48 protein-coding genes and 1 tRNA gene (1 of these 49 running past the window's edge) are annotated in these 57671 nt (G+C 39.8%); 34 read left to right on the top strand and 15 right to left on the bottom strand.

Annotated features, from left to right (window positions below; genetic code table 11):
* Positions 1-313: transposase (locus tag EZ444_RS23805; protein ID WP_165503713.1), on the bottom strand; the 313-nt coding region annotated here is incomplete at its 3' end.
* Positions 314-489: 176 nt separating this feature from the next.
* Here EZ444_RS23805 and EZ444_RS23810 point away from each other — a divergent pair.
* Positions 490-561, top strand: a tRNA-Arg gene (locus tag EZ444_RS23810).
* A 93-nt stretch (positions 562-654) separates the two neighbouring features.
* Positions 655-1425, top strand: a complete 771-nt coding sequence (locus tag EZ444_RS23815; RefSeq protein WP_131612081.1) for a DUF2310 family Zn-ribbon-containing protein — start codon at positions 655-657, stop codon at positions 1423-1425.
* A gap of 718 nt (positions 1426-2143) precedes the next feature.
* On the opposite strand, the gene EZ444_RS23820 is transcribed toward EZ444_RS23815, so the two are convergent.
* Together EZ444_RS23820 and EZ444_RS23825 are read right to left on the bottom strand one after the other, a co-directional pair.
* The gene (locus EZ444_RS23820; RefSeq protein ID WP_131612083.1) at positions 2144-3721 is read right to left on the bottom strand and encodes a TROVE domain-containing protein; all 1578 of its coding nucleotides are present in this window, start codon (positions 3719-3721) and stop codon (positions 2144-2146) included.
* A gap of 87 nt (positions 3722-3808) precedes the next feature.
* Positions 3809-5263: an RtcB family protein gene (locus EZ444_RS23825; RefSeq protein ID WP_131612085.1), complete on the bottom strand. Its 1455-nt coding sequence runs from the start codon at positions 5261-5263 to the stop codon at positions 3809-3811.
* Between the two features lie 102 nt (positions 5264-5365).
* Between EZ444_RS23825 and EZ444_RS23830 the strand changes: the two genes are divergently transcribed.
* The 3 genes from EZ444_RS23830 to EZ444_RS23840 all read left to right on the top strand — a co-directional run bounded on the left by EZ444_RS23830 (position 5366) and on the right by EZ444_RS23840 (position 9342).
* Positions 5366-6409, top strand: coding sequence for a helix-turn-helix transcriptional regulator (locus tag EZ444_RS23830; RefSeq protein WP_131612087.1), 1044 nt, complete (start codon positions 5366-5368; stop codon positions 6407-6409).
* Positions 6410-6557: 148 nt separating this feature from the next.
* Positions 6558-6785, top strand: coding sequence for a hypothetical protein (locus tag EZ444_RS23835; RefSeq protein WP_205945342.1), 228 nt, complete (start codon positions 6558-6560; stop codon positions 6783-6785).
* Positions 6786-7005: 220 nt separating this feature from the next.
* Positions 7006-9342, top strand: a complete 2337-nt coding sequence (locus EZ444_RS23840; RefSeq protein WP_131612089.1) for a glycoside hydrolase family 95 protein — start codon at positions 7006-7008, stop codon at positions 9340-9342.
* Here EZ444_RS23840 and EZ444_RS23845 read toward each other — a convergent pair.
* The gene (locus EZ444_RS23845; protein ID WP_131612091.1) at positions 9339-10223 is read right to left on the bottom strand and encodes an AraC family transcriptional regulator; all 885 of its coding nucleotides are present in this window, start codon (positions 10221-10223) and stop codon (positions 9339-9341) included. The genes EZ444_RS23840 and EZ444_RS23845 overlap by 4 nt on opposite strands.
* 504 nt (positions 10224-10727) lie before the next feature.
* On the opposite strand from EZ444_RS23845, the gene EZ444_RS23850 reads away from it, so the two are divergent.
* The 9 genes from EZ444_RS23850 to EZ444_RS23890 all read left to right on the top strand — a co-directional run bounded on the left by EZ444_RS23850 (position 10728) and on the right by EZ444_RS23890 (position 28718).
* The gene (locus EZ444_RS23850) at positions 10728-14012 is read left to right on the top strand and encodes a SusC/RagA family TonB-linked outer membrane protein (protein ID WP_131612093.1); all 3285 of its coding nucleotides are present in this window, start codon (positions 10728-10730) and stop codon (positions 14010-14012) included.
* Between the two features lie 21 nt (positions 14013-14033).
* Complete coding sequence (locus EZ444_RS23855) at positions 14034-15971, top strand: RagB/SusD family nutrient uptake outer membrane protein (RefSeq protein WP_131612095.1); 1938 nt, start codon at positions 14034-14036, stop codon at positions 15969-15971.
* A gap of 38 nt (positions 15972-16009) precedes the next feature.
* Positions 16010-17242, top strand: a complete 1233-nt coding sequence (locus EZ444_RS23860) for a DUF4959 domain-containing protein (protein WP_131612097.1) — start codon at positions 16010-16012, stop codon at positions 17240-17242.
* A 27-nt stretch (positions 17243-17269) separates the two neighbouring features.
* A complete protein-coding gene (locus EZ444_RS23865) occupies positions 17270-18493 on the top strand; it encodes a DUF4998 domain-containing protein (RefSeq protein ID WP_131612099.1) in 1224 nt (407 codons plus the stop codon).
* Positions 18494-18622: 129 nt separating this feature from the next.
* On the top strand, positions 18623-19678 hold the full coding sequence (locus EZ444_RS23870) for an aldose epimerase family protein (RefSeq protein ID WP_131612101.1): 1056 nt from the start codon (positions 18623-18625) through the stop codon (positions 19676-19678).
* On the top strand, positions 19668-21593 hold the full coding sequence (locus EZ444_RS23875; protein ID WP_165503714.1) for a glycoside hydrolase family 97 protein: 1926 nt from the start codon (positions 19668-19670) through the stop codon (positions 21591-21593). Before EZ444_RS23870 ends, EZ444_RS23875 begins: the two co-directional genes overlap by 11 nt.
* Positions 21594-21697: 104 nt before the next feature.
* The gene (locus tag EZ444_RS23880) at positions 21698-23044 is read left to right on the top strand and encodes a sugar porter family MFS transporter (protein WP_131612105.1); all 1347 of its coding nucleotides are present in this window, start codon (positions 21698-21700) and stop codon (positions 23042-23044) included.
* Between the two features lie 114 nt (positions 23045-23158).
* Positions 23159-26500, top strand: a complete 3342-nt coding sequence (locus EZ444_RS23885) for a DUF5107 domain-containing protein (protein ID WP_131612107.1) — start codon at positions 23159-23161, stop codon at positions 26498-26500.
* A gap of 13 nt (positions 26501-26513) precedes the next feature.
* The gene (locus tag EZ444_RS23890; RefSeq protein WP_131612109.1) at positions 26514-28718 is read left to right on the top strand and encodes an alpha-galactosidase; all 2205 of its coding nucleotides are present in this window, start codon (positions 26514-26516) and stop codon (positions 28716-28718) included.
* Between the two features lie 3 nt (positions 28719-28721).
* On the opposite strand, the gene EZ444_RS23895 is transcribed toward EZ444_RS23890, so the two are convergent.
* Together EZ444_RS23895 and EZ444_RS23900 are read right to left on the bottom strand one after the other, a co-directional pair.
* Positions 28722-29801, bottom strand: a complete 1080-nt coding sequence (locus EZ444_RS23895) for an acyltransferase family protein (protein WP_131612111.1) — start codon at positions 29799-29801, stop codon at positions 28722-28724.
* An 87-nt stretch (positions 29802-29888) separates the two neighbouring features.
* On the bottom strand, positions 29889-33755 hold the full coding sequence (locus EZ444_RS23900) for a TIM-barrel domain-containing protein (protein ID WP_205945343.1): 3867 nt from the start codon (positions 33753-33755) through the stop codon (positions 29889-29891).
* Positions 33756-33983: 228 nt separating this feature from the next.
* On the opposite strand from EZ444_RS23900, the gene EZ444_RS23905 reads away from it, so the two are divergent.
* Genes EZ444_RS23905 through EZ444_RS23915 form a run of 3 tightly spaced genes read left to right on the top strand, consistent with a single transcriptional unit; the run spans position 33984 to position 35379 of the window.
* The gene (locus EZ444_RS23905; RefSeq protein ID WP_131612113.1) at positions 33984-34322 is read left to right on the top strand and encodes a hypothetical protein; all 339 of its coding nucleotides are present in this window, start codon (positions 33984-33986) and stop codon (positions 34320-34322) included.
* A gap of 2 nt (positions 34323-34324) precedes the next feature.
* Positions 34325-34888, top strand: coding sequence for a thiamine pyrophosphokinase (locus EZ444_RS23910; protein ID WP_131612114.1), 564 nt, complete (start codon positions 34325-34327; stop codon positions 34886-34888).
* Positions 34885-35379, top strand: a complete 495-nt coding sequence (locus EZ444_RS23915) for a GNAT family N-acetyltransferase (protein WP_131612116.1) — start codon at positions 34885-34887, stop codon at positions 35377-35379. The genes EZ444_RS23910 and EZ444_RS23915 overlap by 4 nt, the downstream gene beginning before the upstream one ends.
* Here the strand turns inward: EZ444_RS23915 and EZ444_RS23920 are convergent.
* Entirely contained in the window at positions 35376-36332 is a 957-nt protein-coding gene (locus EZ444_RS23920; RefSeq protein WP_131612118.1) for a M28 family metallopeptidase, read from the bottom strand. The genes EZ444_RS23915 and EZ444_RS23920 overlap by 4 nt on opposite strands.
* Before the next feature lie 35 nt (positions 36333-36367).
* Positions 36368-37489 carry a DUF4407 domain-containing protein gene (locus EZ444_RS23925; protein ID WP_131612120.1) on the bottom strand — a complete coding sequence of 374 codons (1122 nt, stop codon included), beginning with the start codon at positions 37487-37489 and terminating at the stop codon, positions 36368-36370.
* A 171-nt stretch (positions 37490-37660) separates the two neighbouring features.
* Here EZ444_RS23925 and EZ444_RS23930 point away from each other — a divergent pair, with 171 nt between their 5' ends.
* Positions 37661-37978: a rhodanese-like domain-containing protein gene (locus EZ444_RS23930; RefSeq protein ID WP_090785787.1), complete on the top strand. Its 318-nt coding sequence runs from the start codon at positions 37661-37663 to the stop codon at positions 37976-37978.
* 2 nt (positions 37979-37980) lie between these two features.
* Positions 37981-38172 (top strand): DUF6358 family protein, encoded by a 192-nt coding sequence (locus tag EZ444_RS23935; protein ID WP_131612122.1) that lies wholly within the window; start codon positions 37981-37983, stop codon positions 38170-38172.
* On the opposite strand, the gene EZ444_RS23940 is transcribed toward EZ444_RS23935, so the two are convergent.
* The gene (locus tag EZ444_RS23940) at positions 38156-39196 is read right to left on the bottom strand and encodes a dipeptide epimerase (RefSeq protein WP_131612124.1); all 1041 of its coding nucleotides are present in this window, start codon (positions 39194-39196) and stop codon (positions 38156-38158) included. The genes EZ444_RS23935 and EZ444_RS23940 overlap by 17 nt on opposite strands.
* Positions 39197-39284: 88 nt before the next feature.
* Between EZ444_RS23940 and EZ444_RS23945 the strand changes: the two genes are divergently transcribed.
* Positions 39285-40253 carry a hypothetical protein gene (locus EZ444_RS23945; RefSeq protein ID WP_131612126.1) on the top strand — a complete coding sequence of 323 codons (969 nt, stop codon included), beginning with the start codon at positions 39285-39287 and terminating at the stop codon, positions 40251-40253.
* Between the two features lie 4 nt (positions 40254-40257).
* On the opposite strand, the gene EZ444_RS23950 is transcribed toward EZ444_RS23945, so the two are convergent.
* Positions 40258-40875 (bottom strand): rhomboid family intramembrane serine protease, encoded by a 618-nt coding sequence (locus EZ444_RS23950; protein ID WP_131612128.1) that lies wholly within the window; start codon positions 40873-40875, stop codon positions 40258-40260.
* A 6-nt stretch (positions 40876-40881) separates the two neighbouring features.
* Positions 40882-41586 (bottom strand): hypothetical protein, encoded by a 705-nt coding sequence (locus tag EZ444_RS23955; RefSeq protein WP_131612130.1) that lies wholly within the window; start codon positions 41584-41586, stop codon positions 40882-40884.
* Positions 41587-41653: 67 nt separating this feature from the next.
* Between EZ444_RS23955 and pepT the strand changes: the two genes are divergently transcribed.
* Positions 41654-42907, top strand: coding sequence for a peptidase T (pepT, locus tag EZ444_RS23960; protein WP_131612132.1), 1254 nt, complete (start codon positions 41654-41656; stop codon positions 42905-42907).
* A gap of 14 nt (positions 42908-42921) precedes the next feature.
* Here pepT and EZ444_RS23965 read toward each other — a convergent pair whose 3' ends face one another.
* Genes EZ444_RS23965 through EZ444_RS23975 form a run of 3 tightly spaced genes read right to left on the bottom strand, consistent with a single transcriptional unit; the run spans position 42922 to position 45262 of the window.
* On the bottom strand, positions 42922-43623 hold the full coding sequence (locus EZ444_RS23965; RefSeq protein ID WP_131612134.1) for a class I SAM-dependent methyltransferase: 702 nt from the start codon (positions 43621-43623) through the stop codon (positions 42922-42924).
* A 26-nt stretch (positions 43624-43649) separates the two neighbouring features.
* Positions 43650-45047, bottom strand: a complete 1398-nt coding sequence (locus tag EZ444_RS23970; RefSeq protein ID WP_131612136.1) for an MBL fold metallo-hydrolase RNA specificity domain-containing protein — start codon at positions 45045-45047, stop codon at positions 43650-43652.
* 8 nt (positions 45048-45055) lie between these two features.
* Complete coding sequence (locus EZ444_RS23975) at positions 45056-45262, bottom strand: YtxH domain-containing protein (RefSeq protein WP_131612138.1); 207 nt, start codon at positions 45260-45262, stop codon at positions 45056-45058.
* A 604-nt stretch (positions 45263-45866) separates the two neighbouring features.
* Here EZ444_RS23975 and EZ444_RS23980 point away from each other — a divergent pair.
* The 13 genes from EZ444_RS23980 (at position 45867) to EZ444_RS24040 (ending at position 56790) form a co-directional block, all read left to right on the top strand.
* Complete coding sequence (locus EZ444_RS23980; RefSeq protein ID WP_131612140.1) at positions 45867-46154, top strand: hypothetical protein; 288 nt, start codon at positions 45867-45869, stop codon at positions 46152-46154.
* 311 nt (positions 46155-46465) lie between these two features.
* A complete protein-coding gene (locus EZ444_RS23985) occupies positions 46466-47332 on the top strand; it encodes an Rpn family recombination-promoting nuclease/putative transposase (RefSeq protein WP_131612142.1) in 867 nt (288 codons plus the stop codon).
* Positions 47325-47567 carry a hypothetical protein gene (locus EZ444_RS23990; RefSeq protein ID WP_131612144.1) on the top strand — a complete coding sequence of 81 codons (243 nt, stop codon included), beginning with the start codon at positions 47325-47327 and terminating at the stop codon, positions 47565-47567. Before EZ444_RS23985 ends, EZ444_RS23990 begins: the two co-directional genes overlap by 8 nt.
* Positions 47568-47865: 298 nt before the next feature.
* The gene (locus EZ444_RS23995; RefSeq protein ID WP_317130144.1) at positions 47866-48690 is read left to right on the top strand and encodes a HipA family kinase; all 825 of its coding nucleotides are present in this window, start codon (positions 47866-47868) and stop codon (positions 48688-48690) included.
* 11 nt (positions 48691-48701) lie between these two features.
* A complete protein-coding gene (locus EZ444_RS24000) occupies positions 48702-49562 on the top strand; it encodes a hypothetical protein (protein WP_131612148.1) in 861 nt (286 codons plus the stop codon).
* A gap of 215 nt (positions 49563-49777) precedes the next feature.
* Entirely contained in the window at positions 49778-50221 is a 444-nt protein-coding gene (rplM, locus tag EZ444_RS24005; protein ID WP_090785697.1) for a 50S ribosomal protein L13, read from the top strand.
* An 11-nt stretch (positions 50222-50232) separates the two neighbouring features.
* The gene (rpsI, locus tag EZ444_RS24010) at positions 50233-50619 is read left to right on the top strand and encodes a 30S ribosomal protein S9 (protein WP_084288523.1); all 387 of its coding nucleotides are present in this window, start codon (positions 50233-50235) and stop codon (positions 50617-50619) included.
* An 18-nt stretch (positions 50620-50637) separates the two neighbouring features.
* Positions 50638-51462, top strand: coding sequence for a 30S ribosomal protein S2 (gene rpsB / locus EZ444_RS24015; protein WP_084288521.1), 825 nt, complete (start codon positions 50638-50640; stop codon positions 51460-51462).
* 98 nt (positions 51463-51560) lie between these two features.
* Positions 51561-52400 carry a translation elongation factor Ts gene (gene tsf / locus EZ444_RS24020; RefSeq protein ID WP_131612150.1) on the top strand — a complete coding sequence of 280 codons (840 nt, stop codon included), beginning with the start codon at positions 51561-51563 and terminating at the stop codon, positions 52398-52400.
* Between the two features lie 86 nt (positions 52401-52486).
* Complete coding sequence (nagA, locus tag EZ444_RS24025; RefSeq protein WP_131612152.1) at positions 52487-53593, top strand: N-acetylglucosamine-6-phosphate deacetylase; 1107 nt, start codon at positions 52487-52489, stop codon at positions 53591-53593.
* Positions 53594-53631: 38 nt separating this feature from the next.
* On the top strand, positions 53632-54339 hold the full coding sequence (pyrH, locus tag EZ444_RS24030) for a UMP kinase (RefSeq protein WP_131612154.1): 708 nt from the start codon (positions 53632-53634) through the stop codon (positions 54337-54339).
* A gap of 41 nt (positions 54340-54380) precedes the next feature.
* Positions 54381-54944 (top strand): ribosome recycling factor, encoded by a 564-nt coding sequence (frr, locus tag EZ444_RS24035; protein WP_131612156.1) that lies wholly within the window; start codon positions 54381-54383, stop codon positions 54942-54944.
* Between the two features lie 94 nt (positions 54945-55038).
* The gene (locus EZ444_RS24040; protein ID WP_131612158.1) at positions 55039-56790 is read left to right on the top strand and encodes an ABC transporter ATP-binding protein; all 1752 of its coding nucleotides are present in this window, start codon (positions 55039-55041) and stop codon (positions 56788-56790) included.
* Here EZ444_RS24040 and EZ444_RS24045 read toward each other — a convergent pair.
* On the bottom strand, positions 56787-57671 hold the 3' portion of the coding sequence (locus EZ444_RS24045; RefSeq protein ID WP_131612160.1) for an MFS transporter. It continues 390 nt past the right edge of the window; only the last 885 of its 1275 coding nucleotides appear in the window; its start codon lies beyond the right edge, outside the window; its stop codon occupies positions 56787-56789. The two genes, EZ444_RS24040 and EZ444_RS24045, sit on opposite strands and share 4 nt — an antisense overlap.

Below are 57671 nucleotides of genomic sequence, written 5' to 3' on the forward strand. Positions count from 1 at the left end.
AGCCACGTATTACACTCGGATAAGAAATCTTAAAGGCAATCTGAGCCTGCTTAACGCTCATTCCTGCTTTTATAGCCCGGATGACCGACCGCTTTTCTCCGGCGGTATAACGCTTGTGCTTGGCTATGCCTGAACCATATTTGGCTATCCAATCAATGAGCGTACCGGGGCTCATACCATAATCATTTACCAGATCTCTGCGAGGAACGCCTTGTTCCGCCAGATCAACAATATGCGCTATTAAACGCTTATCAAAGCGCTGTTTATTATTCCTACGAGAGGAATAAAGAAATTCCGTTCCTTTTGTTTCCATACACTGTTTTTAGTGTATAGCTTTTTTAGGAATCGACAGAAATTTCTGCCCTGGAGTGTGTTGGATGAGGAAAAGGTTGTTGCAGAAATTGTTTAAAGTACTTTTAGAAGCGAAAGGTTTTATTATTATATTTGCGGCTTGGATTTTAAGTTTTATTGATCTAAAATTCAAGATTTGGTCCCGTAGTTCAACGGATAGAATAGAAGTTTCCTAAACTTTAGATATGAGTTCGATTCTCGTCGGGACCACAAGATTAGCAAGCCTTTGGATTAAAATCTGAAGGCTTTTTTATTGGCATATCTTTTATATCTTAGGTATTGGTATAAAAAGGGTATCATTTAATGTACAAGCAAAAAATAGCGATAACTATAAATTCGGATTTTGATAAAGAGAAATTATATGATGAGTTCATCATGTTAATGAGCAGTCTTTGTCGAACGGGCCAAATTATGGGTGGGGTTGAATCTCCTTATGTCGCAGGAAATGAATTAATTTGTTATCAGACTACTCTGGAACGAAACTCGTTGGATACAGAATGCAATAACAAATGGGTCAATCTTAGAATCAAAAACTTAGAGGAGGGATGTAATTCTAAATTGAAGATAGAAGTTCTTGGAGAGCATGTTCCATTTTATAAGGATGTTTGTACTTGCGATCAACACGATTCGTATTTGTTGTTTACGACATATTTGAATGAAAGCTCACCAGTTGATTGTGGCACCTGTGGCGGCTCGGTCCCTATTTATAAGATAAAAGGTTTGACTGATAAAGAACAGACTGATATCGAGTCTTGGGAAGGGGATTATGTCTCATGTGATAACTTGAATATGGGTTGTAACGTTGGAGAAAAATGGGCGATAAAACAAATGTCGGATCCTAAATCTCAACTTTCGCAAGTTGGCAGGGATATTTGTAAGAGAGTAACTGAATTGACAGGAGTGCCTACATATTATTATCTTTTCAACTATCAAGCTATTTCAATTGCAAAGGATAAATTGAGGAAATGTCCTTCCTGTAATGGAGACTGGCTGTTGAATGAAAAGTGGTTGGCATTCTATGATTTCAAATGTGACAGATGTAAATTAGTCAGTACATTGACAAGTAGAAGTTGATTGTACATTTAAACCTTTATACATGTTTGAGTTATAAGATTTACTCCTCCAAAAAGCAGGATGGGTAAAAAATATTTTAATAAAAGGGCAAAAAGCAACCGGGGTTTTTTTAGACTACTGCAATTACTTGCAGGCAGAATTTGAATCTGCACCTTTCCCTGCGGGGAACATCATACCGAAGTATCACCAGTTTACGGCACCTTTTATTTTAATGAGCAATAAATTAAAAGAAGAGCAACAATTAACCAGTGTTTGGTTTTTGCGTGACAGGCGAAGTAACACTGATCTACGGCATCTTCTTTATTTATTAAGGGCGATCAAAATTCAACATGCGTTTGTACTGCTCTACCAACTGAGCTACACTGGCTAAACCAATGACCGGGATCGAACCGGTGACACGAAGTAGCGCATGTTTACGGCACCTTAATACTTTAATTTCTTTAAAAAGAAAGGCGAAAAGCAATAAGTGATTCATCCCGTTCGTAGCTAAAGCCCGACAGCGGGTCTTGGTCGAAGTAACACTCATTTACGGCACTTTCTTTTATATTTTATAAGGAGCAACTGGTGATTCGGGACGGGGGACTGCATTTGGGACTCGAACCCACAGCATTGTCTGTGCAACACAGCCCACCCCCTCAATGGCGCGAAGTAACCCGTTTCTACGGCATCCTTATTAATCTCTTTAAAAGTATGGGGTGGAGAACACCCCATACTTAGTTTATAATTCTATTTTATTGATCGCATCCAATGCCGAGTCACCATTTTCCAAAGCTGTTAATACTTCAAAAACTTTATCACTCCAGCCCGCTATCAGGTAAACGTCATTGCGTAATATTTGCAATGGCGCTTGTCCATAACCTTGTAAGTCGAACAGGTAGAGTTTAGCCGCTGGCGATACCTCTGCCTTATAGCGCAACCATAAAGTCTGTATATCACTGCCTGATGCTGACGAACTGTTCCACAACTGGCCATCTGTGAATAGCATCACTTTGTCCATCCTGACCTTACGAGACAATATATCCTTGATTACCAAATGACCGTTGGTAGCGTAGCCAACTTCACCTTCGCGGCGATAAAACTCCTGCACATTGGCCAATATGTTATTACGTGGCACTGTGATCGTTTTCCAGGAATCACCAAACATTCCAACCTCAACGTTTTTACAACGTGAATGTAAGAGCATCGCAAGCATCAATCCCACATCGTACAGCAAGATTTTAGACTTTGCCGACACAGGTTTCTGCATTGATCCAGAAACGTCGCAGGCTACCAGCACGCTTGTTTCATGGTCAAAACCCTTGATGTTCGCCGCGCTTGCCTGAACAGCTTTTTCCAAAGCATCCAGCAAGTCACCAGTGTATCCTTTGTTCCCGCCTTGCACCAATGCCACTATTTTCTTTGCCAGGCTTTGTACTGGTGCAGTCGGATGGATCAGCTCGCGATATGCCGCAAGGTAACGGAATGGAAACTGCTTTGCTTTTGCCACTTCTTCGGCATCGGCCAAACGTGCGCATACCTTTTCAAAGTGTATATAGCTCACACGAGCTTCTTGAATGTTACGCAAGTTCCTCAATAAGGCCATATAGCCCAGCTTGCCGCTATCTATCAATTCCTCCCATTTGGCGCGAAGCGCAATAGCTTTGGCTTCATCACTGTCAAAATTCAATTGGCCTAATGCTGATAATTCAGTCTCCCAGGTATAAGGCGTTTTCAAATCACCCGTCACTATTTTGTTAAAGAGTAATTGTTGCAAGTCATCCTTTGCCTTAGGGTGAACCAGAAACAAAGCATCACGCAGTTTGATAGCACCATCGCGGTTGTATTTACCAAATTGATACTCGTCGAAACGGTTAAATGCACTTGACAAGCCTTTTTGCAATTGTTTTGATAAACGGTTTAGCCTTTTAGTACCTTTACGCTCATTCAGCAATTCGTAGCAAGCCAATAACTCTGTAATCTCGTCTGCTCGACCAATTACACCGTCAGTAACTCTGGCGACGAGATTATCGCCAGAGTGTCGCTTGGCCAATTCGGTAACCAGCATCAGTGGTACCGAACGCATATACATTTTAGTTCGGGCATATATAGCTAGCTTACCCACAAATAATGGTTCGCATTTGGCTATTAACAGGCGAAGACGTTCCAGTCTTACTTCATTTTTTTCGTAAAAGGAATCATTTAAGCTCCAGGTAACCACGGCAGCGTATAATTCCATCTCTGGTGTCATCACAAATGCTTTTGCGCCTTCATGGTTTACCGTTTGATTTTTTGTTCTGCTTAATAGATTGAATTTCATAATGACCTCCTTTTTTCTTTCCTTAACACAAAGGTTGAAAGCAATTGCGCAGTGTATCTGCGCAGTAAAAATTATTTTAAATTATTTTTAATCTTCTGGTTTTTCTCTTGCATCAGCCATTCTCACAATCCTTGGCTCAAACTTCGCAAGTACTTCAACCAGGTCATTTTGCGCAGCCATTACCGCATGGATATCTTTATAGGCCATCGGCGCTTCATCAACGTCACTACCCATCAGCGTAATTCGTTTCTCCACAAGATTGGCCGCAATTAAATTTTTGTCCAATGTTTTAAAGGCAGCGCTTCTACTCATTAAGCGACCTGCACCGTGACTGGCGGAATTGATGCTTGTTGCGTTACCTTTTCCGCGCACTAGAAAGCCAGGTGTACTCATACTTCCAGGAATGATCCCCAAAACACCTTCGCCCGCCGGTGTGGCACCTTTACGGTGTACCATTACCTCAGTGCCATCTGCCAGTTGTTCTTTCCATGCAAAATTGTGGTGGTTTTCTATCCGGGTAATCGGATTGACTCCCAAAGCACGGGCGATCTTATTATGGATCTCATGGTGGTTTGCACTTGCATATTCACCAGCGAGATTCATAGCTATCCAGTACTCTTGTCCCTCATCCTTATCCAGATCTAACCAAGCCAAATGTTTGGCTTCGGCAGGAAGTTTTGTTTTAACCATGGCAATTTTACTATAGTGGTCTGCTACAGCGCCGCCAAATCCACGTGAACCCGAGTGTGACAACAATGCCAGATATTTACCTGCAGGAATACCAGCTAAGACACCCTCGGCTATAGTTAACTCACCCCATTCCACAAAGTGGTTCCCGGTACCGCTTGTACCCAATTGAGCATAGGCCTTATTTTTCAATGAGCGGATCACCTTGGTTTCGTTCCAGGTCTTGCTGTCAAACAATGAACTGTCAAAATATGATTTGGTGGTACATCCCATACCGAAATAAGTATTGTCAACTAATATGTTTTTCAGCTTGTCAGCTTCAGTATCAATAGCTTCTGCAGGTATGTCAAATATGCTTAAGCACATGCGGCAGGCAATATCGACTCCAACAGCAAACGGAATAATCGTGTTAGCAGTAGTAGCCAGTACGCCACCGATAGGAAGGCCATAACCTTGATGTGCATCCGGCATAAGGGCACCAGCAACTGCGATAGGTAGTTGTACCGCGGTTCTCATTTGTGCCAAGGCCCCCACCTCTATATGTTCCAGTCCCCACACCGGAAACTCGGCTATTTCTTCTTTCAGCTTAAAATTGCTGCGTTCTTGCTTTACAAACTTACCTTCCTTACGCAGGGCGATTACATCCTCGGCAAGGTTCTTAAACTTGCCGCCTTTCTTTAATGCGTAAGGCATCGGGTCGTCGATCAGTGCTTCTAAATTGGCAAGGATTTCAGATTTACCCATTACGTTATGTTTCAATAAACCATTGGCCACGCGGCTGAAGTTTACCAGGATTTCTACATCGTTGATACCTAAAGCCTTTAATTCGTTGTTACCGATTTTCTCGTTTTCCATGACTGTTTTATTATTTATTGATACAAAGAAATATAGCATCTGCGCAGTGTATTTGCGCAGATCAAAATAATTCATAAATTCATAAAAATAATTTCAGATTAGATGCCAGTCAACAGAAATGCCCTCATCCGTTACCGTACTATTGACCAATGCCTTCAAAACCGCTATAAGAAGTGGACGCTCGACGACCTGATCGCTGCATGCAGTGATGCGATCTATGAATATCAGGGCATTGATACCGGAGTAAGCAGAAGAACTGTACAGGCTGATATGGAAATGATGCGCAGTAATAAGCTTGGCTATGAGGCGCCGATTATTGTAGTCGATAAAAAGTATTACACCTATAGTGATAAGAATTACAGCATCACCAATAGTCCGTTAAACCAGCAGGACATGCAGGTGCTAACTGAAGTAGCTGGTTTATTAAAGCAGTTTAAGGGGTTTAACCATTTTGCTGATTTGAATGAAATGGTGAGTAAGCTGGAAGATAAAATCTATTCGGAGAAGACTCATAGCGCTCCGGTAATAGATTTTGAAAGAAATGATAATCTGAAAGGGCTCGAGTACATTGAAGTGATACGAAAAGCAATCGTAGCAAAGAAAACTTTGTGCTTAACCTATCGGTCATTTAAGGCAAGGGATTCCAATACCTTTTGTTTTAGTGCATATTTATTGAAGGAATACCGGAACCGCTGGTTTGTATTGGGGGTGCAGCATAAGAAAAACGGGGGGCTATACAATCTGGCGTTGGACCGAATACAATCTATTGAGGACGAGGAGCAACCTTACAGGGAAAATACGACGCTTGATCTTTCAACTTACTATAATGATACGATAGGGGTTACAAAATCCCCTGGTCAGCGCGATTGCGAGGTTGTATTCTGGATAGATAACGACAATGCACCCTATGTAATTACCAAGCCCTTACATCATACCCAAAAGCTGTTAAAGGAAGATGAAACAGGTAAGGTGTTCAGTATAAAGGTGGTTTTAAATTTTGAGCTAGAACGGGAGCTATTAGGCTTTGGCGCTAAAATGAAAGTATTAGGGCCGAGGATTTTGGTAAAGCAAATGAAACTGCAACTACAAAAAACGATTGATCGCTATAATACACTTGAAGATTGTACGATTAACATGAAGAGTTAATAAGACTTCTATGTTTGAGCGTCATTTTTTGTATTCATGATCAGCTTCGATATGTAAAGAGACATCTCAGCCAAGGCTGTTTTTGTTTCTCCTTAATTAAAGGTCTACTTTATTGCTGCGATTTCAAAAGTATTTGTAATTTGGTATAATGAAAACGCTGTTCTATTTCCTTTTTTTTATGCTCATCAGCATATCCTGTTTTGCAGACTCAACACAACAGGTAAAAAATACGGTAGCGTACAATGGCATAGGTATTGGTAGTGCACTTGCAGTTTCGATTTGCTGGTCAAGGACGCATTCGGTGCTAACTTCTGCTTTGGCAGGTTTGTTTGGCTGGCTATATGTAATCTATTACTTGATTATTAGGGAAAGGTAAGCTACATGAAATTCTTGGCGAGTCCTTCGCCATTATTCATCAGTCAGGCAGTTCGTAGTTTACGAGATTTGAGAAAGATCCTACAAGGCTCTCTAAAAAGGCAAGAGGTTGATTTTTTTCGGAGCCATTTGGTATGCTCATAAAGTCCATCGAATTGAAATGTTAATCCATTCTTTATATTCCTTTTAGGGATAAATTTGCATCATTACTTAATAACCTTATGACTATAAATTATAAATGCTTCGGTATTTTTATCTTTTTTTGGGTTGGAATACATCAAATATCTTTTGCACAGCGTAAACCGCTCCAGCTTTGGTATAGCAAGCCTGCAATGGTTTGGGAGGAGACTTTACCTGTAGGTAATGGAAGGTTGGGGATGACTCCTGATGGTGGGGTGTTCTCAGAGAAAATCATATTGAATGACATTACGCTGTGGTCAGGAGCACCTCAGGATGCTAATAATTATAATGCTTATAAAGCACTTCCTGAAATTCGCAGATTGATCGCTGAAGGGAAAAATGATGAGGCGCAGGCTTTAGTCAATCAATCATTTGTTTGTACCGGAAATGGCTCTGGTTCGGTACCTTTCGGCTGTTTTCAGATGCTTGGTGAATTGAGCCTTGATTTCAACTATAAAGCTGGGGTAAAAGAATATACAAATTATAACCGGTATTTGGCTTTAGGCGATGCGCTAATCCATAGTAAGTACCGTATAGATGGCGTAAATTATACGAGGGAATATTTCTCCAGTTTTGATGATGACGTAAATGTGATCCGGATTACAAGTGATGTCCCGGGTCGTTTGAATTTCAGCATTGCACTTAACAGACCTGAAAAGGCAGATATTAGGGTAATTGGCAACGAGTTGCAGATGTATGGTACCCTTGACAGCGGAACACCAGATCGGGGAATGAGTTACCTGTCCGCTGTCCGCGCAGTACTCAAAGGTGGAAAACAAACAGCAAAAGACAACCGTCTGGTTATCGAAAATGCGACTGAGGTAATCATTTACGTTTCGGCAGGTACGAGTTACAAAAATAAAGACTTTAGTGCCAGTGTGGCTGCGATGATGGCCAAGGCTGTAAAAAAGGACTATTTAAAACAAAAGGAAGCACATGTTGCTAATTTTCAGCGGCTCTATAACCGGGTGTACCTTGAACTTGGGGGAACCGACCTTAGTCATGTGCCGGTCAATGAAAGGCTAAAAAACTTTCGTTTGCATCCGGAGGCTGATAATGGGCTGCCGGTATTGTTTTATCAGTACGGAAGATATCTGGCTATTTCCAGCACCAGGAAAGGTTTATTGCCGCCCAATTTGCAGGGACTTTGGGCGAATCAGATCCAGACACCCTGGAATGGTGATTACCATCTGGATGTAAATGTACAGATGAATCACTGGCCAATGGAGGTGAGTAACCTTTCTGAGCTGAACCTTCCTCTGGCCGATCTGGTAGAAGGTATGGTTGCTCCGGGGCAGCGTACAGCTAAAGCCTATTACGATGCACCGGGATGGGTTGCACATGTGATCACCAACATATGGGGTTTTACCGAGCCGGGTGAAAGTGCTTCCTGGGGGGCAACTAAAGTTGGGTCGGGTTGGTTATGCAGTAACTTATGGGATCATTATGCCTTCACTGAAGATCATGAATATCTACGGAAGATTTATCCGGTGCTAAAACAGGCAGCACTGTTTTACAGCAGCATGCTCATTAAGGATGTTAAAAGCGGCTACCTGGTCACTTCCCCTTCTTCCTCACCTGAAAATACTTTTTATTTACCTAACGGTAAAACCGCCAGTATTTGCGCAGGCCCTACAATTGACAATCAGATTATTCGTGAATTGTTTTCGAATGTAATTACTGCCAGCAGGATACTGAAGACGGATCAGGATTTCGCCACGGAACTGGAACGGAAATTAAGCCATGTGCCGCCCGCAGGAATTATAGGAAAGGATGGGCGGTTATTGGAATGGATGGAAGATTATAAAGAGACTGACGCTCAACATCGTCATATTTCGCACTTATATGGTTTATTTCCGGCAGCATTGATCACATCCGATGGCACACCTGAACTGGCTGAGGCTTGTCGCCGAACCCTCGATGTGCGGGGTGATGATGGGCCTAGCTGGAGTATCGCCTACAAATTGCTGTTCTGGGCACGTTTACACGACGGCGAGCGTAGTTATAAGCTCTTTAAGGAACTGCTTAAACCCACTTTGCGTACGGATATTAATTATGGAGCAGGAGGTGGGGTATACCCTAATTTGTTATCTGCAGGTCCGCCTTTCCAGATTGACGGTAATTTTGGAGGAGCTGCGGGGATTGCTGAAATGCTGATTCAGAGCCATACGGGAAAAATTGAGCTGCTCCCTGCTCTTCCGAATGCCTGGAAAGCTTCGGGGACAGTGAAGGGCTTAAAGGCAAGAGGAAATTACACCGTAGACTTTTCATGGAAAGATGGAAAGGTTACCACTTATCAGGTCCGTTCGGTAAAAAATAAAAAAGTAAAAGTACTGGTAAACGGAATAACCAGGGAAGAAAAGGTAAGCCCTAACTAACGCTTATAGGCTTTTCGGTAGGCAGATGGCGACGTGCCGATCAATTTTGTGAACAATCGGGAAAAGTAATACTGATCGTCTATACCCAGTAATGCACAGATTTCTTTAATACTTTTATCCGTAAAATAAAGATATTGGCAGGACTGCTGTATTTTAAGCTGGTTCAGATAGGCAATTGGCGATTGTCCTGTTTTGGCTTTGAAGCTCCGGAGGTAGTGGGAAATGGATAAGTTTTGTTCATCGGCCAGCGCATTAATGCTAAGTTTTTTGTCCAGGTTAATTTTCATATAGGCGATGGAGTTACTCACCATGTCTATGCTGTAAACTGCTGGATTGATGTCTCTGTAGTAAATGAATGAAGTTAGGAAATAAAGCGATCGGAAATTCATAATTTCCATATCACGGGAACTGAAGCTTCTGTCGAGCGTATTAAAAATCTGGTCAAATGACTTGATCCGATATTGCTCGAATGGGATGGAATGTACATGGAACGCGCCGTCGATCAAAGAACGCTCGTAGAGCTTACGTGAGTTTGTGCCGCTAAAATGCAGCCAGTAAATACTCCATGGAGCTTTGTCTGAACTATAGTAACGATGTGGGGTGTTTTTTGGAATAATGAAAAAAGTATTCGCCTTTAGTAGGTATACTTCATCATTCATTTCTATTTCGCCCTCTCCGTCTATACAATATAGGAGGATAAATTCACTCGCACCCCGTGGACGTTCGCACTCATGACCATCGGCATGTGGATAATAGCCTAAAGCTGTGAGGTAAAAGGAACTGATCAACGGGTTTTCTTTAATCTCTTTTCTGATATTTGGAGTTAAAACAATCATTCTCTGTCCAAGAAAACCTTCCATGATTTTTTTTTGTTCTTCCATTCTATTTGGTTAGGGGTGATACAAATATAACCTAAACATTTGCATATGAAAAGAGTATATTATCCATTATTACGATTAATTTATACATTTTTCGATAAGCTGAATATGATAGCTTAATGTTTAATCACAGGTGTATCTTGATTTTAAGCTAATCATCTATGGACAAGCTACTTTTGGTGAAAACTTGAAGTGGCTTTTTTTGTGATAAGATTTTTTCTAATGGTATTTACCGCAGGAGTGTTGAAATGATTTTATTGTCCATCATTATGGTTAATTAGTACATTTTCTGACTGCCGATTATCGAATAGCTTTACTTTACCAAATATAAACTTAAACCACTCGTTATGACCGCTATTTTTATTCCATTTAAGATCTGGACAATTGATGATCTGCTTTTACAGGCATTTAGTTTTTTGTTTGTAACGCCGTACTTATTCGTACGCGCCTAATCCCTATATCTCTAACGCACACACTAAACTGGTTAAAAAAACTTAATTCATATTTATGAAATACATTTACATTTTTAGTAAAGGTCGATGGGCATCAGCATGGCTGCTGTTATGCTTTTTTACGATTGTGGGGAATAAGGCCTACTCACAGGAACCTGTAAAGATTACCATTATTGGTACGGTAATGGATACATTGAACAGGAAGATTCCGGGAGCAACTGTAGTTGTCGTAGGCAACTCCCAAATTGGAACCCAAACCGATGCAAATGGTAAATTTGTGCTCGATGTAAATGAGGGTGTTATCCTTCGGGTCTCTTATGTTGGCTACAAGGAAAAGCGTTTCACCGCTTCGTCCGCTAACAAAGTTGTAACCATTCAGTTGCTAGAAGATAACATGCTGGCCGACGAGGTAGTTATTACAGCAATGGGACAAAAGCAGCGAAAAGAGGCTGTGGTAGGCTCGGTAACCACCATTAAACCTGGTGATTTAAAGATCCCTGCAAGTAACTTGACCACGGCACTTGCAGGGCAGGCTGCAGGTATCATTGCTTATCAGCGCAGTGGACAACCAGGGCAAGATAATGCTTCCTTCTTTATCCGGGGGGTAACTACCTTTGGTTATAAGCAAGATCCTTTAATCCTGATCGATAATGTAGAGTTGACCTCAAATGATCTGGCTCGTTTGCAGCCGGATGATATTGCTAGTTTCACTATACTGAAAGATGCCAGTTCAACAGCACTTTATGGTGCCCGGGGGGCCAATGGTGTAATTCTGGTAAGTACTAAAGAAGGTAAAGAGGGAAAGACTAATATTAATTTTCGTTCAGAATATTCGTTATCCCAATCTACCCAAACACTTAACCTGGTGGATCCTATTGAATACATGAACCTTTATAATGAGGCTTCATTAACCCGTGATCCGGCTTTGCCTTTACCGTTCGCGCCAATAAAAATACAAAATACAAAAGCTACCCTTGCAGGTGCACCAGGCAGTAACCAATATGTATATCCTGCGGTTGATTGGATAGGTATGTTGTTTAAAGACAGGGCTACGACACAACGTAATAATCTAAGCGTTAGTGGCGGGGGTGGTGTGGCCAAATACTATATTTCAGGCTCTTATAATGTGGATAACGGAATTTTAAAAACAGATATACGTAATAATAATAAAAACAACGTTAATTTCAAGAATTACCAGTTGCGTTCAAACATTAATGTTAACCTCTCTAAATCTACCGAACTTATTGTGAGGCTTTCAGGCACTTTTAGTGATTACAACGGACCGATTACTTTAGATGGTTCCTTTGCATCTGATCTGTATGCCATCGCCTCACACGCCAGTCCGGTTGAGTTCCCGGCCTATTATCCTGCTGATGAAGCCAATGCCGGGGCTAAGCATATCCTGTTTGGAAACGTAGGCGGACCGAATGGAACGCAAAATAATAGTATTCTTTATCCAAACGGAAATCCGTACGCGCAACTGCTGAAGGGGCACAAAAACTCGTCTGAATCGCGTATGTCTGCACAGCTGGAGCTTAATCAGAATTTCGATTTTATAACGGAGGGCCTTAAATTAAGAGGCATCTTTAATACCAATAGGTATTCTTATTTTGATTCCCAGCTTTCATATACTCCTTATTTCTATAGTGCAAATGGTTATGATAAAATAGCTAATACTTATTCCCTATCCTGGCTTAACCCTATGAAGGGATCGTCATTCGGCAATGTGCCTACAGAATATTTAGTGTATAGTAAAAATGAGCCTAATGCCAATTCCTTCTATTATATACAGACTGCTCTAGACTATAACAGGAAGTTTGGAAACCACACATTAAGTTCCACTTTAATCGGTACCGCACAGCAGACCTTATATTCAAGTGCTAAAGATCCAAGAACAGAGACAACTACTTTACCTTATTCTTTGCCGTTCAGAAATCTTGGTTTGGCAGGCCGGGCAACCTATTCATTTAAGGATAGATATTTTGTCGAGTTTAACTTTGGCTACAATGGGTCTGAACGTTTTTCCGATAACAACCGGTATGGTTTTTTTCCTACAATTGGTGCGGCTTGGGTGCCGTCAAACGAAGCTTTTTGGAAGCAGAACGATATTGTTAACCGTTTAAAGATCCGATTTAGCCATGGTCTGGTGGGTAACGATGCGATTGGTTCACAACGGTTTTTCTATCTTTCAGATGTTGAGTTGAATGGGGGTAACTTTGCTCAGTTTGGTATCAATAACCAAAATCAGTTAAACGGTGTAACCATCAGAAGTTATGCCAATTCCAACATTACCTGGGAAACCTCAAGGCAAACCAATTTGGCAGCAGAGGTTACTTTGCTGAAAAACTTAAATCTTATTGCCGAATTTTATAAAAACCACCGTTATGATATATTACGCAAGCGAAACATACCTGCGACTGAAGGTTTCGAAGCGGATGTTTTAACCAATCTGGGGGTGGTTGATTCAGAAGGTATAGACTTATCACTTGACTATAAACAAAATTTTAACAGTGGCCTGTGGGCTGCAGTTCGAGGCAACTTCACCTATTCCACAAATAAATATACGTATATAGAAGAACCCAATTACCCTGAAACCTGGAGACATTTTATGGGTCAGCCAATTAGCCGTGGCTATGGATTTATTGCAGAACGTTTATTTGTTGATGATGCTGAAGTTGCCAATTCGCCTAAGCAGCAGTTTAATACGGTTGATGCTTACGACAATAAAATTCTGGGAGAGCTGCCAAAAGCAGGTGATATTAAATATCGCGATGTAAATGGAGATGGAAAGCTTGATGATTTGGATATGGTATTCATGGGCTATCCAACTACTCCTGAAATCGTTTACGGCTTTGGTCTTTCAACAGGCTATAAAGGGTTTGACCTGTCGGCATTTTTCCAGGGGCAAGCGAGGGTATCGTTCTTTATCGATCCAAAAAAGGTAAGCCCATTTTTAGAACGTAATGTAAAATATGTAGAGGGCAGGGCGCAAGTATTACAGGAATTTGCGGACAGTCACTGGTCAGAAGAAAATCAGGATCTGTATGCAACTTATCCGCGTTTAGGCACGAGTAATTCTATAATTGCCAACAATTTACAATCCAGCTCCTGGTGGCTCAGAGACGGTAGCTTTATCCGGTTAAAATCACTTGAAGTTGGATATACGCTGCCAAAAAACATTTTAAAATCGTTAAGGGTTTCAAACTGCCGCTTTTACTTTAATGGATTGAACCTGGTAACCTGGAGCCCATTTAAAATATGGGATCCGGAGTTGGGAGGCAATGGATTTGCTTATCCAATACAAAAAGTGTTCAATTTCGGCTTAAACGTAAATTTATAATTGTCAATAAATACAAAAGATATGAAATTCTATTATAAACTGACTTGCGTTGTTGTGCTATGTATCACAGGCCTGTCGTGTAAAAAATTTCTGGATGTCGTTCCCAATAATGTGGGTACGCTTGATTACGCCTTTTCAAATAGAAATGAAGCAGAAAATTACCTTTTTGGATGTTATAATACTTACCAGAATTTAAACCGGGAGGTCGAAAATAATGTTGGCTTTGTAACGTCTTCAGAAATTATCTATCCGCTTGGCCTCGATGATCATCCTTTTAACACAATTAAATCACCGGGCTTTAAACTGATCAGAGGGGGCATACAAAATGCATCAGACCCCGTAATTGACTACTGGACTGGAGGTAACGGTGGCCAGGCGCTTTATCTTGCCTTAAGAAGATGTAATATCATGCTCGAAAATATTGATAAGCCCTTTGATTTGAAAGAGCCTGAAAAGAAAAGATGGATCGCTGAGGTTAAATTTTTAAAAGCATTTTACCATTACTATTTAATCAGGTTATATGGGCCGATTTCATTAGCTAAAGAGAACAGGGCAATTGATGGGTCAATAGAAGCAACAAAAGTTAAAAGGGCCACCGTTGATGAATCCTTTGCTTATGTAAACCAGTTGTTAGACGAAGCTATACCCGATTTGCCTGCCGTGCTCACAAATAGACTTTTAGAGTTAGGAAGGCCTACCAGATCTATCGGTATGGCTTTAAAGGCCGAAGTATTAATTACAGCTGCAAGCCCCTTATTTAATGGTAATCCTGATTATGCTAATTTTAAAGATAAGGATGGTATAAATCTTTTTTCAACTACAGTTGATCCTCAAAAATGGGCATTAGCCGCCAAAGCTTGTAAAGACGCTATTGACGAGGTCATAGCACGGGGCGGGGATTTATATAACAGGATTCCTACTGATAAAGTAAATGATGTTTCCAACGAACTGAAACAAGTGTTAAAACTGCAATCGGTTATTACTGAAAACTGGGATCAAAACCCGGAGTTGATTATTTCCTCACAGTATGATTTTGCTTATCAGGGCTTTATCTTCCCTAAACTTAATCAGGAGTCGGTTTCTTTGGGTAACAGCTATCCTTCAAATTGGTCAGTACCAATTTCTACTACCGAGTTGTTTTACACCAAAAATGGTGTGCCTATAAATGAGGATAATAGTGGTGTGTTTGATTACACCAACAGAAATAGTTCCCAGTTTGGCGATGATGCGAACAAGCATTACTTAAAACAAGGCTATGAAACTGCAAAAGCTAATTTTAACCGTGAACCAAGATTTTACGCAGCTCTAGGTTTTGACGGTGGTATCTGGTTTGGCAATGATAAGGGAAATGAGAGTGAGGCAGATTACGTACAGGCCAGGGGGGCATTCGCACTTGCGGGACCTAAAAGTACATACGCCACAAATGTTACCGGATACTGGCCTAAAAAACTAGTTCACTATAGATCTATCATGAACCAGCGTGTCAGTTTTGCTAATTTTAAACTACCTGTTATGCGTTTAGCTGGTTTATATTTATTATATGCCGAGGCGCTGAATGAAGAAGGAATGGCCTCTAAATCAGATGTTTTATTATGGGTAGATAAGGTCCGTACCAGGGCCGGCTTACCTGGGGTAGCAACTGCATGGCAAACATATTCCAATAGGCCAGGTAAGCCTGATACTAAAGAAGGCAGAAGAGAGATCATCCGTCAGGAAAGAAGAATAGAATTGTGTTTTGAAGGCCAGGCGGGTTGGGATTTGCGGCGTTGGAAGGAGTTGCAGGGCGTGTTGAGCAGACCTTTGCAAGGTTGGAGTATAAATGAAGGGGCTGCAGCAAATTATTACAGACCCAGAACAGTAATGGTTCCAACTTTTGGATTAAAGGATTATTTATGGCCGATAAAAAATACTGAAGTCGTTGTAAATGAAAAGCTGGCTCAAACCATCTATTGGAAATAGTTTAAATTTTATCGGTCAATATTTAAAAATTTATACAGATGAAAAAAATTAATTACAGAAAACGCCCTGCCTTTTTGATCCTGGCCATAGTTCTGGTTAACCTATTGCTTCCCTCTTGTAAAGAACAGGAAGCTAACATTGATGTCATATCTAACGATATGACAAAACCCGGTGTGGTTAGTAATATAAAAGTAGAAAACTTTAACGGATCGGCCAGGATTACCTACAAATTACCTGATTCAAAAAATCTTTTATACGTTTTGGCCCGTTATCCTATTAATGATAACCGGGTAAGGGAAACCAAATCCAGTTATTACACCGATACCATTATGGTAGATGGCTTTGCCAGAGAAAAAGAGTATGAAGTTACTTTATATGCTGTGAGCAGGGCAAATGTAATGTCTGACCCGGTAGTGGTAAAAGTGAATCCAAAAACTCCAAATTATATTTTAGTCAATTCCGGGCTCGACATTACCTCTGATTTTGGAGGCGCTAATTTCTTTGGGCAAAATGTCAATAAGGTACCGCTTGCTTTGCACATGCTGGTTTATAATGAAACCACCAAAAAATATGATGAACAGGATCCGGAATATTTAAATACCAATACGATAGATATTTCTATCAGGAATTTGCCGCCAACGCCCCAGAAGGTGGGAGTTTATACTACCGACAGATTTGGCAATGTTTCGGATACGGTATTTAAAACCTTAACCCCGCTATACGAAACCCTGTTGGATAAAAGTAAGTTTTTTACCTATCGGTTACCCAGCGACGCTTCAACGACTGATTATGGTTGGGATTTGAAATATATGTTTGATGGTAATTTGGGTGAACCAGGCTGGCATACTAATGGTAATGTTTCCAAAAGCATAGGCACATTTGGTATGGGTGTATCAGCAAAAATCAGCCGTTTTATATTCTGGCAAAGAGGACCAAGTTATTATGAATACCAAAATACACGCACATTTACGCTATGGGGATCTAATAAGGATAACCCTGTCGATGTAGCTCTACCAACAGGTACGGCTCTGGGTACGGTAGCTGGCGATTGGATAAATATGGGCAATTTTGTTTTCCCCAATCCGCCGTCAGGTTTGGCACCAAACCAGGCTAATGAAGCGGACAAAGCCTTTGTAGCCAAAGGGGTTAATTTCACTATGCCAAGATCGGCCCCTCCAGCTAAATATATCAGGATTGATATTACTCAGACCTGGGGAGGATTAAATTATGTAAATGCTTTGGAGATAAGCATGTATGGTAACCCATTATAAGTGGTGTTTAATTTTAAGAAATAGATTATGAAATTATATAATATTGCGCTTATCACTTTTATATCCCTGGTTTTTTTGGGTTGTAAAAAGTACGCTGATGATTATAAATCTTTCCTGGACAATAAAGAGGTCAAATATTCGGGAAAGATTCAGAACCCAGGCTACAATACGGGTAACTTACGGGCGGAATTATTCTGGCACCCAAGTCCCGATCCAAGTATTGTCAAATATGTTATTTCCTGGAACAACGGTGAAAATACAATGGAGATAGCCGCCACCACGCACAACCCCACAGATCTGGTAAAGGTGATCGTGCCTAACCTTAATGAATATGTTTATGCTTTTTTGGTGGTGTCTTATGATAGCGAAGGCAATAAATCTGTTGCAACCGCAATTAACAATGTAAGGGTCTATGGTTCGACTTATATTAACACCCTGCTAAACCGAGGTGTAAATGTGAGTGAACCGTATAGATTTTTATCCGATGGTTCACTGCAGTTAAACTTTAACAAAAGGGATACGATGAACGTGGCGACAACCATACGTTATACCAATGTAGCAAATGCAATAGAAGAGCGGCAGCTATTGGCGGATAACAACTCGATTTTGATCCCGAATTATAAACCTGGTACAGCAGTTCAATACCGGTCTTCTTATATTCCTGAAGTCGGATCCATTGATAACTTTAACGTAACACAGTTTTCGAATTTTCCGACCATCATTAAAATTACAGAACTGGACAAATCACTATTCAGGTCGTTTAAACTGCCTACAGATATTAGTGACGAATATGGGTGGAAACTGGAGAATTTGTGGGATAACAATAATGGTACGGGCGGTGGAGATCCAGCAGGCTTCCATACAGGGGGATCTGGACTGCCGCAGTCATTTACAATTGACATGGGACAAACCGTTAAGCTTGACAATTTCAGGCTTTGGCAGCGCGATAATGCTTTGTATAACAGTGCTAATCTTAAAATTTTTGAAGTATGGGGCAGCAGCAGTCCAAATCCGAACGGTAGTTTTGACAGCAGCTGGACAAAGATGGGCACCTTTACTTCGGTTAAGCCTTCGGGTTTGCCGACAGGACAACTTACCGATGCAGACCGTGCATTTGCAAGAGCTGGTGAAAAGTTTACTTTCTCATCGTCGATACCACAAGTAAAATATTTGCGGTTTAAAGTGCTGGAAACATGGGGCGGAGCTAATTATATTCACCTTTTAGAATTATCGTTTTATAAAAACGAGTAAGCATCCTGAATGATTTTCAGTTAAAACATTCATTGCCATTCCTGAATGATTAGGTCACATTGTGGTGTAATCATTCAGGAATTGTATTTCTTAAACTTTTCTTTTTACAAATCAATAGTTACAATACAAATGAATAAGATCTCAAAGCGTTGGTGGGGTAATGTGGGTGATGGTGATGTTTATCTTTTTAAAATGATTAATCAGAAAGGCGCATTTGTAGAGATCAGCAATTACGGTGCTACTCTTATTTCTGTTCATACACATGACAAGGACGGTATCCTTGGAAATATTATTCTTGGCTTTCCACTATTGCGAGGTTATGTCAACGATCAAAATTATATAGGGGCAACAGTGGGGCGTTTTGCGAACAGGATAGCCAATGCAAGTTTTAGTTTAGATGGAAAGATATTTAAACTGGAGCAGAATGATGGGCCAAATCATAACCATGGTGGTAGTTCGGGTTTTCATAAAAAGACGTTTGCATATGAAACAAATGGAGATACACTGATATTTAGTTTGTTAAGTGTAGATGGGGATGGTGGTTTTCCTGGCAACCTGAAGGTGCAGGTCCATTATCGTTGGACTGATGATAATGAATTAAAAATAGATTATTTTGGTGAAACAGACCAGGATACACTATTTAATCTTACCAATCATAGTTATTTTAATCTTTCAGCTGGAAAAGGTCATATTTTTGAACATCACCTTCATATTTATGCAAATCAAATTGTAGAAGCGGGGGCTGATTACATTTCAACCGGGAAAATTGTAGCCGCAGATGATACAAATACATTTTCTGATTGTAAAATTGGGGATAAATTGTTGCAGTCCGATGGAAAAATTAAAGGTTTAAATACTTGTTATGCACTGGATTTTGAAAGACAAACTCTTGATCTGCCTGTAGCTGCTCTTTTTGATCCTTTGTCGGGAAGAAAGTTAAGCTTATATACTTCTTATCCGGGGGTACTACTGTATACCGGTGATTATTTAAATACAACTGATAAAGGGCATAATGACCGCATTTATACACCATTTGATGGTGTATGTTTAGAAGCACAATATTTTCCGGGCAGCCCGAATCATGTATCATTTCCTTCTCCCGTGCTTAAAACCGGGACAACTGCACATCATGCGATTATCTTCAAATTTGACATACACACAAATAAATCACAATATGAAAATTAAATCACTTTTTTTTATCACTATTTTATCGCTGGGAAGCCTATGGGGCTTCGCTGCTGATCGACAATTGCAATTAAAATCGCCTGATGAAAAATTGCTTGTAAATGTCGCTGTCAATAAAGAGATTGTCTATTCGGTTTTGTTTAATAGTAAAACTGTTTTGTTGCCCTCAACAATTTCCCTCACTTTAGATAAATTAATATTGGGGAATGAATCCATCGTTAAATCAACAAAAACTAACAATAACCGTGAATTTAATGAACTGATCATAAATTTTGAAAATTCATTTTCTTTGGTATTCAGGGCATATAATGAAGGAATTGCCTATCGTTTTTTGACTGACTTTAAAGGAGGGGTAAAGGTAATCAGTGAGCAGGCAGATTTTAATTTACCAGGTCAGCCTGCTGCAATCTTACAGCAAACGGATAGTTATACGAGCTGGGAGGGGTCATACATTAAATCGTCCTCTGTAAACGCTATTGCAAATGGGGTAAGAGCTACGACACCTGCTTTATTTGATTATCAAGATGCATCGGTTAAAGTATTGATTGCTGAATCTGACGTATGGGATTATCCGGGAATGTATATTCAGAAGAAAGAAGGAAAGTTTGTTGGTGAATGGGCTAAATATCCTGCTAAAACTGAAATGGGGAGCTGGGGCAATTTTGTTTCAGTAGTAAAACAAAGAGAAGATTTTCTTGCCAGAACTAATGGTAAAAGAGCATATCCGTGGCGGGTGCTGATCATCGCTGATGAAGATAAAGCGCTTTTAAATAATCACCTGATCGCTAAATTGGCGCAACCCGTACTGATCAAGGATATCAAATGGATAAAACCAGGGAAGGCTGCATGGGAGTGGTGGCATGATGCAATGCTCCCTGGGCTTGATATTCCATCGGGAATGGACAACAGAAATACCTTGTTGTATAATTATTACGTGCATTTCGCTGCGACACATCATCTTGAATATCTGATGATTGATGCAGGTTGGTCTGACAATTACGACGTTACGAAAATAAACGCTAAACTGGATATAAAGGAGGTAATAAAGGGTGCAAAAGAGAAGAACGTAGGTATATTTTTATGGTGTGTAGCATCTACCATTATGAAGGATCTGGATAAAAGTCTGGATTTTATTCAATCTTTGGGAGCTGTTGGTATAAAAGTAGATTTTTTTGATCGTGATGATCAGCTGGCTATGCAATGGATGGAACAAATTGCGAAAGCAGCGGCTAAAAGGAAGCTTATGGTTAACTTTCATGGTTGTACCAAACCTTCTGGGATGGAGGTGACTTATCCGAATATTGTAAACTATGAAGCCGTTAGAGGGGCGGAATCTGATAAGTGGGATTATTCTATCAATCCTGATCACCATCTTATCATTCCTTTTATCAGAATGCTGGCCGGGCCAATGGATTATACGCCTGGTGCAATGAGAAATAAAACCAAAGCTGATTTTAAACCTATCGACCCAGGTTTACCTTCAGGACAAGGAACAAGGTGTCATGAACTGGCTATGTTTGTTATTTATAATCAGACCTTTGCTATGCTGGCTGATTCTCCTGTAGAATATATGAAGTACCCGGATATCATGAATTATTTATCAAGGGTGCCTACGGTATTTGATGAAACCAAACCACTTGCCGGAAAAATAGGGGAATATGCTATAATAGCTAAAAGAAAAGGCCAGGAATGGTTTGTAGGGGCAATGACAAACTGGACCGAAAGATCTATTCCTATGGACTTTAGATTTTTACCTGCTGGAAAAAGTTATACTGCCGAGATCTATACGGATAATGAAGATGCAAATCTTAACGCAGAACGTTATGACTATAAGTCAGTTAAAGTTAATAGTGACACAAAGTTGGATTTGAAAATGGCTTCTGGGGGTGGTGCGGCCATTTATATTCATCCATAAAGATTATAAACCGTCATGGTTTTAAAATCCATCTTTTAGAAATTATAATCTATTGGCTTTAATGAACAAAAATCTCAATTTTATTTCAATCAAATATAGACAAAATGAACAAAGAACCAGAAGCGTTTAATAGCGGTTATATTATTGGCATTTCCTTCATATCGGCTTTGGGTGGATACCTTTTTGGATTTGATTTCGCTGTTATATCCGGCGCATTGCCTTTTTTAAGAACGCAATTTATGCTTGATCCTGTATGGGAGGGATTCCTGACAGGGTCTTTGGCTTTGGGATGTATAGTAGGCTGTCTTTTAGCTGGCAATCTTGCTGACAAATATGGCCGGAAACCAGGCCTCATGCTTGCCGCAATTATATTTGCGATCTCCTCTGTTGGTATTGCAGTTTCATCCGGCCTCACCTTATTTGTAGTGATGCGATTTGCTGCCGGAATAGGTGTGGGAATGGCCTCTATGCTTTGTCCGATGTACATAGCAGAGGTGTCGCCCGCCAAAGTAAGGGGGAGGAATGTTGCCATCAACCAGTTAACGGTGGTTATCGGTATCCTTGTTACAAATCTGGTCAATTATTTTCTGGCTGACACCGGGCCGGATGCCTGGAGATGGATGTTTGGCTTGGGTACTGTACCTTCTGTCATCTTCCTGATAGGCGTGATTTGGCTCCCTGAAAGTCCGCGCTGGTTGTTAAAAGATGGACAGGATGAGCAGGCTAGGAAGGTATTAAATAAAATAGGTTCAGTTACGTTTATGGAAAACACGACTGAAGCTATACGCAAATCGCTTACAGGTAATACTAAACAGTCTTACAAAGACGTATTTCATAAAAGTGTCCGCCCGGCTGTAGCTATCGGGATTACGCTGGCTGTCTTTCAGCAATTTTGCGGGATCAATGTGGTGTTCAATTATACTTCTACCATTTTCGAGTCTGTAGGAGCTAACCTGGACAGACAGTTGTTTGAAACTGTGGCGATCGGAATTGTAAACCTTGTTTTTACCATATTGGCTATGTGGCAGGTCGATAAGCTTGGTCGCCGTCCGCTGATGCTAATTGGATCTTTAGGTCTGTCTGTAGTATATATTATTCTGGCTTTTATGCTGCAAAATCATTATCCGGCAGGCATGGTTTCCATTTTTGTATTACTGGCCATCAGTATGTATGCTATTTCGCTGGCCCCGGTAACCTGGGTATTGATATCGGAAATTTTTCCCAATAAGATCAGAGGTGTCGCATCTTCTGTGGCTATCGTTTCACTATGGGGTGCTTACTTTATTTTGGTATTCACTTTTCCCATCCTCGCCAAAAAGCTGGGGGCATACGGACCTTTTTACCTATACGCAGTGATCTGCTTCCTGGGGTTTCTGTTTGTACTTAGAAAAGTAAAGGAAACTAAAGGGCAGACGCTGGAAGAATTGGAAGATAACCTGATCAGACATTAATGTTCCTTTCGCAGCTTTAAGCCGGGTTTGATAAATATAAAATTATCCGGGCTAGCGCATTTATGGGCGGAGGATAAGCGCAAAATAGTACATCATTATTATACCAAATAAACAATGAAGACATTACAAGTAAACGTTTGGGAAGAGGAGGTTATGATACCAACTTATGGTATAGGTAAGCCCGAAAAGAATCCTATGTTCTTTGAAAAACGCATTTACCAGGGAAGCAGCGGGGTAGTGTACCCAAATCCTGTTATTGAAAAGATCTATGATGAAAAAGTAGACAAGTCATATAGGGGGTTGTTTTTAGAGAATGAATACCTGAAGATCATGATCCTACCTGAACTTGGTGGCAGGATCCAGATGGCATATGATAAAATAAAACAAAGACATTTCATCTATTACAACCAGGTGATCAAACCTGCCTTGGTAGGGCTTACAGGTCCATGGATCTCAGGTGGTATAGAATTTAACTGGCCTCAGCACCATCGCCCGAGTACATTTGCGCCCATTGATTACAAGATTGAGGAAAATGAAGACGGAAGTAAAACGGTGTGGGTAAATGAGGTGGAGCAAATGTTTCATACCAAAGGACTGGCTGGTTTTACTTTACATCCGGACAAGGCTTATATAGAAATCAAAGCCAAATTGCTCAACCGGTCCAGTCTGCCGCAAACATTCTTATGGTGGGCCAATCCGGCAGTTAAGGTCAATGACTACTATCAATCTGTGTTTCCTCCCGATGTAAATGCTGTATATGATCATGGTAAACGTGACGTGTCTACTTTTCCAATTGCTACAGGAACTTATTATAAAGTCGATTATTCTCCGGGCACAGACATCTCGATGTACAAGAATATTCCGGTTCCGACGTCGTATATGGCCATCAATTCAGATTATGATTTTGTAGGTGGCTATGAGCATGATTCAAAGGCAGGCCTGCTTCATGTGGCGAATCACCATGTTTCTCCGGGTAAAAAACAATGGACCTGGGGACACAGTGATTTTGGACAGGCATGGGATAGAAATCTGACCGACGAAGACGGGCCTTATATAGAACTCATGACCGGTATGTTTACTGATAATCAGCCTGATTTTACCTGGTTAATGCCAAATGAAGAGAAATCCTTTACACAGTACTTTATGCCTTACAGGGATCTTGGCGTGGTCAAGAATGCAACTAAGGATGTCTTACTGGCCTTTGATACAAAAGGGAATCTGGTCGAACTAAAAATTTATGTGACTTCTTTTCAAAAGCACATCAATATTCGTCTCAGTTATTTGGGAAAGGAGTTGTTTAAAGAACAGATCAGTATCGATCCAAAAGAAGTGTATAGCCGTACGGTTAATATTCCTGAGGGAGTAGAAGAAAACAAATTACTACTGGTGATCACTTCTGAAAAAGGTAAGGAACTGCTTAGGTATGAAGCTGCATGCAATAAGATCAATGAGATTCCTGAGCCAGCAAAACCTGCAGTAGCACCGGAAGATACTGACAATAATGAACAATTATTTCTGACTGGCCAGCATCTGGAACAATATCGACACGCCACTTATAGTCCGGTACCATATTACGAAGAAGCATTAAAACGGGATCCGAAGGATATCCGTTGTAACAATGCACTAGGATTATGGTATTTGCGAAGAGGGAAGTTTGCTAAAAGTGAGGATTTTTTTAGAAAAGCGATAGCAACCAGCATACAGCGAAACCCAAATCCTTATGATACCGAAGCTTATTATAATCTGGGCTTGTGTTTGATGTTCCAGGATCAGCCAGATGAAGCCTATAAAGCTTTTTACAAGTCTACCTGGAGCAATGCCTGGAAAGACAGTGGTTATTTTTCCGTAGCTCAGATTGATTTAGCCAGGGGCGACGATCAACTGGCACTTGAACACATCAATCTGGCACTGGATTTTAATGCGAATAACAGCAAGGCTTATGTAGTTAAGGCTGCGGCCTACAGAAAAACCAGTCAGTACGACAAAGCAATTGCGGTTTCGCTGGCTGCACTGGAAAGAGATCCTTTTAATCTTGGTTCATTATACGAGCTTTCTTTGGTTTACGGATCAACCGGTAAACCTGCCGAATGCGGTAATGCACTGGATGAGCTGATCAGATTGTCGAGAGGATATGAACAAAACTTTATTGCCTATGCGTTGGATTATGCGGCTGCTGGGTTATATCATGAAGCGGCGGATTTGCTTGGTCACGCGATTAAAGGAAACTCAACGCATCCTTTGGTTTATTATCACCTGGCATCATTCAGCCATTATTCAGGAAATGCAGTGCAGGCATCAAAATGGCTTGAAAAGGCGGCTTCTGCAGATTCTTATCTTTGTTTTCCAAACAGGTTAGAGGAGATCAAAGTATTGGAGTTGGCCATCAAACTTAATCCGGAGGATTCCAAAGCGCCTTATTATCTAGGTAATTTGTTCTATGATAAACGCCAGTATATTGATGCGATCAGTAACTGGGAGAATTCTGCAAAAGCCGGCGATAGCTTCCCTACTGTCTGGAGAAATCTTGGGATTGCTTATTTCAATAAGCTTCAGGATCAGCAAAAGGCATTGCTGTGCTTTGAAAAAGCCTTTGAACTTGACCCAACAGACGACCGTGTATTGATGGAGCTTCATCAGCTTTACAAACGATTAAACCGTAAGCCGGAGGAACGTTTAAAATTTTTAGAGCAAAATTATGAAGCTGTATTACAGCGTGATGATGTTTACCTGGAATTGATTTCAATCCATAATTTTATGGGTAATCCTACCAAAGCAATGCAGTTGCTGGGCGACAGAAAATTTCATCCATGGGAAGGTGGTGAAGGTAAAGCTTCTGGACAGTATGTATTTGCACTGATCCAAACAGCAGGCATAATGATTAGGGACGGGTATTATAATCGGGCTATTGAGATATTAAATCAGGCGCAGGTTTATCCGCATAACCTGGGTGAAGGGAAGTTGCATGGGACACAGGAAAACGATATATTTTACCTGATGGGCTGTGCCTTTGATGAACTTGGACAGCATGAGCAAGCTATGGAATGTTACCAAAAGGCAACCATCGGGAGTACAGAACCTTCTGCAGCTATTTTTTATAACGATCAGCAACCGGATAAAATTTTCTATCAGGGGCTGGCGTGGAAAAAATTGGGGGAACTGGAGAAGTCTGATCTGATTTTTAACCGTCTGGTTAATTATGGGCAGGAGCATTTAAATGACAGTGTAAAAATTGATTATTTCGCTGTTTCACTACCTAATATGCTCATTTTTGAAGATGACCTGGACATAAGGAATAAGATCCATTGCAACTTTATCATCGGGCTCGGCCAGTTGGGACTCGGAGCAGAAGATGAGGCCAGGAAATCATTTTTAAAGGTATTGAGTCTCGATGCAGAACATGCGGGGGCAAAACAACATCTGGAAATCTCTAAACAAATCACAAATTTCACCAGTTAGTTTTTTTACTAATATGAATCGCAATACAAAACTATGCTATACTTATGCGCCCTTATTGTTTATTTTAATAACCTTTAGTGCATTAAATACCGCAGCCCAAACGACTATTCAAATAGAAACAAAAAGCAACGCCTTGGTATTACAGGCTGATGCAAAAGGAAATCTGGGTACCATATACTTCGGTAAAAAGTTGTCCAGTCCAGCTGAATATAATCTGATTCCTTCTGTGTATAAACAGTCAGATGATTATACCGGCGTTTTGAGCTCGGCTTATACACCTTCGGGATCAAGAAATCTATTTGAACCTGCAATCAGTGTAACCCATGCAGACGGCAATAATTCGCTTGATCTGCAGTATGTGAGCCATAAGGTGGAAAAAATAGCAGATGATGTTTCGCAGACAAGTGTGCTTTTAAAGGATCCGGTGTATAATTTTGAAGTAATCCTTTATTACAAAACCTATTTCGCCGATGATATAGTAGAGCAGTGGAGTGTAATTAAACATAAAGAAAAAGGCAATGTGCTGCTTAATAAGTTTGCTTCGGCTAATCTGTACTTGAGAGCTGGCAGTTATTACCTGAAACAGTACTATGGGGACTGGGCCAAAGAAATGCGTTCTGAGGAAACAAAAATTACCCATGGGATCAAAACGCTGGATTCTAAACTGGGTACACGTGCCAATCTATTCCAGCCTTCTGTGTTTATGATTTCTCTGGACAGACCTGCTACGGAAGACGAAGGAACTGTGCTTTATGGAGCACTGGAGTATAGTGGCAATTTTAGAACCGATATAGAACTGGACAATCTGGACAATCTGAAGATCATTTCAGGCATGAATAATTTTGCTTCTGCTTATACTTTAAAGCCCGGCGAAGTATTTACAACTCCGGCATTTTTATATACCCTGTCAAGCACAGGTAAGGGAAATGCCAGCAGGAATATGCACAACTGGGCCAGAAATTATAAGATTCTTGATGGTAAAGGCCAAAGACTGACTTTATTGAATAACTGGGAAGCTACTTATTTTGATTTTAACGAAAGTAAACTGTTTGAATTGTTGAAGGACACTAAAAAATTAGGTGTGGATATGTTCTTACTGGATGACGGTTGGTTTGCCAACAAATATCCGCGTAATGGTGACGTTGCTGGACTAGGTGATTGGGAAGAAAATAGAACCAAACTTCCAAACGGGATATCATCACTGGTGAAGGAGGCAAAGGACAATGGCGTAAAATTTGGCATCTGGATAGAGCCGGAGATGATAAATCCTAAAAGTAACCTGTATGAAAAACATCCCGATTGGGTCGTTAAACAGCCAGCGCGGAAAGAATATTACTTCAGAAATCAGCTTGTGCTGGACCTTACTAATTCCAAGGTACAGGATTTTGTATTCGGCGTAGTTGATGACCTTTTTACTAAAAATCCGGACCTTGCCTATCTTAAATGGGACTGTAATGCCGTAATTTATAATGCGTATTCTGCTACTATAGGTAATCAGAACCATTTTTACATCGAATATATGCGTGGACTTTACAAAGTACTGGAAAGAATCCGTGCCAAATATCCTGATGTGCCAATGATGCTTTGTTCAGGTGGTGGCGGCCGTGTGGATTATGCGGCGTTAAAATACTTTACGGAGTTTTGGCCAAGTGACAACACCGATCCTTTGGAACGTATTTTTATCCAGTGGGAAAACTCTTATTTCTATCCTTCAATTACCTCATCAAATCATGTTACGGATTGGGGTAAGCAGTCCATCAAGTTTCGTACTGATGTGGCCATGATGGGTAAACTGGGCTTTGATATTGTAATCGGCCATCTGAAGGATAATGATCTGAAATATGTGCAGGAGGCGGTGAAAACTTATAATGCTGTAAAGCCAGTTATCTGGCAGGGAGACCAGTACAGACTGGCCGATCCGCGTGAAAACAGCGTGGCTTCGATGTCATACGTCAATACAGATAAAACTAAGGCATTGATGTTTAATTATCTGGTTAGTAACAGGTACGATGAAGGCAGCAAATTTCCAATCAAACTTAAAGGATTGGATGTAGCAAAAAAATATAGCATTAAAGAACTGAATGTTTATCCGGGGACCAATTCATCTATTGACAGTTCCAAAAGCTATACGGGAGATTTTCTAATGACAGTGGGACTTAATCCTGTTGTAAATTCGGGAAGGACCAGCGTGGTATTGCAAATAGAGGAGAATAAATAGCTGCTAGCTGCTGAAGTCAATTAGCTTCGTTATAAGCGATTTAAGTAAGGGCTGGACCTTCTTTTCTATATATTTATAAATGATAAAGGAAAAAAGGATCATGACTATGGTGACAGCTGCTAAAAGAATATGTTTATTTATATGGTTGCCCAAAATCATAAAAGCACCTATTCCAAACCCGTGTATAAGATAAAGGGGGTAAGTTAGCACACCTAATTGAGCTACCTGTTTTAATTTGGAGAAGTCCAGTTTTTGTAACGCTGATAGCAGGAAAAAAAGGTAAAGTATTGTAACGATTATTATCATTATGTAACTGCGGTATGCATTTGCATCGTGATAATAATTGTTCATGTCTTCCATAATGACGATATCGTGCTTGATATTCAATAGGTAACATACAGTCAGTAAGAGATAAATTTTCCAGGATGATGCATATTTAATACGTAGCAAATAGCACAACATACCTGCAATAAAGCAACAGCTGTACTTAGGCATCAGTAAAAAGTAGAAAGCATTACTGGCGGTATGTGGACCTGCGATAAAGGTGTAACCCAGCCACAGTAATATAATAGGCAAAAGGTTCTTCCAAAACTTAAGTGCAGCGATCAGTAGGATGATAAAATAAAAGCCAATCTCATAAGTAAGGGTCCAGAAAACCCCGTTTAGATCTGGCTTGCCAAAAAAGCCTTGTAACATCGTTAAGTTATAGGCTAACAGCTTAAAATTTGCAGCAGGAACTCCCGGTTGTGTTATTTTTCCAAAATATAAAATAGCGAAAGTAAGCAGACAGGCTGTCCAAAAGGCAGGATATAGTCTTGTTACCCTTGAAACAAAAAAATATTTTGGGGATTTATTCATGGAAGACATTAGTACAACATAGCCGCTGATCATAAAGAAGGCATCTACCCCGAGATACCCGTATCGTAACAACTTGTCTATGCCAAATTCGGGTGTTGAATATATCCTTGTGGTGAAAAAAGTATAATGGTAAAACAGTACTGACAATGCCGCTAGAAACCGCATAAGATCTAATTCATAGAAACGGAAATGGTTAAACGGTACATAAGGATCTCTATTTTCCATAGGGTAATATTAAGGAATATACTCATAAAAAAACGCTCCATTTGGAGAGTTTTTTTATGAGTCATTACGATGATTATTAAAATCTTTTTAGAATTTAACAGTATCTAGATTCTTGTCAACCAAGACGCCATCAATCGCTTTAAGATCAAATTTCACTTTCCGTTTCGCTTTCAATTTCAATATAAATAGATCTGCATTGCCTTCTAAGGTCTCTTTGTTTCCTAAGTTCACAAAAGTTGCATACAAGGCTTTATTTCCGTTCGTATGCAGTCTGTCGTAAGTTAGGTTCTCCATATGCTTCATGTTCAATGTTTGGACTCCTACAAACTCATAATCCTGTGGATTGTATGGCAATGCAAAACTTAAAGCATTAACAGATTTAAGGTCTGTGCCTTTCACTTTAACTTCGATGATTTCACCCTTGTTATAGGTCTGTTTATCTGTACTGATATTCAATTTACCAGCTACTTTATCTATTTTAAGGTTACCAAACCCACCGTCGAGCTGTGTGGCGACCACCGAAATGTCGTAAGCGTCGATCAGGTTGTTTTTATTGATATCACCATTGCTGATATACCCTTCAAAGTCGGCATCACCTTTTCTCAACCCCGTGTAATTGGTATAAGACGTCAGGTCATTTCTGTCAATCAAACGGTCATTGTTAATGTCTCCAGGGAGATAACTTTCTGTTCCCGGAACTTTGAATACATATAATTCACGACCTGAGCCAAAACCGCCCACACCATCTGTAATCGCAATTTTGAGGTAACGCGTTGATGGATGGTCAGCGAAGTTGAATATTTTAACTTCGTCGCTGTTTGCCCAGTCAAAAGAGCCGGCTGTGGTCCAGGTTTCCTTATTGTTACTATAGAATACCTTGCCTTTCAATAATATGCCATTTCCTTTCCCTATACGAGGTAGGTAATGGAATTTATCCAGCTGATGGATTGATTTTAGATCAAGAACCACATCAAAAGGCACCGATTTTGTACCCCATTTCGTATGCCACATGTTGCCTTCATCGAAATCAAACAATTTTCCGATGTGGGATCCGCCTTGATTTTCGGCTGTGGTTTTGGCAACAATTCCCGGGATTGCAAACTCCAGTGGGTTGGATTTAGTCGTTGCCTTGATTTCTGTCCAATCAGAATGTCCATCTTTATTTACTGCACGTAGTTTAAAAGAATAAGCTGTTTCTGCAGTTAATCCGTCAAATAACAGCGTGGTGTCTTTGATGGTGGTATAATGCATATCATTAAAATCTATTTCATAGAAATCGGCATGATTAACCTTTTCCCATGTTGGTTTCAAGGTATAAGCTTCTGTATTATGGGCCGTAATCTGGGCATTAACAGGGGGAGTCAATTTTCCAGATGAGATTAGTTGTTTATTTGCTGGTTCATATATGAATCCTTCAATAAGGAGGTTTACTGGGTTTATAGTAATGTCGGTAGCACCAAGTTTTACTAGAAGCTGCGGGTTCTTGGCGATGACTACTTTCTCAAACTCGCTTCCCTTAGTTGCAAACTTATTTAAGTTAGGAGCCACATCGTAGAAGTATACGTTTTCCTTCTTTAAAAAGTCATCCATTGAATTTACTTCGGTCAGTTTGACTTTATTTCCTCCGATTTTAGCGGATATTTTTTTCGGTTTTGTCGTTATATTTATTTTAAACTCCGTGGCTTTTTCTTTTACGAAACCATCGAAATTACCCTTTGAAGGATGAATAGTAATGAGTGCAGCGTTCTTCTGCTCAACCTCAGCTTCAATTAAGGTCGATACACCTTTACCTAATTTGTATTGTTCTGTTATCCCATCATCATCATATTCTGTAAACGAACTCTTTTCAGACGGATAAATTTCATAAGTACGAACTCCCTTGTTGATCTCCTGGACATTATTGTTCGGATTTGTCATTGGAATAATTGCTCCGCTTTTTACAAACACGGGAAGTTTCCATAGCAGGGCATCGAAATTGTTTAAGATGCTGTTCCCGACATATTTTTCTCCTGTGAAGTAATCAATCCAAACCCCTTCCGGTAAATAGATTCCGTTGCGGATGTCATTGCCTTTCTCATCTGATTTAGTCGCCTTATAGATTGGGGCAACCAAAAAATTAGGTCCATATAGGAATTGATATTGAGTTGCAGTTCCTTTGGTATAGGCATTCGGATATTCAAGGAACATCGCCCTGATCATCGGTAAACCTGTCACCGCCTCCCTGGCAATGCTATAGGCATAGGGCATCAATTCAGATTTAAGCTTTAAATAGGTTCGGTTGATGGATGTGATAGGCTCGCCTAATGCCTGTGGATACTTCTCGTTAGATCCCCAGCCATCCATGTTCAATTGCATTGGAGTAAAGGTTTTCCATTGGAAATCTCTGGTATTGACTACTGTGTTTTTACCCCCAAAAATACCATCTACATCCGAAGTAATATTAGGCTGTCCGGATAAACCAGAGCCCAAATACGTCGGTATATGAAACCGAATATATTCCCATACGCCCCCGGTTTGGTCGCCCGACCAAATACCTGCATACCGTTGTGTACCGGCCCAGCCATCTAAGGATATAATGAAAGGTCTGCTGTTGTTTCCTTGATTAGACATGATTTGAGCCACATCTGTCACTCCGTTAAGTCCAAATGAATATCCAGCACCTACCCAGGCTACATCTGTTTTTAATACGCGGACTCCGGCACCCTTTACCTCTTTTAGGATATCTCGTTGCAATAAAGCGCTAACTTCAGGTTTTGGGTGAAGATCCGACTGTGTCCACAATCCAATTTCGATACCATTTTTCCGGGCGTAATCGCCTAAACTTTTCAGGTTTTGAATATTTCCATCTAAAGTTTCTGTTTGCCCATAGCCGGCGCCATAACCATCATTTGGCAGTATCCAGCCGAATGGCATATCGTTCTTTTTATACCGATCAATAACGGCACGGGCAGAAAATTGATAGTTGTTTTTTTCTCCGTTCAGGGATTCTTTTGTGCCACCATTATCTTTTTGACTCTCTTTGTATCGTTTGCCGTCCTCAAACAAAATTCCTTTTTCATCCTCTTTCCAGAAATCCCGGTTGTAAGCATTTAAATGACCTTGATAAAAACCAAACTTAGGCAACAATACTGGGTTTCCTGTCAGCTGATAGAAACCATTTAAAAGTGCGGTAGCTCCGTCGCCGATCATAAAAAATACATCCAGGAAATCTGTTTCGTGCGACAATTTTACCAATCCCTTTTCTTTAGCTCCAAAATCATATTTACCTTTTTTAAAGGTGTTCCACATTATGCCATAGCCATTAGAGGACCAATAGTAGGGCGTTGGAGAAGCTACACCTCCATCAGTCCAGCTGTTTTGATTTTCTATTGAAATTGATTTCCCTTTATGTGAAAAACGGCCATTTTGTACGCCGCCACCATAAAAGTATTCCTGAGGATTTTCTTTCAATGTCAGTGTTACTGCTGCTTTCTCGAAATTTGTTGGTGTGGTTTCTTCTAGAATAACAGCCTTGGTAACCAGGTTAATGATTTTTAACAAGGTGGTATTCTTGTCTATCTCCATAATGATCTTATCCGTGGATATCGTAACCAAATTGGCTCCGTCGGTTAGATTTAATTGTATAACCGGTCTTCTTGGGTTTTCTACCAATATTTTGGCTGCAGGTTTGGCTTCTGGATCCCTCATTATTCCTCCAGAATTATCTTGAAAAAGTCGGAATATTTGATCGCTATAAAAATCTAATGTCAGTCGTTGATTGTTGGAGAGCAGGACCTCAATCACAGTTGGGCCGACCTTCTTTGCGCTAATGACTTTCTGATTTTGTTGTATTAGCTGTTGTGCGGCAGTTGTTTTTTGTACTGCCCAGGCTGGTGCATCAGAAATCAGTAAAGGGAAAGCTAGTGCAAGCAGTGCTGTGCGTTGAAGTTTAGATCGGCAAAATATTTTCATCATTTTAGTTTAATGGCTAATTGCGAGGGAATCTGTGTAAATAGATTTTGGTTTATACGCAATGTAAAGTTATAAAATGTAGTAAAGTAAGCGGTGTATGTGCCTAGATAAACACCGCGCAAACGTTTGCAATCCATTAATAATGACGCTCTCATACTGAAGACAACAAACATATTATCTCAAAAATTATCACAAGAATGGGAAATCATGTAAATTGCGGGAAAATCAACTATGAGCACAATAAAGGTTATTCCGGAATACAAAGATTTTACTGAGTTTTACACTCAAGCAGTTCTTCCTTATAAAGAGCAAAATCCAACTCATATTCGACTAGACGGAAAAATGTTAGGAAGTACGAGAAATGTCTCGGCATATTTTTGGTATTTGGGCCAGAAATGGAAAGTTGATGCAGATACTTATATCGATCGTTTGAAATTAGCTTTTGAGGCTTGTAAAGCAAGCGATGAACCCTTCGTAATCAAAAATACCAGAGACAAAAAAGGAGATTGTTTGGAGATTAAGGGCCAGCCGATCAGAAATAAGAAGTTCTACGTTTATAAAGTAGGTTAGAAATGTCATCACACCATATCATCAGAGAAAAACAAGAGCCGGCACTTTACATTCATCAATTCGGGGCTTTTAATGAAGAGTATTTAGGGCAACTATTGGAATGGAGCCCTACTTTGATCGTTAACGATTCTGTTTACGAGAAGGCCATTAGTATGGGCTTAAAAGTTGATGCGGTAGTAAATGCTTCGGGCAATCATACTTTTCAAGAAAACACAAGAGTAATTGAAGTTAAAACAGAAGAGTTGGATGCGGTGTTAGACTTCCTGATTGCAGAGCAATATCAGGCCGTTAATGTGATTGATACAAAAGCGAACTTAAGAGAGCTGGGTAGTTACATTTCCGAAATCAATATTGTGGTATTTACAGAAACGGAAAAGGCATATGCCATAAAGTCCGGATTTAAAGTATGGAAGCCCAAAGGCAGCATATTTAAAATCGAGGTGATCTCTTATTTCGAAACCAGCAACCTTAGACAAGAAGAAAATGGTGACTTTGTCGTTATAAATGATGGATTTGTAGAGTTTAACTTTACAACGGAGTACTTATTTATAAGCGAAGTATTATGATTCTTTTAAGAAGCGGAAAGGAAGAGGATATTGAAAGTATTCAGGAGATGGCAAGTAAAACCTGGCCTGCTGCTTATGGCGATATTATTTCGGCCGAGCAGATTGAGTATATGCTCGAGAAAATGTACAATAAGGGCGAATTACTCTCACAATTGCAAAAAGGCTATACTTTTTTAATTGCAGAAGAGAATGACATCGACCTTGGCTTTGCCAGCTTTTCTATTCACGATTCAACTAACCATATTTATAAACTGCACAAATTATATGTGCTACCCGAAGCGCATGGTAAAGGCGTTGGTAAGCTGCTGATTAATGAAGTGGTAAATATGGTAAGAAAAGCGGGCGGAAAATCGCTGGAACTGAATGTAAACAGAGACAATAAAGCGACTGAATTCTATATAAAAGCAGGCTTTAATATAAAAGAAACCGTTGACCTTGATATCGGTAACGGTTTCCTTATGAATGATTATGTAATGGAAATGGCGATTTAATCGTGCTTTTCTATTAATCTAGGGATCCTGGTTGGTGTATCCGTACCTTTTACAATGCTTATTGCGCTAAGCGCAATCGCCTTAACAGTAGCAAGGATATTCTCCGAATCTAAGGTACTATACTCATCTTTAACTGTGTGATATAATTGGTCCGTATCTATCTGATCGGTACTAATGGTATGTGCCGGAACGCCTAGTGCAGCAAGGGTGGCATTGTCACTTCTGTAAAACAGATTTTGTCTGGTGTATGGATCAGGATGAAAAGTAAAAGGCGTTCCTGCTAGATTTTTCTGAAGGATTTTACCAAAGTCAGACTTGTCAAAGCCAGTAATGAAAGCTGTGTTTTTACCAAACTTGCTTTCCTTTCCGATCATTTCAATGTTAAACATCGTAACTACATCGTCGGGATTCAATTTCTTCGAGAAATGTTTTGAGCCAAAACCGCCCAATTCCTCTGCCGTAAAAGCCACGAAAATTAAAGTGCGTTCGTTGTTGTTTAGCTTTTTATAATACTTTGCCAGGGCAATCATGGCCGTAATGCCGGAAGCATCATCATCTGCGCCGTTGGCTATACTGTCTTGCTCATCTCCCTTCGCTTTTATAATCCCAAGGTGATCGTAATGGCCAGAAAATATAACTAGTTCTTTGGCTTTAGACTTTCCCGGAATTACTCCGACAACGTTAAATAGCGGCTTTCCGTCCATTTCAAAACTTTGTCTAAACCCAGTTTCACCTTCCATTGGTAAGAGTCCGATACTTTTAAACTCTGATTCGATAAATGTTGCAGCTTTATCAATACCGGGACTAAAGGTCGCTCTACCTTCCATCTCGTCGCTACTCAGCGTTTTTATTAGCCTGTCTACGTATTCCTTGTTAATGATTTTGTCGATGTTCTGTGCCCAGGCTAACTGGGTAAATAATAGTGCTAAAAGCGTGTAAACAATTTTTTTCATTAGTTCAGTTTGATTATGTTGTTTTTAAATGGGGGTTAGCTCTCCCAATTATGGTGTTTAAGGTCATGGTAAGCCTGTCCTTTTATAATTTCTTTTCGTTTTTCAGTTTCGGTGGAGACTCGTGTTTCCTGTATACCATCAATCACTGTGGTTTCGAACTCTCGGTCCTTGTCCGATTGGTAGATCTGCGTAAGCTCTAAATTCTCTACCGATTTGTCGTACGGCCCTCTACTGCTCATCAATTTTACGAAAACTGGCAGACATTCAAAGAAAATAAATAGCAAACCGATAAATGTAACGGCCAGATAGGTGCTCATGTCTCTTGTTCCATCTCGGTTAAAGCTCAATTGTCCCAAGGCCCAATTCCTGTCTGCAAACCCGGCTAAGCTAGTTAAGCTATCCAGTTGCTTCCCGGTATATAGTTTCTCGGTCATCAGGCCATCAAACTGCTTGCGGCCATCCACAAACTTCTCCAGGGCACGTACGTCTGCCGTTAAAGTATCTAGTTCCTTTTCCCGTTGCCTTAGCTCTGTTTCCTTTCTTTTGGCGTAGGGGCCATAACCCATCACACCCGATGTTTCGGTCGTTTTATTGCCAAATATCTCAAAGTTGAGTTTCTCCCTGTCGGATTTTATGCCGTTGGCTGTCGAATCCTTCTGTGCTTTGGCCTCATTTAGCTTGCCTAGTTCTATGGCATATTTGTTTTCAAATGCGACATTGAGGGTGTCGATCTGCGAACGTTGGTTGTTCAGGTAGCTGACCTTTAAGCGTTCTTTAATTTCTTTGTCGAATATTTTAAGTTCTAGTGGACGAGAAATAACAATCCCGATCATAATGGCTAGTAAAATACGCGGGGTAGCTTGTAAGATCTGCTTATTGGCACTTGCGCTTTTATTGATGCTGGATACAATATACCTATCCATATTAAAAATGGCCAATCCCCAGATGATGCCAAAAAATACGGCAAAAAGGACAGCTGCGGGATCACCTTTAAAAACAAAGTACATGGCATAGCCACCCGAAAGGGCTGCAAACAGTCCGGTAAAGAATATGGTGGCGCCAATGCCTATATATTTATTGTGCTCAGTTGGGTGTTTTGCCAGGGTCGAAATGTGCGCGCCAGAGCAAAACCAAAAGAAACGAGATATAGAATTCATGATGTAAAAAAACAAAGTTAATAAAGACTTCACTATTAAACGCCCGGGTTATTAAGTTGTTACAGAAATAAATAGGCTATTGTTAGTGTAATTTCATATTCTAGATCACAGCGGCCATTTATTTTAGGATGACGCCCGATTTAATTATCTTTGAAAAAACTGAATAACATGATAAAAGAAATAACCGTTCAAGAGCTTAAAGAAAAGATCGACAACAATGAAGATTTTCAATTGATTGATGTAAGGGAAACATTTGAATATGAGACCTCGAATCTTAATGGCCTGAACATTCCTTTGGGTGGTATTTTAATCGAAGCAGATCAAATAGCACAAGATAAACCAGTAATTTTTCAATGCAGAAGCGGTAAAAGAAGCGCTGCGGCAGTAATGCAATTGGAGCATCAATTGGGTTTAACCAACCTTTACAATTTAAAAGGTGGTATCCTTGCATGGCAAGAAGCTTTTGATCCAAATATGCCTGTTTACTAAGCATGGGAAAGAAGATCGCATTAAACGTTTTTTATAACCTGGGTATCATACTTTCCATTTTTGGAGCAGTGTGGGGTTATAACAACCATAAATATTTAGTAATTGGCTTGTTCGTAATTACGGCAGCATTTTTTCTTTACTTAAAGCTACAGCTGGTGAAAGAAATGCGTAATAGTCTTAAAAACCGGAAGTAAATAAAGAAGGGTTTATCCCTTCCAGCCCTAGCCCTGGCAGCTGATTTAGCTGGTATTTCCCCTCAATCATTTTAGGCGCGGTAAAAGGATTGTTTTTAGTTAACCATGGGCCGTCAAGGTCTGCCCAGTCGCACAATGGTGCTAAGGCCATGCCTGCCTGTGTGGCACAAGATGTTTCGCTCATGCAGCCAATCAGCACCCTCATGCCCATAGATTTGGCCTTAAGGATCATTTGATGACCCTCATAGATGCCACCACTCTTCATCAGCTTGATATTGATGCCATGATAAGCCCCTCTTAAGCCTTCCAGATCTGATAGTCGCTGTACTGCCTCGTCTGCCAAGATAGGAATCGGACTACGACCGGTAAGCCATGCGTTGCCCTCAAGGTCGGCTTTATCCATAGGTTGTTCTATCAGTTGTACACCCTGATCGTGTAACCAGTAAATCATCTCTATAGCTTCTTTCCTGTTTGTCCAGCCTTGGTTGGCATCAACATACAAAGGTAAATCGCTCACACTTCTGATCGTGTTGATCAGTTCCTTATCGTTGTCTCTACCGAGTTTAATTTTTAAAACTTTAAAGCCATTGGCATCGGCAACTTTTTCTTTAATCACTTCGGCTGTATCAATACCAATGGTATAAGATGTTACTGGCATTTTTGACGGATCGGCACCATAAATCTCATAACAAGGCTTGTTTAGTAGTTTTCCGTTGATGTCATTCAAGGCAATATCGATGGCCGCTTTAATCGCCGGATGTCCCTTTTCAATGCTATCCAAATAATCAAGGATCTCCTCAAAATTAAATGGATGAGCAAAGCGGTTCCAGTCTACCTTTTTTAAAAAAGCTACTGCTGTTTCTACACTTTCGCCCATATACGGTACCATAGATGCCTCGCCATAGCCCTCAATATTTTCGTAACTCAGCCTGATCAGCATCACTGGCGTGCTTGTCCGGGAAAATTTTGCAATAGAAAATGGGTGTTTTAGTTCCAGGTTATAGGCGTTGTAGGCAATCTTCATCTTAGGAAAAGCTTTTTAGTAATTTAAAAGTTATAAAAAGTAGTGCAAAAGCGAATGTAAAAATAATATACCTAATATTGTGCCCAGTATGAATAGCACAATATACCAACCCTTTAAAAACTTCGATTTTAAGTATAAAAACTGCTTTTTAAGTGGAGATATCTTTAGTTCGCCAATTGAAGAAATAAATATATTACCTGCATGGCTGCTGGAAGTAGCAAACTTTAGCGGCGAAGAGCAAATTAAGCTGCTCGACGAAAGTGTTAGGTCTTATAATGCTTTAAAGGTTCCTTGTAGTACCGAGGTTTTAACTCAATTTATCCAGCCTTTGGAAGATAAAATTTCAGCTGCTTTCGCCAAAGGTTATGCAGGAGTATCTGAACTGGATGAAGTAGATCTTTTTAGATGGATCGGTAAGTTTATGTATAGCCTGATTTATATAGAAATGAATGGCGCTGTCCGCTTACAACAGTTAAGTGATGATGGGTTAAACATGTCGCAAGGGCTGATGCATAAGTTTGGCAATCTAAATACCATGATTCAGGGGATTTACCGGGATGTGGTGTTCGAAGATTTTACCCCTTGGTCTATTGTAGTGGTTCCGCTCGAAGATAAGGATACAGCTTTCAGCTTCAGAGATGAAATCAATACCCTTACCTTTTCTTTAAAGCTTAAAGATTTTGGCATCATTGCCTGCCTGCAGGATAATGGAACCAATAAAAAATATCATCAGGAATTACTTGATCAGATTGGTGGTTCGGCATTATCGGCACCTCAGTTTGAAGAGTTGTGTGCAAGATTCTTTTACTCGGCCTACCTGTTTAACCGTTTGCCGGAATATGCGATTATGCCTGTAGAAGGTGCTATATATGTGGATGCAATGCCGCTTAAAGGAACCTTTAACAAGCCGTTATTTGATCATTGGCAGCATAAAACCTACGCACAGGTGTTACAGGATTTTTGGAAACCTTGGGGACACACCTTGTTCGAAATCATTAAAGATCCGACCAAGCCAATCAGCTATTTCGAGCCGGCAGCATTGCCAGAAACCAATTAACCAATTACCCGATTTTAGCGAGTAATTGTCCTATAAAATGTGGAATTGCTCCGGGAACAATTAGTACGGTAACAATAAGGCCTGTTAGTGCACCAAAAAAGTGTGCATCGTGGTTAATGTTATCTCTGGATTGTTTGGATGCATAAACACAGTAAATCAGGTATAATGGTCCAAAGATGATTGCCCAAATAGGTATTGGTATTGGGAATATGATCATCGAAGAGAATGGCTGAAATAAAATGTAGCTAAATAATACCGCACTGATGGCTCCAGAGGCACCTAAGCTGTTGTACCACATGTCGTTTTTGTGTTTAATAACTGAAGGGATATCACTTAAGATCAAGCCAAAAATATAGATGATTGCAAACTGCCATGATCCAATCATTGCTTCCAGTTGAAAAGCAAAGAAGTAAAAGGTCATCATGTTAAAAATCAGGTGCATCCAGTCTCCATGAATCAGTCCACTGGTCAATAAAGTATATACCTTATGCCTTCTCGAAACACTGTATGGGTGTAGCATGAACTTTCCGTACAAATCATGATTGCTAAAAGCGTAAATGCTGGTTACAATCGTTAGCAGGAAGATGATCGAGGCAACAGGGGTATGAATTAGGTATTCCATTCTAAATTAATATAGGTTTTTTATAGAAAGGCCTGTGGATCCGAAGTGGTATTTGAGGCCGATCGAAAAGTAGGTATAAATATCGGGGTTGCCGCTTTTAAATCTCAGCGGAGAGTCATCATATCCATCCATACCTTCTCCCAATGTAACATTTGCTTGATAATTAAAGTTGATGCCGTATTTGTAATACCCGTACCGATCCATAAAGTTAAAAGCAATACCAATGTTTAGTGGAACGAGTAGGTCGTTGGAACTATCCTTTCCTGGGAAAGTATATGACGGATCGGTTAGTTTTTGTCTGGCCACGTAACGCATCTTGTTCATCAGTACTCCTGCGCCGGCACCAACATATAGACCTTTTACTGCGTTAGCAAAGCCGGTACGGCCATAATCTATCACTGCGCCAAGATATAGCTTCCCATTAATTGAAAAGGCTTTGTAGCTGTTTATAAACTGGCGGTTATGGGGGTCGTTAAAAACGTCTCCACCATTGATTTCGCCCATCTGTCCTTCTATCCCGAGGCTTACAAAAGGGGTAAATAAATAATCAAATGTTCCATAACCTGCCAAACCTAGGTCATGTTTAGCCAAATCTCCGAAAGACTGTGTGATTCCGGCACCTGCACCGACTGACATTTTATAAAAATTGGACTGAGCGTTGGCATTAAACCAAATTAAGAGTGCTATTAATGATGTTAAAATTGGTTTCAAACGTATCTTCTTTTAAGTATGTAGGCAAAACTATAATCTTTATATAACTTTGGAGTTTTATAAGAGTATGCTAAAATATATAAATAAAAACAAATCCCTTCAAAACAGGTTCATAAAATACGTTCAGATCGATACACAGTCCGATCCACAATCGCCAACTGTGCCCTCAACCGAAAAGCAAAAGAATTTAGGTAAGGTTCTGGTAGCCGAATTACTAGAGATTGGTGTGGCTGACGCGCATTTAGATGAGTATGGTTACGTATACGCAACTATTCCTGCCAATACAGATAAGCAGGTTCCAGTAATTTGCTTCTGTTCGCACATGGATACTTCTCCAGATTGCAGCGGTTTAAATGTAAAGCCAATTGTTCACGAGAACTACCAGGGACAAGATTTGGTGCTGCCGGATGATAATTCTGTAGTCTTAAAAATGAAAGAACATCATGATCTGAAGGATCAGATTGGCAATGACATCATCACTGCAAGTGGGACTACCTTACTTGGTGCTGATAATAAAGCTGGATTGGCAGAGATTATGGAGGCTGCGGCATTTTTAATGCAGAATCCTGAATTTAAGCATGGAACAATCAAGATTTTATTTACGCCTGATGAGGAAATTGGTCGCGGTGTAGATAAAGTGAATATTGAAAAGTTGGGCGCAGATTTCGGTTATACCGTTGATGGTGAAACACTGGGTTCTATTGAAGATGAAACTTTCTCTGCTGATGGTGCCGTACTGACCATTAAAGGTGTGAGTGCACATCCAGGCTTTGCTAAAGGCAAAATGGAAAGTGCGATTAAGATCTTATCTGATGTGATCAGTTCGTTACCGGCAGATTGTCTTTCTCCTGAATCCACAGAATTAAAAGAAGGTTTTATACACCCGGTTACGATCAGTGGTAATGTAGAACAGGCTGAGGTGCGCTTTATTCTTCGTGCATTTAATGATGAAGAATTGACCGCTAATGGCGAGTTGTTAGATGCTACGGTACAAAATATTATAGAAGATTTTCCAAACGCTTCGTATGAATTGAAGATCACAGAACAATATCGCAACATGAAGCAGGTGTTGGATAAGCATCCTCAAATTATCGAGATTGGTATTGAAGCCATCAAACGTGCAGGTATTACGCCTAAACAACAAAGCATCAGAGGTGGTACCGATGGTTCTCGTTTGTCGTTTATGGGCTTACCTTGTCCTAACATCTTTGCCGGAGAGCACGCTTTCCATGGCAAGCAAGAATGGGCATCGGTACAGGATATGGAAAAAGCGGTTGAAACGATCGTTAATATCGCTGCAATCTGGGAAGAGAAAGCCTAAAAATTTAAGGTCGATTATTTGGCAAGCGTTAGTCTTGCCAAATATTGATCTGAATCATCTTCCATGATGATCTCTGTATGCCATCCTGTTTGTTTGGCAATATCAATAAGTGTTTTCTGATCTACATAGATCCATTTAAACCATTTGCCTTTTACGCTTTTGTATTCGTACCTAAAGCTTACTTCGCCAAAGTACCCGTTTTCAGGAAATGGAATTTCAAGGTATAAATAGGACAGGTCAGAGCTGTCAAAAACCAGCTGACCATCTTTATTGATTAAGCTTTTAACATGCTTTAAAAAGGCTTTTAATCCAGGAATAGATCCTGTAAGTCCGATCCCGTTCATCATAAACAATAGGGTGTCGTATTTTTTATCTCCTTCTGGAATTTTATAAGTGAGAATATTTCCTTCCATGGCCTGTTTTAGTCCACGTTGTTTCATGATGGTTACAGCAGATGCGGATATGTCCATGCCAGTAATATCCAAACCTCTTTTTTGTAGCACTAAAGCGTGGCTGCCTACACCGGCGCCCACATCTAACACTTTGCCTTTGCAAAGATCTAGTGCTTTAAGCTCCAGCTCAGGCATTTCATTCTCGTCTCTGAAGTAAATATCTACCGGCATTTCCTCCGGTTCGTCGTAAGAATTATGTACCCAAAGGGTTTCTGCCGGTGGTTTTAAAAACTGATCTTTTAACGCTTCTCCAAAAACATCCATGCCACAAAGATAGAAAAGAGATTCTTTTACAACTCAAACTCCTGATGATATTCTGGAATAGCAACATTTTGAAAACCGGCATTATGTACCCTTTCAGCAAATTTTAACTGCACATCATACTCGCCATGAACCAGAAATATCTGCCTAACCTTTGTAGGGTCTTGTCCAGTAAGGAATTGTAGTAAGTCTTCATAATCGCCATGTGCACTCATGGATTTAATAGATCTGACTTCAGCAATTACATCGTAATCCTGTCCAAAAAGCCAAACTCTTTTTTGGCCGCTAACTAAGCGCCCTGCAAGTGAGCCTGGACTGGCATATCCCACCATTAAAATGGTGTTTTTGCGATCGCTGATGTTATTTTTGATGTGATGTCTTACGCGACCACCCTCGGCCATGCCCGATGAGGATATGATAACGCAAGGCTGCGGATCGTTGTTTAGCGCTTTGGATTCTTCTACGCTTTCAATAAATCTTAAGCCTTTGAAATCAAAAATATCGCGGTCTACCTTCATGATTTCCTTTACGCCATTGTTATATACGTCCGGGTGATCTTTTAGTACTTGAGTTGCCTCCATAGAAAGCGGGCTGTCTACGTAGTAAGGAATATCGGGTAATCGACCTTTTAACTCGAGGGAGTTTAAGGCGTATAATAATTCCTGCGTACGGCCAACACTAAATGCAGGGATGATAATTTTGCCTTGTTTTTCTATACAAGTCTGTGTAATTATCTGCAGTAACAAATTTTCGATAGCCTCTACATCGACATGTAAAGAATCTCCATAAGTAGATTCCAGGATGATATAGTCTGCCTGCGGGAAGGTTTGGGGGCTTTTTAACAGTAAATCGCCATATCGGCCTACATCCCCACTAAAGGTAACATGGGTTTCTTTGCCATCTTCATTGATCTGTAGATGCACCGCTGCGCTACCTACAATATGGCCTGCATCGGTAAACCTAACCGTAATGTGATCGTCTATTTTAAAATCCTGCTCGTAAGGAACAGTTTTGAACTGGCTAATGGTTTGTTGTACATCAATATCGGTGTACAAAGGGATCGCATGGAAACCTGGCTGTTTGTTTTTTTTGTTCTGGTATTCTGCGTCCTGCATCTGGATTTTTGCCGAATCGAGCATTAGGATTTCGGCAAGATCTTTTGTCGCGGGCGTGCAGTAAATGGTCCCGCTAAAACCTTCGGCCACTAAACGAGGCAGCAATCCGCAGTGATCTATATGGGCATGGGACAAAATGAGGTAAGTGACCTTAGCCGGATTAAATCCGAAAGATTCATTCAGCTGGTCTGTAATATCGCCCATGCCCTGAAAAAGGCCGCAGTCCAATAATATTTTAGTCCCGTTATTTAAAGTGATTAGGTGTTTACTACCCGTTACAGCACGCGCTGCACCATGAAAAGCGATCTTCATTCAGTTAATTAGGCTCTTACTTTTGAAATTGTGTCTTTTACATGATCGGTTACATCGGCTAGCTTGTCTTTAGAAGCATCTAAAAGGTCACAAAACCAGTCCGACATTTTATCTTTTACGTCACCGCCTTTTTCTGTTGATAAGATTAAAATTATTGCAGCGCCTAAAGCAGCTCCGGCTAATACTCCTGCTATTATTTTCGTTTCTTTTGTCATGATAATTTCTCCTTTTTTAATTACTGATCAGTTACGGCTCTTTAGTCTTGCCCGCATATCTGTGTAATATAAACAAAAATGAAGCCGAATAGTTCTTGATCAAATGGATTTTTTGAGGGCGTGTGGATGGTTGAATAAAAATGTTAAATTAATTTTCATATAAATGTGTGGGTGGTTTAGGGGCTTTTAATTAACTTATGGAATAAATCAGCGGTAGCTAAAAATCGTCCTTTATGGGGACTATATACCAAAAACTGATTAAGGCCGGCCAATGAAATAAAGAAATATAACAACATATCATTACTTCTTAAATGAGGTATTAATTTAAAGAGTCTCTAGCGTGAAATTTCTGACAAATGCTAGGAAGAGACAATAGATTAATGCCCATGATAATATTTGTTGTACTTTTGAAGGTGCACTATAGCGTCATGGGTTCTATTGTAAACCCGTTTCCTAGGCCGTCAGAAAGCCCCACGCTCCGGTATTTAGAACTTGCTGTAGTTGCACCTTCGTTTTATTTTACAAATAGACGAACAGCCGTAATGGCTTCCCCTAAATTTCGATTGAGACTCATTTTTAAGATTTTAAACTAAAAAATGAGCATATGAGTAACCACGCAGAGTATTTCCAGAGTTGGCCAAAAGGCACCGAAGCTGAATTAAAAGCATCAGCTTTGAGTTCAATTCAACTTTTTTTCGAAGAATATAATCTTGACGAAAGCCAAGACTTGTTATGGCAAATTATGAAACATTGTTTCTTCAATCCCTCTACAGCATTAAAAATTCCGGAGCGAGAAAATTTGGTGAGTTTCTATGAGAATCTTCATCAAATGATTTTGGCTGCTAGCATTTTGCATAATACTAGGATCAGTCAGCAGGTTTGGACTACGTAGTAACACCTGATGTCATTTATTCACAAAAGCTGGCTTCTTCACGCATTGTTCACACCTCCTTCACACCAAACCCACAAACAGGTACCTTTTTGTGAAGGAAGTGTGTCTAATGTGTGTATGATGTGAGGAGAAGTCTTAAGGAGTAACCCTTATGTGGTTTAATTCACCACAGGTCAACCTAAGCCAAACCAACGGCAACTATAGCGGAGAAGGTTGCGGTAATGTTTGTAAGTGGAAAATAAATTAATTTATGAAAAGTGTGTTTTTCTGGTGTAGATATATTAAATTCTTCATGACTAAATTTAATGATTATGAAGGAAAAGATTAACCGATACATTGATCCGCTAACTGATTTTGGCTTTAAGCATATATTTGGAAGTGAACCTAATAAGGACATTCTTATTGAATTTTTAAATACCCTTTTTCAAGGAGAGAAGCGCATTATCGATATTAACTACAGCCCTACTGAGCATGGGGGTAGTCGTATTGAAGAGAAAAAGGTGCTTTTCGACTTGACTTGCACCGGACAAGATGGCGAGCAATTTATTATTGAAATGCAGAGAACCGGACAAAAATTCTTTGCAGATAGGTGTGTGTTTTACATGTCCAGACTGATTAGTGCACAGCTACCAAGAGGAACACATGATTGGAATGTACCATTAAAAGAAGTTTATCTCATTGGTATTATGGAGTTTCAGTTCAATAACATCAATAGTAATTACCTGCATAATATTGCATTAATGAACACTGATACGGGTAAAGTATTTTACAAAGGTATGGGTTTCAAGTTCCTTGAATTGCCTAACTTTGATAAACAGGAGCATGAATTAGAATCTGAGTTGGACAAATGGTTTTACCTATTGAAGAACTTAAGTCGACTGAATGAGATTCCTCGCTTCCTGGATAAAAGAGTATTTCAAAAGATTTTTAAAATTGCGGAAGTGAGTAAATTAACCAAAGAACAGCGGGAATTGTATGAATCAGATATAAAAGCTAAATCTGATTGGAAGGGCGGTATGGATTGGGCTAAGGAGCAAGCAGCAGAACAAGCGAAAAGAGAAAATACGCTTGAAATAGCATTAAAACTTAAAGCAGTAGGGCGCCCCTCTGATGAAATAGCTAAAGTCACAGGCCTTTCAATTGAGGAAATTGAAGAATTAAATTGCGGAAGTGAGTAAATTAACCAAAGAGCAGCACGAATTATCTGAATCAGATATAAAAGCTAAATCTGATTGGAAGGGTGGTATGGATTGGGCTAAGGAACAAGCCGCAGAACAAGCAACAAAAGAAGCTACAAGAAGAACTTTATTTAATGTCGCATCTAAACTTAAAGCAATAGGGTGCCCCTCTGATGAAATAGCGGAAGTTACCGGCCTTTTAATTGAGGAAATCGAAAAATTGCCAAGCATTTGATGAAAGATTGAGAAGAACCCTGATGGTTGTTGGGTATAAAAAGAAACAGGGACGGTCTTTCGAGACGTCCCTGCTATAAAGATGGTTGATCCACCACAGATCAACCTAAACCAAACAAACTGCAACTATAACGAGGAATGTTGCAGAAAAGTTTGTGCCTAAAAAAATAAAAACATTTCGATGACAAAAGGGAATCTTCTTGATTGTAAAGTATTGATATTATTTAGAAGGGGAGTAACCAGAAAATTATATATCTTTAATTCATTCTTTATTTAAATTGATAGCTCGAAAAGAGGAAATGCGAAGTGTTAAGACGGTTACGCTAATTAGAGAAGTCTCAACAGATGGGCACAGCCCATTACATTTCCTGTGTGATGATATGGAGTCCTATTATTGCAAATTCCGCTCGGGAGTGAGCTTAAAGACTGAGGAAATTGATTGTTTGTTTTACGAGATAGTAAGTAAGCGATTCTTAGATAGGTTAGATGTGCCAAGCCCTGAGCTTGCTCTGGTGTTAATATCAGCTAATTCGTACGCTGAAGAGACTCTTAATAGACACAAAAGGTTTTGCAAGCCGAGCCAAATCTATTTGGGGTCTAAAGAAATAAAGGGAGCTGAAGATTTACATGGGATTTCCAGTGTGGTCAAGAAAGGGGCTTTTAATCAAATACTTAATCCGTATGATTTAGTGAGAATTGCGCTATTCGATTTATGGATTGACAATTGCGACAGGGGTAAAAATGAGAATTATAACCTATTGATTGCTCAGCAGGATTTAGGGAGAAAGTTTTATGCATTTGATCATGCATTTTGTTTTGGCGGGTTAGAAAGGTTAAGGATGTTTAATGAATTGCATCCAGTATCATCTAATAATAAGTTGATCGCTAGTACTTATTTTAAGAAAATATTACCGTATTTAAATAAAAGGACATCTAAGGAAATTGTCGATAACTTCTTATCTTTGCAAGCTCATGAAATTGAACAAATTATATCTGAATCCTATGATGATTGTCCTAAGGCTTGGGCGATCCCTGCGCAGTTAAAAGAACGTATGATTCTCTTTTTGACTAATGCGAACAGAATCGGTATAATAAAAAATCTTATGTGGTCACTTTTTAAGTAACAACTTCAATCATGAAAACTCTATATTCAATTATCTATGTACAACCTAATTCACTTACTGCAGAGAAAGTGGCTGTGGGATTAATGGTTTTTGCTAAGGATAAATTATGGTTTGATTATGAGCCGTCCAAGATTGATCTCGTAGAGAAGTTACAGGCTTCTTTGAATTTAAAGGCTCATTTGTATCAATCTTTTAAGGGGATGAAGGCTTTTATTCAGGAATTGAATAATAATAAAGGTGTTAATTCTGGGATGTTTTCGGAGATAAATGTTTTTTCTTCGGATGCTTATGCGGAGTATTTAAGTAAGTATAGCACAGGTGTCATTCATTTTAGTGGGCCTTTGCCTATTGCGGGTTTAATGGATATTAAGCTCTTTAATAATTTGCTGGAAAAATTCATTGGATCTAAACCGATAAAAATGGGATTTAAAAATACTTTTCATAATGACTTTAAAAAGAAAATCAATACTGTAAATTTAAAAGATAAAGTTGATATTGATTTTAAGATTACGCCTAATAAAATTGATGGTATTTATTCTGAAACGCAGGTTAGGCTTATCGGGAAAAACGGATTGATAACCGCTGTACAGGATATTGATTTTACAATAAATCCGGAAACGCTGGGACAGCAATTAAATCAGTGGGATGTGTTAATTAATGCTTTAAATAATTTTAGTTCGGAAAAAAAATGGCCACTTGGAGATTTTAATGTTGTGTTTAATAAACCTGAGGCGAAATCTTTTCAGGAAAAGTTATTAAATAAAATTCACGGGCAAAAAAAAGGCTTCAATTTGATTGAGATAAATGAGGTTGATAAGATTCTCAAAAAAATAGAGGAGAATGATTATAAGCCATTATCAACTTTGATATAATAATTTATAGTTCGTCCAGATCAGTATAAACTTTAGTTGGTAGGCGCCTGAACTTCAAATATGGGCGGTAATGCTTTTTGAATTTCAAGATGCAAAGAACGTTTTTTTATAAATATCTGTTCAACTATTTGGTAATTAAATATTTCTATCTATCTTTGCAGTCCCTAAAAAACTAGGGATAATAAATAATTGTTTAACAAATTAAATACAAGCAAGTGAATACGTTAAGTTACAAAACTGTCTCTGCCAATGCAAAAACTGTTAACAAACAGTGGGTTGTTGTGGATGCTGAAGGCGAGATTTTGGGGCGCTTGTCATCGAAGATCGCTATGATCATCCGTGGTAAAAACAAGCCTGAGTACACCCCACACGTAGACTGCGGTGATAACGTTATCGTTATTAATGCAGACAAGATTAAGTTGACCGGAAATAAAATGAACGACAAAGTTTATACTTCCTACACTGGTTATCCAGGTGGTCAGCGCTTCATTTCTCCAAAAGAGTTAATGGCGAAACATCCTAAGCGTGTTGTTGAAAAGGCAGTAAAAGGTATGTTACCTAAAACTAAATTAGGTGCAAAACTTTACACAAATCTTTTTGTTTATGCAGGTGCTGAGCATCCTCATGCAGCGCAATCTCCAACAACCATTAAACTTTAATTAAGGAAGAAATGTCAGTTACTAACACTTCAGGAAGAAGAAAAACTGCAGTTGCTCGTATCTATTTAAAAGAAGGCAACGGCACAATTACCGTAAATGGTAAAGATCACAAAGAATATTTCCCAACATTGCCTTTACAATACATCGTTAACCAATCATTCACAGTTTCTGAATTAGTTGGTCAGTATGATGTAACTGTAAATGTAGCCGGTGGTGGCGTTAAAGGCCAGGCAGAAGCTGTTCGTTTAGCTATTGCTAAAGCTATTGTTGAATTAGATGCTGAGAAAAAACCAGCATTGCGCGCTAAAGGGTTAATGACCCGTGATATGCGTATGGTTGAGCGTAAGAAACCAGGACGCAAGAAAGCACGTAAGAAATTCCAATTCAGTAAACGTTAATCTTAAGGAGACAAAACAATGGCAAGAACTACATATCAAGACTTACTGGATGCAGGTGTACACTTTGGTCACCTTACCCGTAAATGGAACCCAAAAATGGCCCCATACATTTTCATGGAGCGCAACGGTATCCACATTATAGATTTAAATAAAACTTTAACTAAAACTGAAGAAGCTGCTTCAGCAATCAAACAGATCGTTAAATCTGGTCGTAAGATTCTTTTCGTAGCTACTAAGAAACAAGCTAAAGAAATCGTTGCTGATCAAGCAAAAAAAGTAAACATGCCTTACGTAACTGAGCGTTGGTTAGGTGGTATGTTAACTAACTTTGCTACTGTTCGCAAGTCAATCAAAAAGATGGTTACCATCGATAAAATGACTAAAGACGGTACTTACTCGATCCTTTCTAAGAAAGAGCGTTTAATGATCCAACGTGAGCGTATTAAATTAGAAAGCTTATTAGGTGGTATCGCGGACTTAAACCGTTTACCAGCTGCTATCTTCTTAATTGACGTTAAAAAAGAGCACATCGCTGTTAGCGAAGCGTTGAAATTAAACATTCCAACTTTTGCAATGGTTGATACTAACTCTGATCCTTCAAACATCGATTTCCCAATTCCTGCGAATGATGATGCTACTAAATCGATCTCTTTAATTACTGATGTAATCATCAAAGCAATTGAAGAAGGTTTAGATGAGCGTAAACGTGAAAAAGACGAGGAAACTGAGAAAGAAGCTGTAGCTGCTAAAGCTGCTGCTGATGCTCCAGAGGCTGCTGCACCAGGTGCTAGAAGAAAAAAAGTTGAAGCTGATACTGAAGAAGGTACAAGCGAAGAAGCTTAAATAATATAATTGGGTTGTGTATGGTGCGTTGCAGTTTATACTACAACAAGTCCTGCACAACCCATAATTTTTTGATAAAAACTTAAAAAGGAAATAAAATGTCTACAGTACAAATTTCTGCAGCTGATGTAAACAAATTGCGCCAACAAACTGGTGCTGGTATGATGGACTGCAAAAAAGCGTTAATCGAAGCTAATGGTGATTTCGAAGCTGCGGTTGATTATTTACGTAAAAAAGGTGCTAAAGTAGCAGCTTCTCGTCAGGATCGTGATTCTAACGAAGGTGTTGTTATCGCTAAAGCTACTGCTGATGGCAAACGTGGTGTTGTGGTTGAATTAAACTGCGAGACTGACTTTGTTGCTAAAAATGCTGATTTCGTTGCTTTAGCTAACAAGTTTACTGATTTAGCTATCGAAAACAATCCTGCTTCATTAGAAGAACTTTTAGCTCTTGAAATTGACGGACAAAAAGTTTCTGATATCATCGTTGAGAACACTGGTAAAATCGGTGAGAAAATCGGTATCTCTAAATTTGAAACTGTTACTGGTGAGTTAGTTGTTCCTTACATCCATGGTAACTACCGTTTAGGTGTATTGGTTGCTTTAAACCAAGCTGGTGCAGGTGTTGAAGAAGCTGGTAAAGATGTTGCTATGCAAATCGCAGCAATGAGCCCAGTTGCTTTAGATAAAGGTGATGTTGATTCATCTACTATCGAACGTGAAACTGAAATCGCTAAAGAGCAAATCCGTGCTGAAGGTAAACCTGAAGAAATGGTAGAAAAAATTGCTGCTGGTAAATTGAATAAATTCTACAAAGACAGTACTTTATTAAACCAAGAGTTTGTTAAAGATTCATCTAAAGATGTACGTAAATTTTTACATGATGTTTCTAACGGTTTAACCGTTGTTGCATTTAAACGCGTACAATTAGGAGCTTAATACTTAATTAATTTTTTTTAGAAGAGCCTTCTGTTTTCAGGAGGCTTTTTTTTTGCCTTATATTTGGGCTTATACAATAGAATCGTATGATCGCAATAACCAATTGTAAGCTGTTTAAATCTGGTGTGCTGCTGGCAGACCAATCTGTGCTAATTGAAAATGGAAAAATAACCAGGGTATCTAATGAAAAAATTCCTGAGGGATATACACAAGTTGATGCAGGCGGCGACTTCCTTAGCCCTTCTTTTATAGATCTTCAGATCTATGGTAGTGCTGGTCCACTTTTTTCTGCTTACCCTACAGCAGAAACCTTAGAACAAATGGATCATGACTTAATCCATAAAGGGACTACGGGCTTTTTGGCTTGTGTGGCTACCAACAGTATGGAAATTGTTTATCAGACCTTAGATGCAGCAAAGGCTTACCGCCCACAAGCGAAAGGTTTTTTAGGCTTGCACTTAGAGGGGCCTTACCTAAATCCTAAGCGCAGAGGGGCACACATTGAAGCATTTATCCATAAAGCGGAGCTTGATGAAGTGAAGCGGTTGCTGGATTATGCTGATGGCACTGTAAAGATGATGACTTTGGCGGCCGAACTTCAGGACGATGCCGTGATCAATTATTTGTTAGATAATCATGTTCTTTTATCATTGGGGCATAGTGACGCCAGCTTTGAGCAGGCTACGGCTGCGTATAACAAAGGATTTAAGACAACTACACATTTGTTCAATGCCATGCCTGCAATTCATCACAGGGCTCCTAATTTGCCTGTAGCTGTATTTAATCACCCTACTGCAATGGCCAGTATTATTGCAGATGGTAGTCATGTTGATTTTGAAATGGTAAAGATGAGCCATAGGTTGATGAAAGATCGGTTGTTTTTAATTACTGATGCGGTGTCTGAATGTAACATTGGCCCGTATCAGCATCAGCTTTCCGGAGATAAATTTATTACCCCTGATGGTACGCTTTCGGGCTCAAACATTACGATGTTGCAGGCGATTCAGAACTGTGTACAGCATTGTGAGATTCCTTTACAGGACGCTTTAAATATGGCTTCGTCCCATCCGGCAAAATTGATTGGTCTTGCAGATAAAATAGGCTCATTAAGCGTTGGTAACGATGCTAATCTGCTGTTATTGAACCCAGAACTTAAGCTGACTAAAGTTTTTGTGGGTGGTTTAGACATTTGATCCCTCATTAATTAAAACAATTAGTTATTTTTGGAGCCATGAAATATAAACGGATCCTACTAAAATTAAGTGGCGAGTCGCTAATGGGCGAAAAGCAGTATGGTATTGATAATGAGGTGGTAAGGCAGTATGCTGAAGACATTAAGGCGGTTCATGCCCAAGGTCTTGAAATAGCAATCGTTATTGGAGGTGGAAATATTTTTAGAGGTTTAAGTGCAGAAAAGTCGGGTATGGACCGTGCACAGGCCGATTATATGGGTATGTTGGCTACTGTAATCAACAGTATGGCTTTACAAGATGCTTTAGAAAAAGTAGGCTTGAAAACTCGCTTACTTACTGCAATTAAAATGGAGCAGATCTGCGAACCATTTATCCGTAGAAGAGCTGTACGTCACCTTGAAAAAGGTCGTGTGGTAATTTTTGGAGCCGGTACAGGTAACCCTTATTTCACAACAGATTCGGCAGCTGCATTACGCGCTATCGAGATCAAAGCTGATGTGGTATTGAAAGGTACGCGTGTTGACGGTATTTATACTGCTGATCCGGAAAAAGATCCTACAGCGACTAAATATTCAGAGATTTCCTTTAAAGAAGTTTACGCTAAAGGATTGAATGTAATGGATATGACTGCTTTTACGCTTTGCGAAGAGAATGAATTGCCGATTATCGTTTTTGATATGAATAAAACAGGCAATTTTATGAAAATTGCTAATGGCGACGAGATCGGTACGCTGGTTAAGAACTGATCCTAAATAAATTTTATATTTTTGGTTAAATTTTACAAAACATGAATGACCTCATAAAGAAACAATTACAAGATGCCCAGGCAAACATGGACAAGGCGATTGACCATTGTGAAGCTGAATTGACTAAAATCCGTGCAGGAAAAGCTTCTGCAGGTATGTTAGACGGCATATTTGTAGATTATTATGGTAGTGCTACTGGTTTATCTCAGGTAGCAAGTATCAATACACCTGATGCACGTACTTTGCTTGTTCAGCCTTGGGAAAAAAATATGTTAGTGCCTATAGAACGCGCTATTATGGAAGCTAATATCGGTATCAACCCTCAGAATGATGGTGTGGTAATCCGTTTGGTAGTTCCACCATTGACTGAAGAACGCAGAATACAACTCGTTAAAAAGGTAAAAGAGGAAGCTGAACGTGGTAAAATAACCATTCGTAACATCCGTAAAGATGCCAACGAAAAGATCAAAAAATTGAAAGGCGAAAGCGTTTCTGATGATGAGATTAAAACTGGTGAAGCTGAAGTTCAGAAAATTACTGACGTTTATATCCTTAAAGTTGATAAGCACTCTGAAGCGAAAGAGAAGGATATCATGACCGTTTAAAGGTCGGATTATAATCTGCTTGTAAATTAAAGGGAATGAGGATAATGCTTCATTCCCTTTCTTTATTTTTGACCCCTCAAAACAAAACTTATAGATGAATTTACTGATTGAATATTTGAAGAACTATAAATGGATAGTAGTTTTAGCGCTTGTGCTGGCTGCTGTTAATATAGGATTCTCTTTATTAGACCCTTACATTACAGGTAGAATTGTGGATCGTTTCATCGAAAAGAAAGATATTTTGGAGCGTAGCGAATTCGTTTGGGGAGTACTTGGACTAGTTGGTTTGGGTGTGGGTGCCGCTATGGTATCCAGAATTGCAAAGAACTTTCAGGATTATTTTACCAGTATTATTGTTCAGAAAGTAGGGGCTCAAATGTACGCTGATGGCTTAAAACATTCGTTGGAGTTACCTTACCAGGTATTTGAGGATCAACGTAGTGGAGAGACATTGGGAATATTGCAGAAAGTGCGTCAGGACTCAGAAAAGTTCATCACCTCATTTATCAGTATTTTGTTTGTTAGCCTGATCGGGATGGTTTTTGTAATCGTTTACTCGGTTACGGTAAGCTATAAAGTAACACTGATCTATTTTTCTGCAATTCCTATCATCAGCTTTGTGAGCTGGTTTTTGAGTAGAAAAATTAAAACCATACAAAAGAGTATTGTTGCCGAAACCACCGCTTTGGCAGGTTCTACTACAGAATCATTAAGAAATATTGAACTGGTTAAAAGTTTAGGATTGGCTAGTCAGGAAATAGAACGCTTAAATAAAACAACTTATAAAATACTGGGCCTTGAGCTTAGAAAGGTAAAGTATGTGCGCAGTATGAGCTTTGTACAGGGCACAACGGTAAATTTTGTACGTAGCTGTATGGTTGTGGTTCTATTGATTCTTATTTTTGAAAATACCATCTCTCCGGGACAATATTTCTCTTTCTTATTTTACTCATTCTTCCTTTTTGGTCCACTGCAGGAGCTTGGAAATGTAATCCTGTCATGGCGCGAAGCCGAAGTTTCTCTAGGGAATTTTAAGAGGATTTTAAGTATGCCAATAGATCAGAAGCCTTTAAACCCCGTTAAGCTTGAAAAGATTAGCAAGTTGGCTTTTGAAGATGTTAATTTTAAACACTTAACTGGGAAATTTAATGCACTAACCGACATTAGCTTTAGTACTCATAATGGGGAGACGATTGCTTTTGTAGGCCCTTCGGGTTCTGGAAAAACCACATTGGTGAAGTTGTTGGTTGGACTCTATCAGCCTATTGAGGGAGATGTGCTTTATAACAATACTTCGAGCAAGGATATTGATCTTGATTTATTGAGGGAAAAAATTGGTTTTGTAACTCAGGATACACAATTGTTTTCGGGAACGATTAGAGAGAATTTACAGTTTGTAAGACCCGGTGCTACTGATGAAGAGTGTATGCGGGTTTTGCAGCAGGCAGCTTGTCATAATCTACTAGCAAGGGCAGACAATGGGCTGGATACCGTAATTGGCGAGGGTGGAGTAAAAGTGTCGGGTGGTGAAAAGCAGCGTTTATCGATAGCGAGAGCATTGCTACGTAAGCCGGATATTTTGGTGTTTGATGAAGCTACATCTTCTTTGGATTCATTGACAGAAGAGGATATCACAGCTACGATTCGTGATATTTCGGAGCAGACCAATCACATTACGATATTGATTGCACACAGGTTATCGACGATCAAACATGCTGACCGCATTTTTGTACTCGAGAAAGGGCACATTATTGAACAAGGTAGACATGAAGATTTATTGTTGCTAAATGGCTTGTACTATGCCATGTGGAGACAACAGATCGGTGAACGCCATGTAACGGCTTAAACCTTTTGTTCGTTTATCTCATCAAGGCTTAATTTTATTAAGCCTTTTGTTTTTAAATAGGTAATGCCAGCAATGAGGATGGTCATACTGCCCCCAAATACTACTGCGGGTACGGTACGCATCAGCTTTGCAGTTAGGCCCGATTCGAAGGCACCAATCTCATTGGATGAGCCAATAAACATACTGTTTACAGCAGATACGCGACCCCGCATTTCGTCGGGGGTAAGGAGTTGCATAATGGTAGATCGGATAATCACGCTTACGCTATCAAATGCACCTTCCATAAACAAGAACATAAGGGTAAGGTAGAAGTTTTTGGATAGACCGTAACAGATAATGCTGGTTCCAAATCCAGTAACGGCAATGAGGAGGTTACGCCAGGGTTTATTCATGGGCGAAAAACGAGTCATTACCAACATGGTAATCACAGCGCCACCTGATGCTGCCGCACGCATGTATCCCAGGCCTTCTGGGCCAACTTTAAGGATGTCATTAGCAAATACTGGTAATAAGGCGACAGCGCCGCCAAAAAACACGGAAAATAGGTCCAGGCTCATGGCGCCCAACATCATTTTGCTTTTAAATACAAACTGTACCCCTTCGGTTAGGCTTTTTACAATACTTTCTTTAGGGATGTATCTTGGCGGGTGTGGTTTTAAAAAGAAGATACAAACAATGGAAATAAATATAAACGTAATGATCACGATATAGGTTACCGTGATGCCGTAGAAGCCGTAAATTAATCCACCTGCTGCTGGGCCCAGAATAGAGGCCATTTGCCAGCCGGAACTGTTCCATGTACTGGAGTTTGGATATAATTTTTTAGGGACAATCATGGCCATTAAGGAGAAGGTGGCCGGACTAAAAAAGCCGCGGGCCAA

The sequence above is a fragment of the Pedobacter hiemivivus genome (genome assembly GCF_004331685.1).
Taxonomy (GTDB): domain Bacteria; phylum Bacteroidota; class Bacteroidia; order Sphingobacteriales; family Sphingobacteriaceae; genus Pedobacter; species Pedobacter hiemivivus.

Excerpts from the sequence above, each read along its gene's own strand:
- EZ444_RS23940 (WP_131612124.1), bottom strand. The coding sequence starts at position 39,196 with ATGAAGATTGCCTACAACGCCTATAACCTGGAACTAAAACACCCATTT.
- EZ444_RS23975 (WP_131612138.1), bottom strand. The coding sequence starts at position 45,262 with ATGACAAAAGAAACGAAAATAATAGCAGGAGTATTAGCCGGAGCTGCT.
- EZ444_RS23985 (WP_131612142.1), top strand. The coding sequence starts at position 46,466 with ATGAAGGAAAAGATTAACCGATACATTGATCCGCTAACTGATTTTGGC.
- EZ444_RS23890 (WP_131612109.1), top strand. The coding sequence starts at position 26,514 with ATGAATCGCAATACAAAACTATGCTATACTTATGCGCCCTTATTGTTT.
- EZ444_RS24000 (WP_131612148.1), top strand. The coding sequence starts at position 48,702 with ATGAAAACTCTATATTCAATTATCTATGTACAACCTAATTCACTTACT.
- rpsB (WP_084288521.1), top strand. The coding sequence starts at position 50,638 with ATGGCAAGAACTACATATCAAGACTTACTGGATGCAGGTGTACACTTT.
- EZ444_RS23850 (WP_131612093.1), top strand. The coding sequence starts at position 10,728 with ATGAAATACATTTACATTTTTAGTAAAGGTCGATGGGCATCAGCATGG.
- tsf (WP_131612150.1), top strand. The coding sequence starts at position 51,561 with ATGTCTACAGTACAAATTTCTGCAGCTGATGTAAACAAATTGCGCCAA.
- EZ444_RS23900 (WP_205945343.1), bottom strand. The coding sequence starts at position 33,755 with ATGATGAAAATATTTTGCCGATCTAAACTTCAACGCACAGCACTGCTT.
- EZ444_RS24040 (WP_131612158.1), top strand. The coding sequence starts at position 55,039 with ATGAATTTACTGATTGAATATTTGAAGAACTATAAATGGATAGTAGTT.
- EZ444_RS23995 (WP_317130144.1), top strand. The coding sequence starts at position 47,866 with ATGCGAAGTGTTAAGACGGTTACGCTAATTAGAGAAGTCTCAACAGAT.
- nagA (WP_131612152.1), top strand. The coding sequence starts at position 52,487 with ATGATCGCAATAACCAATTGTAAGCTGTTTAAATCTGGTGTGCTGCTG.
- EZ444_RS23895 (WP_131612111.1), bottom strand. The coding sequence starts at position 29,801 with ATGGAAAATAGAGATCCTTATGTACCGTTTAACCATTTCCGTTTCTAT.
- EZ444_RS23815 (WP_131612081.1), top strand. The coding sequence starts at position 655 with ATGTACAAGCAAAAAATAGCGATAACTATAAATTCGGATTTTGATAAA.
- EZ444_RS23935 (WP_131612122.1), top strand. The coding sequence starts at position 37,981 with ATGGGAAAGAAGATCGCATTAAACGTTTTTTATAACCTGGGTATCATA.
- EZ444_RS23965 (WP_131612134.1), bottom strand. The coding sequence starts at position 43,623 with ATGGATGTTTTTGGAGAAGCGTTAAAAGATCAGTTTTTAAAACCACCG.
- pepT (WP_131612132.1), top strand. The coding sequence starts at position 41,654 with ATGCTAAAATATATAAATAAAAACAAATCCCTTCAAAACAGGTTCATA.
- EZ444_RS23830 (WP_131612087.1), top strand. The coding sequence starts at position 5,366 with ATGCCAGTCAACAGAAATGCCCTCATCCGTTACCGTACTATTGACCAA.
- EZ444_RS23905 (WP_131612113.1), top strand. The coding sequence starts at position 33,984 with ATGAGCACAATAAAGGTTATTCCGGAATACAAAGATTTTACTGAGTTT.
- EZ444_RS23945 (WP_131612126.1), top strand. The coding sequence starts at position 39,285 with ATGAATAGCACAATATACCAACCCTTTAAAAACTTCGATTTTAAGTAT.
- EZ444_RS23845 (WP_131612091.1), bottom strand. The coding sequence starts at position 10,223 with ATGGAAGAACAAAAAAAAATCATGGAAGGTTTTCTTGGACAGAGAATG.
- EZ444_RS23925 (WP_131612120.1), bottom strand. The coding sequence starts at position 37,489 with ATGAATTCTATATCTCGTTTCTTTTGGTTTTGCTCTGGCGCGCACATT.
- EZ444_RS23980 (WP_131612140.1), top strand. The coding sequence starts at position 45,867 with ATGAGTAACCACGCAGAGTATTTCCAGAGTTGGCCAAAAGGCACCGAA.
- EZ444_RS23910 (WP_131612114.1), top strand. The coding sequence starts at position 34,325 with ATGTCATCACACCATATCATCAGAGAAAAACAAGAGCCGGCACTTTAC.
- frr (WP_131612156.1), top strand. The coding sequence starts at position 54,381 with ATGAATGACCTCATAAAGAAACAATTACAAGATGCCCAGGCAAACATG.
- EZ444_RS23970 (WP_131612136.1), bottom strand. The coding sequence starts at position 45,047 with ATGAAGATCGCTTTTCATGGTGCAGCGCGTGCTGTAACGGGTAGTAAA.
- EZ444_RS23880 (WP_131612105.1), top strand. The coding sequence starts at position 21,698 with ATGAACAAAGAACCAGAAGCGTTTAATAGCGGTTATATTATTGGCATT.
- EZ444_RS23920 (WP_131612118.1), bottom strand. The coding sequence starts at position 36,332 with ATGAAAAAAATTGTTTACACGCTTTTAGCACTATTATTTACCCAGTTA.
- EZ444_RS23875 (WP_165503714.1), top strand. The coding sequence starts at position 19,668 with ATGAAAATTAAATCACTTTTTTTTATCACTATTTTATCGCTGGGAAGC.
- pyrH (WP_131612154.1), top strand. The coding sequence starts at position 53,632 with ATGAAATATAAACGGATCCTACTAAAATTAAGTGGCGAGTCGCTAATG.
- EZ444_RS23855 (WP_131612095.1), top strand. The coding sequence starts at position 14,034 with ATGAAATTCTATTATAAACTGACTTGCGTTGTTGTGCTATGTATCACA.
- EZ444_RS23950 (WP_131612128.1), bottom strand. The coding sequence starts at position 40,875 with ATGGAATACCTAATTCATACCCCTGTTGCCTCGATCATCTTCCTGCTA.
- EZ444_RS23835 (WP_205945342.1), top strand. The coding sequence starts at position 6,558 with ATGAAAACGCTGTTCTATTTCCTTTTTTTTATGCTCATCAGCATATCC.
- EZ444_RS23865 (WP_131612099.1), top strand. The coding sequence starts at position 17,270 with ATGAAATTATATAATATTGCGCTTATCACTTTTATATCCCTGGTTTTT.
- EZ444_RS23840 (WP_131612089.1), top strand. The coding sequence starts at position 7,006 with ATGACTATAAATTATAAATGCTTCGGTATTTTTATCTTTTTTTGGGTT.
- EZ444_RS23870 (WP_131612101.1), top strand. The coding sequence starts at position 18,623 with ATGAATAAGATCTCAAAGCGTTGGTGGGGTAATGTGGGTGATGGTGAT.
- EZ444_RS23825 (WP_131612085.1), bottom strand. The coding sequence starts at position 5,263 with ATGGAAAACGAGAAAATCGGTAACAACGAATTAAAGGCTTTAGGTATC.
- EZ444_RS23860 (WP_131612097.1), top strand. The coding sequence starts at position 16,010 with ATGAAAAAAATTAATTACAGAAAACGCCCTGCCTTTTTGATCCTGGCC.
- rpsI (WP_084288523.1), top strand. The coding sequence starts at position 50,233 with ATGTCAGTTACTAACACTTCAGGAAGAAGAAAAACTGCAGTTGCTCGT.
- EZ444_RS23915 (WP_131612116.1), top strand. The coding sequence starts at position 34,885 with ATGATTCTTTTAAGAAGCGGAAAGGAAGAGGATATTGAAAGTATTCAG.
- EZ444_RS23885 (WP_131612107.1), top strand. The coding sequence starts at position 23,159 with ATGAAGACATTACAAGTAAACGTTTGGGAAGAGGAGGTTATGATACCA.
- EZ444_RS23820 (WP_131612083.1), bottom strand. The coding sequence starts at position 3,721 with ATGAAATTCAATCTATTAAGCAGAACAAAAAATCAAACGGTAAACCAT.